The organism is uncultured Psychroserpens sp. (genome assembly GCF_947492715.1).
In the GTDB taxonomy this organism is placed as follows: domain Bacteria; phylum Bacteroidota; class Bacteroidia; order Flavobacteriales; family Flavobacteriaceae; genus Psychroserpens.
This window is the reverse complement of record NZ_CANLNS010000001.1, coordinates 57672-115342: the sequence shown is the minus strand read 5'-3', so window position 1 is coordinate 115342 and position 57671 is coordinate 57672. Positions and strand designations below refer to the sequence as shown.

The window sequence follows — 57671 nt, the reverse complement described above, 5'->3', positions numbered from 1 at the left end:
AATATATCGGGATTCCTTGTATCATAATTTTATTGACATTTTATATGTTTAGAAAGAGAAAAAATTCTATATTGTAGTGGCGTAATGCTTTTCGGTTTTTTACACAAAACGTTAAAATAAAACTGCTATATTTGATATAGCTATTAAACAAAAACTCTAAACTAAATGCCCTTCAAATTTTTGACCACACTATGCTTGATGCTTTTATCATCTGTAGTAATAGCTCAAGATGACGATTTGCTCAAATCGTCTACAATTCCTTTACATTTATATACAAAGTCTAACGCTGTAATTAGATATGATAATGTTGCCATTGAGGTTAAGGCTTACAATAAGTTTTTATATAAAAGAAAACGTATAGTGACTGTTTTTAATGAAGAGGGAATACGTTATCAAGGCACAGTCGAGTCTTATGACGAACATATAAAAATTAAGTCATTGGAGGCAAGGGTTTTTGATAAAAATGGCAAGGAAATCAAGAAATTTAAGGAAAGAGATTTTGAAGATGTAAGTGCTGTTAGCGGCGGAACTTTATATTCGGATAATCGTGTTAAGTATTTAGATTATACACCTATTAGTTATCCGTATACTGTGTTATACGAGGTTGAAGTGGAGTATAATAGCACCGCATTTTTTCCAAGTTGGAGACCCATTGAAGGGTTTTATGCGAGTACACAAAACTCTGAGTATAACGTCACTAATAATTCGGGTGTTGAATTAAAAACAAAAGCTGTTAATTTTGAAGACTTTGATATTGAAACACTTGGTGACTTGCATTATAAAGCTAAAAACTTGATGGCAATAAAGCCTGAAGCCTATAGTCCTGCATTTGCAACATTTGCACCTGTTTTGAGAGTTGCACTAACCGAATTTGAAATGGAAGGTGTTAGAGGAATTAATAACAACTGGGAAGATTTCGGAAAATGGATGTACGATAAGTTACTAACAGGTACAGAGTCACTTCCAGAAGAGATTAAAATCGAAATTAAAGACCTCACTAAAGATGCAACAACAGCTGTAGAAAAGGCAAAAATTGTATATAATTATATGCAAGAAAAAACGAGATATATTAGTGTGCAAGTAGGTATTGGAGGCTGGAAACCTATGCTCGCCGAAGATGTAGAACGTTTAGGTTATGCAGATTGTAAAGGCTTGTCTAATTATACAAAGGCCTTACTAAAAGAAGTAGGTGTAGAAGCCCACTATGCTGTCATTTATGGAGGTAAAAACTTAACAAGTGTTGATAAGGATTTCTCTGCAACCGAGGGAAATCATGTAGTGCTATGTGTACCTAATGAAGATCAAGATATTTGGTTAGAGTGTACCAGTCAAACTAATCCGTTTGGTTTTATTGCTAGTTTTACAGATGATCGTGATGCTTTGTTGATTACACCTGAAGGCGGAAAAATTGTTCATACAACAACCTATGGCGAAGAGGATAATCTGCAACGCACCAAAGCTAATGTGACGCTTTCGGCAACTGGAGAAATTAATGGAGATGTTACAATTAAAACCTATGGTTACCAGTATGCCTTACACGAGGGTGTTCAAAACCAACCGTTGAGGGATCAAGAGTTGTATTTTAAAGAATATTGGAGTCATATCAATAATCTTTCAGTAAAAAACATTGAGTTTATTAACGACAAAGAGAATATCGTATTTACTGAAAAAGTTGACGTATCATCATCTAATTTTGCAACTAAAAGTGGGAAACGTCTATTGTTTCAACCCAATGCATTTAATAGAGTAGAAGGTATACCTACACGTTATGAAAACCGAACACTAGATTTTCAAATTGAAAGAGGTTATAAAGACGTTGATGAGTTCGTTATTAAAATAGACGCTGGTTTAAAGGTAGAGGCTATGCCTAAACCTTTTGAAATCTCTAATAAATTTGGTGTTTATAAGTTTTCCATTGAAAAACGCTCAGATCACGAATTGGTATACAAAAGAACCCAAATATTAAACAAGGGTTATTACCCAAAAGAAGACTATAATGATTTTCGTGCATTTATGTCTGCTATTGTTAAACACGATAAAACTAAAGTCGTACTTACCTCCAATTAAATTAAATATCTAACCATGAAACAACTATTAACCGCGATGCTCCTTGTAGCATTTACTTTAACTGGCAATGCCCAAAATCACAAATTTGGAAAAGTCTCGAAAGAAGAGTTAGAACAAAAACAACATGCAATAGATTCAACTGCTAGTGCTGCTGTATTGTATAAAAACGAAAATATTTATTTTGAATTTGCGGATGAAAAGGGATTTATGCAGCGACGAGAAGTACATGAACGCATAAAAATATACGATAAAGAAGGTTTTGATTATGCTACTGAGAAAATCTTCCTATATCGTGGAAACGGAGGGAGTATTGAACGATTAAGTGGACTCAAAGGCTATACTTACAACTTGATTGATGGGAAAATTCAAAAAGACAAGCTAAAAAAAGATGGAATTTTTGAAGAAGACGCAAATGAGTTTATTGAAATTAATACGATTACGATGCCTAATGTAAAAGAAGGTTGCATTATAGAGTTTGTCTATAATGTTACATCTCCTTTTTTAGGCATTGATGATATTGTTTTTCAATATAGTATTCCAATTGATAAACTAGATTTAAGAATAGCGAGTCCAGAATACTATGTGTATAATAAAAAAGTGAATCCTAGAGCTTTTTATTATCCAGACATTAAAAGTTCTACAGAAAACAAATCAGCCACTTATAAAAAAACTGTTCAAAACAATCAAGCTTCAAGAAGTGTTAAGAATTATTCTAGCGGCTCGTTTGAGTATAAGGTAAATGTTCTAACGGCCAATGAAACTGATATACCATCCTTAAAAGGAGAAGCATACGCAGGTAATATGGATAACTATAGAGCCAAAATGAGTTTAGAGCTATCAGCCATTTTAAATAGTTATGGTGCTGTCGAGAAATCCTTTTCTTCTAATTGGGAAAATGTATCTAAATCTATATATGATGGGTCCGATTTTGGAAACCAACTCAATAAATCTAACTTTTTTAAGGATGATATTGCAACGCTCATGGCATCGGCAACTGATGATTTTCAAAAAGGATTTATTCTACAATCCTATATAAAATCCAAAGTAAAATGGAATGGGTTATACGGTTTTAGAACTCATAAAGGCACTAGGAAAGCGTATAAAGAAGGCGAAGGTAATGTAGCAGATATTAACCTTTTACTTATTGCTATGCTGCGATCTCAAGGGGTTAATGCATCACCTGTTTTAGTAAGCACTAAAGATCATGGTGTTCCATTGTTTCCTACAAGAAAGGGCTTTAACTATGTGATATGTATGATAGAAAGTCAAGATAGTTACGCTCTATTTGATGCTACAGAAATGTATAGTATGCCTAATGTATTACCGCAACGTGTTCTAAACTGGCAAGGTCGTGTCATAAAGGATGATGGCACATCAAGATGGGTGTCATTAAGGCCAACAGGGAAAGCTAAAGGGTCTACAGCGTTAAATGTGAAAATCAACGATGACTTCTCAGTAAATGGAAAAGTAAGACGAAATATTACAGACCACTTAGCAATGTCTTATCGAAAAAGAAACACAGGAATTAGTGATGACGAGCATAGAAAGCGTTTAGAAAAAAACAACGGAGATATTGAAGTCACTGAAGTAGAATACCAAAATGGTACAAATATTACAGAGCCCGTTAAGTTATCTTACAACTATGCACTTAATGATGGTATAGATGAAATTGGAGATAATTTATATTTTGCACCAATGCTCTTTATGGCAACAAAAGAGTGTCCGTTTAAGTTAGAAGAACGTCAGTATCCTATTGATTTTATCTTCCCTTTTGAAGATAAGTATATGATAAATATTATGATTCCTGAAGGCTATCAGGTAGAATCATTACCAGAGAGTGGTATCTTTGAATTTAAAGACGGTGAATCTAAATTCACATATAGAGTTAAAGAGAATGGTAATTTTCTTCAATTTAATATTGCTTTAGAAATCAATACCTCTTTTATTAACTCAGCAGACTATAAAGTGTTTAAAGAGTTTTTTGAAATGATAGTAGAGAAGCAATCAGAACAAGTGGTTCTTAAAAAAGTTTAGATATGGACATAAAAAATGCGCAACTCAATGTTGATAATTGGATTAAAACTCATGGCGTAAGATACTTTAATGAGCTTACCAATATGGCACAACTTACCGAAGAAGTTGGAGAAGTGGCACGAATAATTGCCAGACGTTATGGTGAACAAAGCGAAAAAGAAAGTGATAAAGATAAAGACCTCGGAGAGGAGCTGGCAGACGTAGTTTTTGTAGTTTTGTGTTTAGCAAACCAAACAGGAATAGATTTGCAAAGTGCTTTCGATAAAAAAATGGACAAAAAAACAAAACGAGATCACGATAGGCATCATAATAATGACAAACTAAAATAAACCATTCCTGCCTAGGCAGGAATTTTTTTATGACTATAAAACTTCATAAATCATCAATTCGTAATACCTCGCATATTACAATAACAGGCTCAAAAAGTGAATCTAATAGATTACTACTTTTAAAAGCATTATACCCAGAATTGGAGATAGACAATATTTCAAATTCAGACGATTCAAAGGTCATGCAGAAGGCTTTAGATTCTGTAGATGATGTTATTGATATCCACCATGCCGGAACCGCTATGCGGTTTTTAACGGCCTATTTCGCACAACAAATGGGTAGAGAAGTTATTCTTACAGGCTCCCAAAGAATGAAGGAACGACCTATCGAAATATTGGTAGATGCCTTAAACCAGCTAGGAGCCGATATTTCTTATCTCGAAACTCATGGATGTCCTCCGCTTAAAATTAAGGGCAAATATTTAGTGAAAAATAAGGTCACTTTAAAGTCTAATGTGAGTAGTCAATACATTTCGGCATTATTGCTTATTGCGTCTGGTTTAGAAAACGGACTAGAATTAACTTTAGACGGAGAGATAACATCAATTCCTTATATCAATATGACTCTAAATTTATTGAATCAATTAGGAATTAAAACCACATTTGAAAATCAAATTATTAGTGTGAAACCTAAAACGAATGATTTGAATTCACGCCATGTTACAGTTGAATCCGATTGGTCGTCTGCCTCCTATTTTTATAGCATTGTTGCTTTAAGTCCAGTTGATACTGAAATCCAATTAACAGCCTATAAAAAAGAGTCTTTACAAGGCGATGCCGTCTTAGCAAATATCTATAGAACTTTTGGCGTTCAAACCACATTCGAAAATAAATCTATTAGACTTAAAAAAGTAGAAGAGATTCAAGAAAAGGCTGTAGCATTTCAGCTTAATAAATCTCCAGATATTGCTCAAACAATTGCAGTAACTTGTCTTGGCTTAGGAGTTAATTGCCACCTGTCCGGGTTGCATACACTTAAAATAAAGGAAACTGACAGATTAGTAGCGCTACAAAATGAATTAGAGCAACTCAACGCAAAGGTTGATATTTCAGAAGACACCTTAGAATTATACGCAACAGCACATATCAAAAAAGACGTTACCATAAAAACATATAACGACCATAGAATGGCTATGGCATTTGCGCCTCTCGCCTTAAAAACAAGCCTGTATATCGAGGATTTTATGGTAGTTTCAAAATCGTATCCCACATTTTGGGAGGACTTAAAAACTCTAGGTTTTAAAATTTCTAAATAAATACACCAATTTACTTGACAACCCCTATGTTGAGATTGTATATTTGCAACTTGCAAAAAATAAGCACGACTGAACCTTTACGATTACATTAAGGAAATGTTCTAAGTCTTATTAAAATCAATAAAACTATTACATATGAAATTATCACACTTCAATTTTGACCTTCCAGAAGAATTATTGGCCGAGCGTCCTTCAGATATAAGAGACGAATCCAGATTAATGGTTTTGGATAGAAAAAATCAAACAATCGAACATAAACTATTTAAAGATGTCATCGATTATTTTGACGAAGGTGATGTTATGATCTTAAATAACACCAAAGTTTTTCCTGCACGTTTATACGGAAACAAAGAAAAAACAGGGGCAAGAATTGAAGTATTCTTATTAAGAGAGCTAAATGAAGAACAACGGCTTTGGGATGTATTGGTAGATCCAGCTCGTAAAATTAGAATAGGAAATAAGCTGTATTTTGGTGATGACGAAACTTTAGTAGCAGAGGTTATTGACAATACAACCTCTAGAGGTAGAACACTTCGTTTTTTATATGACGGATCTTATGGAGAGTTTAGAAGAAAACTAACAGAACTAGGACAGACACCACTTCCAAAATATATTAAAAGAGATGTTGAACCAGAAGATGAAGAGCGTTACCAAACAATCTTTGCTAAAAACGAAGGAGCTGTTGCAGCACCAACGGCTGGATTACACTTTTCTAAACACTTATTAAAGCGATTAGAAATTAAAGGTGTAGAGTTGCCAGAAGTAACATTGCACGTAGGATTGGGAACTTTTAACCCTGTTGAGGTAGAAGATTTGTCTAAGCATAAAATGGATAGCGAAGAAATTTTTGTGACAAGCCCGGCTACAGATATTATTAATAAAGGAATTGCAGATAAAAAACGTGTATGTGCTGTCGGTACTACTGCCATGAGAGCTATCGAAAGTTCGGTATCGTCAAGCGGAACACTAAATGAGTTTTCTGGTTGGACAAACAAATTTATTTTTCCACCTTATGATTTTAGTATAGCTAATAGTATGATTACTAATTTCCATACACCTAAGTCAACATTATTAATGATGGTGTCGGCATTTGCAGGGCATGACTTTATGAAAGAAGCATACGAAGAAGCTGTTAAAGAAAAGTATCGTTTTTATACCTATGGTGATGCGATGTTGATTATTTAATACAAAACAATATAGTATTAAAAGCCTTGTGTTATCATAAGGCTTTTTTTATTTTGGGCATTCCCCTAAAGGGGCGTGCTTTCCGCTATATCTTTTTATGTTAATTCTAATGTTTCGTTTATAGTTTGTTATCTTAAGTGATTAGAATTAAAAGACAAACCTATTAAGAATGCATAAAAAGGATGCCGCTGCAATCACTAATGCTAGACATACATTGAATATTTAGGCATACCATCAGGTAATTTTACCCTATTTTTGCAACATATATGGACATTAAAAAGAAAGACATTCGAGCGCTTACAAAGGAACAGTTGAGAGACTTTTTTGTAAAAGAAGGCGACAAAGCATTCCGAGGAAACCAAGTCTATGAATGGCTATGGAGTAAGGGTGCTCACACTTTTGAGGATATGACTAATATCTCAAAGGCAACCCGCCAAAAACTTGAAACACATTTTGTAATCAATCATATTAAGGTAGACCAAATGCAAAAAAGCGCAGATGGTACGATTAAAAATGCAGTGCGTTTACATGACGGGCTTATAGTAGAATCTGTTTTAATTCCGGCAAAAAATAGAACAACTGCCTGTGTGTCGAGTCAGGTAGGTTGTAGTCTCGACTGTAAATTTTGCGCCACAGCACGATTAAAACGAATGCGTAACCTAAACCCAGATGAAATTTATGATCAGGTTGTGGCCATCGATAAAGAAAGTAGATTATATCATAATAGACCACTTAGTAATATTGTGTTTATGGGCATGGGAGAGCCACTTATGAATTATAAGAATGTGCTCAAGGCCATAGAAAAAATCACATCGCCTGAAGGTTTGGGGATGTCGCCAAAACGCATTGTGGTATCAACATCAGGTGTGCCTAAAATGATAAAGAAAATGGCCGATGACGAGGTGAAATTTAAGCTAGCTGTTTCGTTGCATTCTGCCATCAATGAAACCCGAACATCCATAATGCCTTTTAATGCTACGTTTCCTTTAGAGGACTTAAGAGAGGCTTTAGAGTATTGGTATGCTAAAACAAAAAATAGAATTACATACGAATATGTGGTTTGGGATGGAATTAACGATTCTAAAAAAGATGTGGATGCACTTATTAAATTTTGCAAATTCGCTCCTAGTAAAGTCAATTTAATTGAATATAACCCTATTGATGATGGCGAGTTTCAACAAGCTAATTCTAAAGCCATAGATATGTATGTGTCTATGTTAGAGGCTCATAATATTACGGTTACGGTGAGGCGTTCTCGAGGAAAAGATATCGATGCGGCTTGCGGTCAATTGGCAAACAAAACATAAAAAAAGAGCTACAAACTGTAGCTCTTTTTTTATGTTGAAACGTTTTATTGTTTTAAAAGTTTTAAGGTTTTCGATTGGCCTTCTATGGTAACTTTAGCTAGATAAACACCATCTTTTAAAGACGACATTTGAACCGTCTCTTCCGTTAGAGATAATTGTTTGTCAATAACTTGTTGTCCTAGAATATTATATATGGTAATATTATCAAAAGATTGACCCGAAGACTCAAGCGTTAACACATCTGTCGTTTTATTATAAGAATGTGTGAATGCATTCGTTTCAAAATCTTCAACTCCTAAAGTAGCATCTACAGCGATATCAAATAAGATGATAATTCCACTATTTGCTGCTGGAGTGGTTGAGTGAATGGCAAAATAGAAATCGCCATCTGCAGTTGGCGTATAACTTACAGTACTGGTATAAGCATTTTGTATCAAAGACGCTAGATCACCAGCTTGCGTAATACCAGAGTAAGTACCTAATACAGATTGAGAAGCTGCCGCAGAAGATGGAGAGTCTAAAACAACAATATCAAAAGATTCCTCTGCTGCTGGTGCCGGATTATTAAATACATTATACATTACGGTAAATGTATATTCTGCATCGGCTACACCATTAAAAACAGGTAAATATAACCAATCATCTTTTGCTACTCCGGCTGCCTGTGGAAAAATTAAGCCAACACCATCATCCATGGCGTCACCGTCAAAATCATTACCATTGTTGTATCCCCAAGTTGTCGCATCGGCATCAACATTTTCAATAGTATAGCATGCTATTAACGGATTTATGTCTGCAAAATCATAAGAATAAGGACTGTCAGTACTGCAATCTACAGCAGTTTCAGTAAGGATAAAATCAAATCCACCAGCACTCCATCTATCATCCCATGCAAATGTATAGGTAACACCACTGCTTACAAGAAATGTAGCATCAGATAAATAATTTCCACCTACAGCTGCACCATTAATGTCATCATTTCCACCAATACATGTTAATGAGCCACAAGCTCCTTCGTAAATATGTAAACGTGTATCTCCGCCAGCACTACCTGGTAAATCTGATGTAATATTTGCTATACCATCAACAGAAGCAGTGAATGTATACCATTCTCCAGCAGTTCTTGGATCTGGATCTGCTGCGTTTGCGGCGCACTCTGGCGTGGGTATGTCACTACCATCTACACCAGCAACAGTCACTGTTACATCGGCCGACACAGCAACCGCTGTTGCACACGTGTCTTGGGCATTCGTGAAGTTGAATGCGATTAAAGCTAAAAATAATAAAGTAATTTTTTTCATAAAGTTCAGAGTTTTAATTAATTAACAATTAAATATACAAAATAATGCTATAAGCCATTTCTTACATGCTAATTTTAACTAATTATTATCACTAATTAATTTCTATACGGACATTATTAGTAATTTTGTAAAATACATATCTGAATACTTACTTTAATTGAAGATTACCGAACAAATAAAACAACCCATTACCTATGAAATGGAACTTTTTGAACAAAAGTTTCTACTTTCTATGTCAAGTAAAGTGGCGTTGCTAAATAGGATTACACATTATATTGTTAATCGCAAAGGAAAACAAATGAGACCTATGTTTGTTTTTCTCGTTGCTAAAATGGTAGATAATGGCCAGGTAAGCGAACGTACTTATAGAGGAGCTTCGGTGATTGAATTGATACATACCGCTACATTGGTGCATGACGATGTTGTTGATGATAGTAATCGTAGGCGTGGCTTTTTCTCTATTAATGCACTTTGGAAAAATAAGATAGCTGTGCTTATTGGTGATTACTTACTATCTAAAGGATTACTGCTATCAATAGATAATAACGATTTTGACTTACTCAAAATAATTTCTGTGGCAGTAAGAGAAATGAGTGAAGGTGAATTACTTCAAATTGAAAAGGCTAGACAATTAGATATTACTGAAGATGTTTATTATGACATTATAAGGCAAAAAACAGCTACCTTAATTGCCGCTTGTTGTAGTTTAGGTGCAGCATCAGTAAAACCGAATTCAGATCATGTGGAGTCTATGCGGAAATTTGGAGAGCTTATAGGTATGGCATTTCAAATTAAAGATGACCTCTTTGATTATGGAGAAGAAGCTATTGGCAAACCTACAGGAATTGATATTAAAGAGCAAAAAATGACATTACCACTCATTCATGTGCTTAATAATTGTTCTAAAAAGGACAAATCTTGGCTTATTAATTCTGTAAAAAACCATAATAAAGATAAAAAGAGAGTAAAAGAAGTTATTGCTTTTGTAAAAGCTAATAACGGGCTAGAATATGCCATTGATAAAATGAGACAGTTTCAAACTGAAGCACTTTCTATATTAAAATCATATCCGAAATCTGAGTATAGAACAGCTCTAGAGCTAATGGTGAATTATGTTATTGATAGAAAAAAATAATTCTATCTATTTGATAATCAATTGTATATATTTTTTTTAATTCTTGGGCAACCATTTGCATCATTCTTGCGTCTTTATAAATAGAAGACCAAACGAAAGTTATTTTGAAAGTCATTCAATTACATCACAAAAACAACACAACGCTTATTAAAAAAGCGGCTAAAGGAAAGCGAGATGCTCAGCATACACTGTTTGAAATTCATGCACCTAAGATGCTAAGTGTTTGTAGATATTATATAAAGGATATGCAGCATGCAGAATCTGTGATGTTAAAAGGATTTTTGAAAGCGTTCACTAATCTGAAAACCTTTAAGAATGAAGGGAGTTTTGAAGGATGGTTAAGACGTATTATGGTTAGAGAATCTATTTCTTTTTTACGACAAGAAAAAAATGTTGAATTCTCAGTTGAAGACGAAACATTCACAAACGAGCACTACAATAATGTAGAATCTCAGATTGAAGTGGCTCAAATTCAGCAAATCATTGATGAGCTTCCAGAAGGTTATAAAATGGTATTTGTCATGTATGCAATTGAAGGTTATAAACACCACGAAATCGCTGAGATCCTGAATATTTCTCAGGGCACTTCAAAATCACAATTGTTTAAAGCAAGACAGATGCTTCAGAAAAAAATTAAGGACATAAATACAACAAGTTATGGCACCAATTAAATTTGAAGAAAATATAAAAGACAAGTTAGAAAAACGCTCCATTCGGCCGTCAAGTGATGCTTGGAACCAGTTGTCAGAACAACTTGATGCCCAAAATAAAAAGAGCTCTAGAAGTTTGTTCTTATATATAGGAATTGCGGCAAGTTTTGTTGGTGTTTTACTAGTGACTACGTTATTTTTTAAATCTTCTGAAAAGCAAATAGTATCACCAAACGTAGTAGAAACTGAAGTTAATGAACAGATTAAAAGTGAAGATGTGAATCGTCCTTTTGAGCTAGCAACTGAAGAAAACGTAGCTGTTGACAGCGCAACTAAAAACGAGAGTTTAAATACGAATGCCGTTAATACAGAGAAATCTTTAACAACATCAATTGAAAAAGAGCGTATTAAAATGGCTCAAATTTCCGAAGAAAAGAAAGCTCCTATTGTTGAAGAGAAATCTATTATAGAAAATTTAAATACTCAAGATACTAGGGTCGCTTTAAATAAACCGAACAAGGGAATAGAGGATATAGAAAAAGCATCAATAGCTGTAAATACCTTGACGCAGGAAGAGTTAAAAGTACTTAAGGTAGTTAATCAAATCAAAGCATTAGATGCAGATGGTACAGCGGCAACTGATGAAGAAATAGAAGACCTTTTAAAGCGAGCGGAAAAAGATATTTTAAAGCAACGAATATATAACGAAACAACACGAACGGTTGATGCCGATGCACTTCTTCAAGACGTTGAGGATGATCTCGATCAGTCGTTTAGATCCAAAGTATTTGAAGCTCTGAAATCGAGTTACAATACGGTAAAAACTGCAGTTGCCGAACGTAACAATTAAATAATCATCAATTAAAAACAAACATTATGAACACTATTACTAAGTACGTAGTGCTGCTCACCCTATGTCTAATTGCAACGGGTATGAGCGCACAAGAAACACAAAAAGATTCAATTGCATACAGGGAAAATGGTCTTAAGATAGATCGATTAACTGAACTAAAGAAAACAATTCAAGAAGAAGAACGTGAATTTTTAAAGGCTGAGGTTGAAATGATCAACGAACGTTTAGAAAAAGGACTCATTACAAAATCTCAAGCCGAAAAACTAAAGAAAGAAGCTGCCAAAAAACGCGCTTTAAATATTGAAAATCGTATTGCTATTATTGACAATAAAATTGCTCTATTAGAACGTAATGATGCAGAATATAATGATGGAAATAGTGAATCGGTAATGATTGGCGTTAGTTTAGGGAAATTTTCAGGATTTAGTTTTAGTAAAAACAAACCGAAAAAATACGACAAACGAACAACAAGTGATCTTGTGTTTGCCGTAGGTTTTAATAATGCCATTGGAGAAGGTCAAAAAATAGGTGACGAGTATACTTTTATGCAATCTGGATTTGTAGAATTAGGCTGGGCTTGGAAGACAAGAGTGTTTAAAGACAATAATGCTGTACGTTTAAAATATGGTTTTTCATTCCAATGGAATAAATTAACACCTAAAGACGATCGCTATTTTGTACAAGATGGAAATACAACCACCTTACAAACGTTTCCGTCGGAATTAACAGAATCAGAGTTTAGAATTACAAATCTCGTTTTTCCTTTGCATTTTGAATTTGGGCCATCTAAAAAAATTGAACGCAAAAACTACTTTAGATACAGTACCTATAAGCATTTTAAAATAGGTATTGGAGGTTACGCAGGTTTTAATATTGGAACACAACAAAAGTTACGTTTTAAAGAAGATGGTGATCGTGTGAAAGAAAAAATAAGACGTAGTTATAATGCCACCCCTTTTGTTTACGGATTAAGCGCTTATGTAGGTTATGGAAGTATTGGTATTTATGCCAAGTACGATTTAAGTCCGATGTTCAAAGATCAAACATTTGACCAACATAATTTATCTATGGGATTCAGATTTGATTTGGATTAGTCTAATTATATATTCAAATAAAAGCCGATTCAACTTAGTCTTGAATCGGCTTTTTTGTTGGGCAATAAGTGATCTTATTTTTTTATAAATCGCTTCACTGTGGTATCTCCATTTGACGCTTTAATCTCTATTAGATAAAAGCCAGAAACTAATCCTGAAGTATTTAATGTTTTGTCTTCAATAGTTTGATGAACGAAGTTTACTGTAGTCACTAATCGTCCTCTAATGTCATATATGTTGGCATGTTCTAAAACTAAATTAGAACTGTTTTTAATGGTTAGAATATGATCAACAGGATTAGGTGTTAAACTAATGTTGTTTTCTAACTCAAAATCTTCAACACTTAAATTTTCAGATACGACAACATCAAAAGAACAGGTTACAAAATTTCCCGCGATGTCTGTCACAATAAACGTATTTGTTGTTGTTCCTATAGGGAAGTCACTTCCGCTAGCCAAACCTTCGGTTTGTTCAGGAAGATAATCAACCTCTAACAAATACCTATAGCTACCACTTGCTCCAACGACATCGTTCCAGCCTCCAGAAGATTGCATAACCGTATAATCTTCATTACCTGCATTATTTGGTTCGCCACCATTCCAGTTGGTGTAAGTAGCACTATCACCACTTTGCCAAACAAATGTGCCTTCTGTATCTGTATCACTATAACCGATAAGTATATCTCCTGAACCACCAATCATGGCTATTGCATTTAAAAGAAAGCTCCCATCGTTTGCATCTCTAATGGTGCCAACAAAACCATTTTGGGTTAGGGCATCAGTATAAGCATCTTGAGGCGTAAATGCGTTATTCGATAAATAATAGGCTTTCCCAGCTAAAGTACCTAAAGGCGTAAAATCGGTTAATGGGTTAATAGTAGAGCAATTGTCAGAAGCGCTTACTGTATAATCAACAACAGCTGTGGTTTCGCCAGGATTGGTCTCTGTCATAATGTCTGCCGGACACCCTATAGTTGGGTCTTCATTATCTGAAACGGTTACTGTAAAGGTGCAACTTACTGTATTTCCATCACTATCAGTTACAGAATAAATATTTGTTGTAACACCTAATGGGAAATCGCTCCCAGAATCTAATCCATTGGTTAATGTTGGGGTTAAGGAACCATCTTCAGCATCGTTGGCTGTAACAGCAAAGGAGGTGTTTCCAGTGCATTGTCCCGCATCATTGTTTATCGCAATATCACCTGGGCAATTTAGTACAGGAGCAGTGCCGATAATGCCATATAATTGTACATCTGCAATTTGATTAATACTGCTAGATCCGCAAACTCCAGTAAAGTTAATACGATAGTACGAATAGGCCGTAGCATTGCTAAATGAAAATGTTCTCGAAAAAAAACGATCTGAAACACATGGAATAGTTCCTGTTGTAATACTTGTAAAGTCGGTTCCGTTATTTGATCCAAAAATCTCATAATCAGTGGGATCGCGTTCTGGAGCGTCATTTGCTGTTACAATTTCTATTGAACTTGCTGTTTGAGCAACTCCAAGTAAATCGACTTCGAAGCCGATGCCATCAAAAGCATTAAAATCTAAAAATTTTGTAGCAGAATTTTGATCAATAATATTCTGTACACCTTCTCCTCCAGGTGAGTTAACACTACCGAAAGGAGTTGCGGTATGAATTGATGAATCAAAAATTGCTTGTGCAAAAATAAAGTTTAGGTTAAATAATAACAATAAACTAATAAGAGTAATTTTTTTCATATTGGTTGGGTTATAAGGTTATGCCTAAGATAATATTTTTTCAGTTGACTTTGATTTGTCTTACATTTACATTTTCTAAAATAGTTCAAACAATATGTTTTTTTAACTGTAAACAGATTAGTAATTGATATCAAAATCCACCATAGAACAAGTATTTGACACCGCTCGAGTAGAAGAAGTGATTGGTGATTTTGTACAACTTAAAAAAGCAGGAAGTAACTTTAAAGGACTAAGCCCCTTTAGTGATGAACGTTCTCCTAGTTTTATGGTATCTCCAGTAAAGCAAATCTGGAAAGATTTTTCTAGCGGAAAAGGAGGAAATGCTGTGACATTTTTAATGGAACATGAACATTTTACCTATCCAGAAGCAATCAAATACCTCGCTAAAAAATACAATATTGAAATTGAAGAGACCGAACAAACTGATGAGCAAAAGCAAGAAGCCAATGAGCGAGAGAGTTTATATTTGGTTAATGAATTTGCCAAGGATTATTTTGAACGTATTATGTTCAAAACAGATCAAGGTCAGGCTATAGGATTAAGCTATTTTAAAGAGCGTGGCTTTACCAATGAGACTATAAAACAATTTAATTTAGGATATTCCCTAGATGAATGGCAGGCTTTTACAGATGAGGCATTAAAGAAAGGGTATCAACTAGAGTTTTTAGAAAAAACGGGATTAACTATTGTAAAACCCGAAAAGAAATTTGACCGCTTTAAAGGAAGAGTGATGTTTCCAATCCACAGTATGAGCGGCCGAGTTTTAGGATTTGGCGGACGTATTCTGGCAGCTGATAAAAAAGCAGCTAAGTACCTAAATTCACCTGAGAGTGAGGTCTATCATAAAAGTAAAATTCTCTACGGAATTTATCACGCTAAGCAATCTATTGCTAAAGAAGATAATTGTTATTTGGTTGAAGGATATACTGATGTTATTCAGTTCTATCAAACAGGTATTAAGAATGTTGTGGCGTCGTCTGGAACAGCCTTAACTCCTGAGCAGATTAGATTAGTTAATAGATTAACCAATAATATTACAGTGTTATTTGATGGCGATGCGGCCGGAATAAGAGCATCTATAAGAGGTATAGATTTAATTCTAGAGCAAGGAATGAATGTCAAGGTTTGTGGCTTCCCTGAAGGTGAAGATCCAGATAGTTTTGCCAAACAAAATACCTTGGAAGAATTAACAACTTATCTAAATGATAATTCAAAAGATTTTATTCAATTCAAGGCATCTCTGTTAATTAAGGAGGCTAATAATGACCCGATTAAAAAGGCAGAAACTATTAGAGATATTGTTAATAGTATTTCTAAAATTCCGGATCAAATAAAAAAGGAAATTTATATTCAAGAATGTTCGCGCATTATGGATATAAGTGAAGATGTCTTGTTTAGTACACTTGCTCAGATTACTAAAAAAGAGATTAAAGAGGCTGGTAAAAATCTCAAAACAGAGCAAAAAGCATTTGACATTATAAAACCACAGGTTAAAGCGCCTAAAATAAATTTACAATATGAATTAGAGCGAAAGATTATTGAAATTTTATTGCTCTATGGAACCGAAATTGAAGATTTCGAAGATCTTGTCTTGAAAGAATCTGAAGATGGAGAATTACAATTAGAACCTGTAATTCATAACGCCAAGGTTTTTGAAAAAATCTACCTCGACTTACAGGAGGACGAAATGCAATTCACAAATCCTAATTTTAAGTTGTTGTACTATACGATAATAGATACCTTAAATCAAGAACCAGAGTTCTCAACAAGAAATTTTGTGAATGGCTTAGATCAAGAATTGGCTAATGACGTCACCACCATTTTGATGAATGATGAGCGTTATAACTTACATGATTGGGAAAGAAATCATATTATTCCGAAGGAAAAAAAGCACAGTATCGCTCAACTTGTTACTCAAACTATTTTAACCTTAAGGTGTTACTTGATTGATAAAAAAGTAGCAGAATACCAAAACGAAACTTTACAAGAGAATGCTAATGCCAGAACAATTTTAGAGGATGTTAAAGATTACCTCGGCCTAAAAATGCTGCTTTCAAGAAAACTTGGTAAAGTTGTTGGTGGTAAAATCTAAGTTAAATCTAGCTGTTTCCCTTGGTTCACCAAATCAATGAGATTAGTGACATTTAATTTTTTAAATAAACGCGCTTTATAAGTACTTACCGTTTTTTCATTAATGTCTAGCTCTTGAGCTATTTCTTTATTTTTCTTACCTGAAGATAATAGTTTTAAAACTTCGACCTCACGAGTTGATAAGCGCTTATAAATCCTGCTTTTTGATTGTCTTGTGTCATTATAATTAAGATGTTTGGACATCTTATTACTAAGATAAATCTCACCGTTATAGGCTGATTTTATAGCTTTAGTAATCGTATCTGTAGACTCAGATTTTGAAACGTAACCAGAAGCTCCGGCCTTAATAGTGCTAATAGCATAAATTTCTTCAGGATGGTAGCTAAACATAATGATGTTTATCTGGCTATGTTCTTTTTTAATAGCTCTAAGTGCAGTAATTCCATTGAGTTCAGGGAGTTCAATTTCCGAAACGATAACATCAACGTCATGACGTCTTACAAATTCGAATATTTCCACACCACTTCCAACGGTTCCAATAACTTGGATGTCGTCGTGATTTTCAAATAATAATTGAAAGCCAGTAGTTACGATAGGATGGTTGTCAACGACTAATACCTTGATCATAATACATAAATTAAATTGGTTAGTTAGTATAGAGTGCCAGAACTTATTAAAATAAATTCAAGAATGTGGAGATTTGCAATGCAAAATTAATAAAAAAATCAACATAACCGCCGTTTGTTAACAGAAAATCCAGTAATTATTTCAATTCGTTAGGAATTTCGCAAATGGGAATAGGGATCATTTTGTGTGTATTTGAGCGATTATATCTCATAAATATTTGAAACACTTGCTTTTGGCGTCCTTCAAAATCGTTTTCGGTTTTGCCTTCATCCTTCATTTTCATGGCCCATTCTAATTCTGGATAAGAAGCTCCAATTTGGTCTTCATCACTCCTTGCATCACCAAAAAGACCATCACTTGGTGCTGCTTTCATGATCGATTCGGGTACTTGTAAATGTTCACCAATGGCATAAACTTCAGATTTTAACAAGTCGGCAATCGGACTTAAATCTACGCCGCCATCGCCATATTTTGTATAAAAACCTACACCGAAATCTTCTACTTTATTCCCAGTTCCCGCAACTAATAGCCCTAAAAGTCCTGCGTGATAATATAATGTGGTCATGCGTAACCTTGCTCTAGTATTGGCTAAGGCCATATCAACAGTTGCTTGCTTTCCGCTAAGTGAAACTTCAGTTTTAAATTCTTCAAAAACAGGCGTTAAATCAACCCTCGAATCTTTAACATTTGGAAAACGTCTTTTTAGTTGCTCAATATGTTCCTGAGCGCGATTTACATGGCTTTCCGCTTGATGAATTGGCATTTCAATACATAATAAATCTAAACCCGTTTTTGCACAAAGTGTAGACGTAACGGCAGAGTCTATTCCGCCAGAAATCCCAATGACAAATCCATTTACCTTAGCATTTGTTGTGTAATCTTTAAGCCAATTTACAATATGGTCAACAACTTTTTCTGTTTGCATTTTAGTGAGTTTTTTATGTAATAATAGTACCTTTGCGTAACAAAAATAACGTAATCACGTTAGTAATAAAAATTTACTAATATTAAGTTATCGTTAATATAACCCATGAAACAATTTGTCTTATTTACCCTTCTATGTGTTAGTGTTTTTAGTTGTAAAAATGAGGACGCCGTAGAAAACGAAATTTCTAAAATTGAAACCGACTTTATTGTAGAGCGATTTGATCGCGCATTTGCCGAGGTAAAACCCGAAGGTTTGTCTGATTTAAAAAAGGCCTTCCCTTTTTTGTTTTACAACCGAATTCCAGATTCTCTGTGGGTTGAAAGAATGCAAGATTCTAATCAGATTATGTTGAATAATGAAACCGATAAAATTTTTGAAGATTTCAAAAATGAAACCCATGAGATCGAACAGCTATTTCAGCATTTAAAATATTATGATAAAAGTTTTACCGAACCGAGAATAGTCACATTGACCAATTTTGTAGATTATAGAAACAAGTTAGCAGTTACAGATACTGTTGCTGTTATTGCAATAGATAATTACTTAGGGAATGACCATGAAGTGTATTCAGGTATCCCTGTTTTTTTATCTCAAAACATGAAACCTTCGCAGATTGTTGTTGATTTGGCTAAAGCGTATAGTGAACGACAGATTTTTCAATCCAGAAAAAAGACGCTACTAGATGAAATGGTATATTTTGGGAAACAACTCTACTTTAAAGATAAAATGATCCCCTTTAAAACCGATGCTGAAAAAATAGGTTATACTCCAGAACAGCTAGAGTTTGCTCGGTTAAATGAAGGTGTAATTTGGACAGAATTTGTTGAAAAGGAAATGTTGTATAATACAGATAGCAGTTTGCCTGCTAGATTTATTGCAGACGCCCCATTTTCGAAATTTTACTTAGAGCTCGATAGCAAAACACCTGGCAGACTTGGACAATATATGGGATGGCAAATTGTAAGAGCTTATATGAAAAATAATGATGTGTCATTACAAGAAATGTTGCAAACAGATGCCAATGAGATATTTAATAAATCTAATTATAAACCACCAAAATAATGGCAGAAAACCATACTTCAAAAATAGAACTTAGTGTAGAACTTGACGAAAACAGAGTCCCTGAAAAACTGCAATGGACAGCAGAAGATGGTGGGATATCTAACGAAGAAGCTAAAGCTATGATGCTCGCAGTCTGGGATGCAAAGGCTAAGGAAACCTTACGTATAGATTTGTGGACAAAAGACATGCCTGTTGATGAAATGAAACAATTTTTTCATCAAACTCTTGTGGAAATGAGCAATACATTCTACAGAGCAACGCAAGACGAAAAAATGACAGCTACAATGAAAGATTTTTGTGATTACTTTGCTGAAAAGTTAGAACTTAAAAAGGAGTAGCATTTTTATTGATAATGTAATTCAAATCATATTCATATTCGGTTTCAAAAACGTAGTCTGAGAACGTTGCTGTAACACTACTTAGTAATTTGTCTGATGTAGTTGGATTAAGGTTGTTCTCTGTAGATGCTGGAGAACAAGAAACTAATACATATAAAAAGACGATTGCAAGTCGATTCATAGTAAGTTGGTTTGTATAATTAACTTACCAATGATCCATTTATTGTTCTTATAGCAAGTGATTTAGACAATATTGTAATCTCGATATCATATTTGCGTCAACATTTCATACTCATATTTTAATTATATTAGCATATGCGAAAAATAATATTCGGCGTTATTATTACCTTAATTATACTCTTTACTTTTAAGTACTGCAGTGATAAGCGGCAAGATGAAATCGTACTTCAAGAGCACACAGCGCTTATAAAAGAACAGGTTAAAAATGTTGGTAAACTTGTAGTTACCGAAGGACATTTTAGTGAAGTATTTACCTATAAAAATTCTAAAGCGGTTTTTGCCGATTTATTAGAAGCAAAAAAGCAGGCTATAGTAATTGTTAATGCAGATGTAACGATTGCTTATGATTTGAGTCTTGTGAATTACGAGATCGATGAGCTGTCTAAAACATTAAGAATAACGAGTATTCCCAAAGAAGAAATAAAAATTAATCCAGATTTTGAATACTACGATATTCAGGCGGATTTTCTAAATCAATTTGAAGCCAAAGATTATAATGACATTAAGGAAACGGTAAAAAAATCGTTGATGAAAAAAGTTGAAGCCTCAGAATTAAAATCTAATGCCCAAAACAGGTTGATTAGTGAATTGGCTAAATTTTATATTCTCACTAGTTCTTTAGGATGGACCCTACAATATAATGAAAATCCAATAGACTCTTCCGAAGAGTTATTAGATATTAAGTTATAATTTATATTGAACACTTACCCAGCCACCTCCATTAATTGCATCAATATTATTAAGGTTTAAATATTTTGCAGCTTTTGCAGAACGCACACCACTTTCACAGCAAGCAATTATTGGTTTGTTAAGGTTTTTTACTTCTTTAACTCTCGCATTTAATTCATTCAACGGAATATGAACAGAATTTTCAATATGTCCTTTGTCCCATTCACGCTGTGTTCTAACATCTAAAACAATAGCTCCATTTTTTATGTAACGCTCAACTTGACGCTTTTTAGCTCCAAAAATAAATCCTAATAATCCCATGGCATAAAGTTTAATTTGTAATTAATTCTAATCCATTTGTGATTAAGTGTGCAACGTTTGGTCGTTTCAGCTTTAAATGTTCCAAACGGTTTAAAATATTTTTACTAAAATCTTTGTCGTAACGATATGCTAATTCATACAATTCTAATGCTAAAAGCCAATCATCATTATGATTATCGGTTAAGGTTTTAAAAATAGTTTTGACACGCTCTTCGTCGTAATTTGATTGCCTTATATCACTCGTGTTCTTATAAAGTGACTCGAGTTCTAAAGTGCTACTGTCTTTAAGTTTTCGCACTGTTTTAGTTTCTGATACATGATATAGATTGTCAAAAGATCTGTAGTCTGCCGCACCAGCAAATGCAGAAATTATTGATGATCCTACCGCCAATTTGAAAGTTCCTTGGTTCGGAGAGAATAAAACCCTGTCTTTATATGTTACCGTACAATCTTCAAACTCTATAAGAATTAATTTTCCAAATACATTTCTAATACCAGTTACATTTAAACCTTCAATTGTAATGCCGCTTTCGTATTCAATGGCAATCCTTTTTCCGTCGTAAAAATTATAAGCCTTTAAATCTCTAGGCCTCATGTCTTCAATAGCTAAGCTAATACCTTTAAGTTTTCCAATTGGAGAACTAAATCCATTCGGATTGGCTTGTGCGCCATGACCTATAAGTTCTTTTTCTCTATTAGCCAAAGCAGTTGGGCCTTCGGTTTTAAAGAATACGACGTTATTGTCCTCGTCGGTAATCATTTCGGTAAAAACACCAGAAATTTGCAATCCTGTATTTAATTCTATACTACCAATTTTTCTAGAATCTATAAGTTTTTGTAAACCTCGAAATCCGCCCTTTCTTAATGCCATGGTACTAGAAAATTCTTCAAGCACCTCCATGAGGTAAGCAAAATCTGGAGTTACAAAGAGTTGTGGTTGAGGTTTGGTAATATCAAATTCTATGTCGGCTGCATCAATGCTATATAACCGCTTTTCAACTTGGTCGGTCATACACCATTTACTTTCTCCAATAGATGATAATAGCCCAGCGCCATAAATTTTAGGATTTTCGATAGTGCCTATAAGTCCATATTCAACAGTCCACCAATGTAAGTTTCTAATTTTTGCAATTTCAGAAAGCGGTACTTTTTTATGCTGAAGTTCTTGTACTAAGGCTTCGGCATTTTTAATGGCTTCAGATGTTGATGTTGGAGATTCTTTTAAAATAGAAAGTGATCGAACAGCTTCATACATTTCATTGTCATGTGCAGATAAAATAGCCTTCGCTCCAATTTCACCAAAACGCCTTAAATATTCAGCATAATCGGGGTTGGCAATAATAGGGGCGTGCCCAGCCGCTTCATGAATAATATCTGGAGCAGGTGTGTATTCAATATGTTCTAATTGCCTGATATCTGAGGCAATCACCAAAACTTTATAAGCCTGAAACTCCATAAAAGCGTTTGGGGGAATAAAGCCATCAACAGCAACAGCGGCCCAACCTATATCTTTTAAAATACGATTCATGCCATACATACTTGGTATAGTTTCAATAGAAATACCAGTCATATCTAGCCCTTTTAAGTATGAGTGGTGGGCCACCTTACTTAAATAAGATACATTTTTCCGCATGACATAGCGCCAAACCGCTTGATTAATAGGAGAGTAATCATCATAGTCTTGAGGCTTAATAAACTGCTTTAAGTGAGGAGGTAATCTGTCAATTAACGGATTGGTTTCTATTGCTCTATTCATAGTTTATTTAAGTGCATTTTTCTTTAAAACCTTACAAAGTTATGAATTAAAAAATGGCTGTTTAGATTGATTAACATAATGTTTTAGTTTAAATTGAATATGTATATTAGTGCCAATGAAATCAGAAACGCGTAAGGACGAAATCATAAATACGGCAGCTAAACTTTTTAAGGATAAAGGCTATAGCGCAGTGACGATGAGGGATTTGGCTACAGCCATGGGAATAAAAGCTGCTAGTCTTTATAATCATATTAACTCAAAACAAGATATTCTTAAAGAGATTATCATTGATATCGCCGAAGCCTTTACAAATGGTATGAGCATTATTATTGCATCGGAGGTTTCGAATATCTCTAAACTTAAGCAAGTGGTCGCCTTACATGTTAATATTACAGCTAGTAATACAAATGGTATGGCCTCTTTAAATAATGACTGGATGCATCTTGAGGATCAATTGGATTACTATTTAAAATTAAGAAATGAGTACGAAAATAATTTTTTAAAAATTATTGAAGAAGGTATTTCTACTGCCGAAATAAAACAAACCAATGCCGAAGTTATAATGTTCTCTATGTTGTCTACTTTGCGTTCACTCTATTTATGGATACCTAAAAAAGAAGATCTTAATGCCGATGATTTGGCTAATAATTTAAGTGAAGTTCTCATAGAAGGAATTAACGTCTAATTAAGAATAATATTTTGTATCTTTGTTCACCAAACTAACAAGTGTTAGTTAAATGTTTAAGGTATACACATGGCAGAATTTCATAACTTAAAAGTTGCAGATATTTATAAGGAAACCGAAGATACTTCGGTAGTATCATTTGATATTCCTTTAGAATTACAAGATAATTTTAAATTTAGACAAGGCCAGCATTTAACGCTTAAGGCAGATATAAACGGCGAAGATGTTCGTCGTTCGTACTCATTGTGTTCGAGTCCAAGTGAAAATCAGTGGAAAGTAGCCGTGAAGCAAATTCCTGGTGGTAAATTTTCTACCTATATTAATACTGAAATAAAGAAGGGCGATTACCTCGAGGTTATGACGCCAAGCGGAACGTTTGGGGTCTCTGTAATGCCTGAGCATTCAAAAAACTATCTGTTTTTTGCGGCAGGAAGTGGAATCACGCCGGTGTTATCAATGATAAAAGCCCACCTGGCTCAAGAACCAAACTCAACTTGTAAGCTGTTTTATGTGAATAAAACGGCAAAATCTATTATCTTTAAAGAAGAACTAGAGCAACTTCGAAACACCTATTTTGGAAGACTAGAAATCTATTACTTCCTAACTAAAGAACGTAGAGATATTGAGCTTTTTAATGGAAGATTTGACGACGACAAAATGGAAGTCCTAACCAAAACTTTCATCGACATTCCTGATACAAGTGAGGTTTTTCTCTGCGGTCCAGAGCAAATGGTGAATTATGTTAGTGACTATTTAATTAATAAGGGATTGCCAAAAGAATTAGTGCATTTCGAGTTATTTGTTACAGGTCTATCAGAAGAAGATATTAAAAGAGCTGAACGTTTGGCAAAACAAAACGTTGAAGGTGTTGAAATAACAATTGTAGATGGTGGAAAAGAATTTGCATTTACAATGACTAAGGAATATGATAATATTTTAGATGCTGCTTTAGGTGCAGGGGCCGATTTGCCTTTTGCTTGTAAAGGTGGTGTTTGTAGTACATGTAAGTGCGAAGTGATAGAAGGAGCAGTTGAAATGAAAATTAATTATGCCTTAGATGATAAGGAGGTAGCTCAAAACTTAGTGTTAAGCTGCCAAGCCGTGCCAACAACAGAAAAAGTAGTAGTAGATTTTGATGTATGATTTTTAAAGACTATACCATCAAACCAACCATATAATGAAAAAGAAAATTTAGTCACCAAAAACTTAAAGTTATGAGTGAAGAACAAATTAAAAATCTCGAAAAACAATTTGACGAGCGTATCGCCAGAGATGAGAAAATCGAGCCTAAAGATTGGATGCCAGAGAAGTATCGTAAAACGCATATTCGACAAATGTCACAACATGCACATTCTGAGATTATAGGAATGCTTCCTGAAGGTAACTGGATTACAAGAGCACCTTCGTTACGACGTAAAGTGGCGTTACTGGCAAAAGTACAGGATGAAGCTGGTCATGGATTGTACCTCTATTCCGCTACTGAGACCTTAGGTATTTCAAGAGATGAACTCTACGAACAATTGCATACAGGCAAAGCCAAGTATTCTAGTATTTTTAATTATCCAACATTAACTTGGGCAGATATGGGTGCTATTGGTTGGTTGGTTGATGGAGCAGCCATCATTAATCAGGTGCCATTGTGTAATACATCTTATGGTCCTTATGCAAGGGCAATGATTCGTGTATGTAAAGAAGAGAGTTTTCACCAAAGACAGGGTTATGAAATCATGATCAAATTGGCTAATGGAACTCCAGAACAAAAGGAAATGGCTCAAGATGCTCTAAATCGTTGGTGGTGGCCCAGTCTTATGATGTTAGGTCCAACAGATGATAAATCGGTACATACAGCACAGTCAATGAAATGGAAACTTAAACGTAAAACCAATGACGAATTGCGTCAGCAGTTTATAGATCAAACAGTGCCTCAAGCCGATTTAATTGGTTTAACAGTTCCAGACCCAGATTTAAAATGGAATGAAGAACGACAAAGCTATGATTTCGGAGCAATTGATTGGGATGAATTCTGGCAAGTTGTAAAAGGTCATGGACCAATGAATAAAGAAAGAATGAAAGCAAGAGTGGGCGCTTGGGAACGTGGAGAGTGGGTTCGTGATGCTGCCATGGCTCACGCAAAAAAGAAACAAGAAAGAAAAGAAAAACAAGCAGTTTAAAACTATAGTTATGTCAACAAAAAACTGGCCTCTTTGGGAAATCTTCGTAAGAAGTAAAAACGGATTAGAACACAGACATTTTGGAAGCCTTCATGCTGCAGATGCAGAGATGGCATTAGAAAACGCCCGTGACGTCTACACTAGACGAAATGAAGGTGTAAGTATTTGGGTTGTAGAATCAAAGAATATTACAGCTTCAAATCCCGAAAATAATGGTGAGCTGTTCGAACCAGCACAAGATAAAGTATATCGTCACCCAACATTTTATGATTTACCAGACGAAGTAAAACACATGTAATGAAAAACGAAAATTTATATAATTATATTCTTGGTATCGCAGATAATAGTCTTATCCTAGGACAACGTATGGGAGAACTCTGCGGTCATGGGCCAAATTTAGAAACTGATATTGCTTGTACAAATATTTCTCTAGATTTATTCGGACAAGTACGTAGCTATTTTCAATATGCTGCGAAAATAGCAGGAGATGAACGTAGTGAGGACGATATCGCCATGCTTCGCAAAGAACGTGAGTATAAAAATGTGTTGTTGGTTGAACAACCTAATACCAATTTTGCTTATACGTTAGGACGTCAATTTTTATTTGATGTTTATCATCTAGCATTTTTAAAAGAACTCCAAAAAAGTACAGATTTGACACTTTCGGCCATTGCCAATAAATGTGTTAAAGAAGTAAGTTATCACGAACGCTTTTCCTCAGATTGGATAAAACGCTTAGGTGATGGTACCGAAGAAAGCAATGCAAAAATGCAAGAAGCTATTAATGATTTATGGACATATACCGATGAGTTATTTCATCAAACAAATGCAGACAAAGCAATGCTTGCTGAAGGAATTGGTGTTGATGTGACAAAACTAAAAGAAGATTACTATAACAGAGTGAATGCTGTTTTAGAAGTAGCAACACTCAATACTCCAGAATCAAAATGGTTTCAAAAAGGAGGGAAAGAAGGTATACATACAGAACATCTGGGATATCTATTAAGTGATTTGCAATATATGCAAAGAACCTATCCAAATATGGAATGGTAATACACCTTTGATTGACAATTCCACGGTTTGTTGCGGAATATCATCAAAATAATTATGACAACCACAGAGCAAAATATAGACAAAAAGTTAATCGCAATATTAGAACAGGTGTCTGATCCAGAAATCCCTGTATTGTCTATTATGGATATGGGTGTCGTTCGCTCTGCAATCATCTCAGATGGTGTTGTACAGGTCGAAATTACACCAACTTATAGTGGTTGTCCAGCAATGGATGTTATTGGTGATGACATCAAAAAAGCATTACTAGATGCAGGTTACAAATCTCAAGTTGAGTTGATTTTGTACCCAGCGTGGACTACAGATTGGATTACTCCAAGAGGTAGGCAAGCACTAGAAAAATATGGAATTGCCGCTCCTTTAGAAGCTCAAGCAGATAAAGATGTGTTGCTCCATGGAAAACGAATGGTTAAATGCACCAATTGTGGTTCACAAAACACACGATTGGTAAGTCAATTTGGTTCAACCGCATGTAAGGCACAATTTCAATGTGATGACTGTCAAGAACCATTCGACTATTTTAAATGTTTAAAATAAATATAGCGTTACCCAAAGGGTCAGGCTCTCGGCAGTCGCTTCCCGATAATTATCGGGAGAGCTCCAACAAAGCCTCCATCCTTAACGCAAATTGAGATAAAATAATAGGTATGAGCAATAATTCAATACAATTAAGAATTGAAAACAAGGTCGCGTATATAACGCTCAATAGACCTGAAGTATTTAATAGTTTCAATCGTGAAATGGCATTAAATCTTCAATCTATAATGGATGATTGTGAATCTAATGATGAGGTCAGGGCCATGGTGCTTACAGGAAACGGTAAAGCATTTTGTGCAGGTCAAGATTTGAAAGAAGTCACAGATCCAGAATTAAACCCAGGATTTAAGAAAATTCTAGAAGAACATTATAACCCAATAATTACTAGAATCCGCGCCATTAAGAAACCTATTGTTGCTGCCGTAAATGGTGTAGCTGCTGGGGCAGGAGCTAATATTGCTTTAGCCTGTGATATTGTAGTGGCACATGAAAAAGTTAGCTTTATTCAGGCATTTAGCTTAATAGGGTTAGTTCCTGACAGCGCTGGAACCTTCTTTTTACCGAGATTAATAGGTTTTCAAAAGGCATCAGCTTTGGCAATGCTTGGAGATAAAGTTACTGCCGAAGAAGCAGAACGTTTAGGAATGATTTATAAAGTTATGCCTCTAGATAGTTTTGAAGATGAAGTAAACAAATTAGCCTACAAGTTAGCACACATGCCTACAAAGGCTTTAGGATTAATAAAGGAGTTATTTAATCAATCCATGAATAATAGCTTAAAAGATCAATTGGCACTCGAGTCTAAATTACAAATAGAAGCAGCGCAGAGTGACGATTATGCCGAAGGAGTTGCGGCATTTATAGAAAAAAGAAAACCAGAATTTAAAGGGAGATAAATATGAACGTAGGTATTATAGGTTCAGGAACCATGGGAAGTGGCATTGCTCAAGTAGCTGCTACTGCTGGTTGTAAGGTGAAATTGTACGATACTAATCAAAATGCTTTAGATAAAGCCAAGGCTGCTTTAGAAAAAATATTAAATCGTCTTATAGAAAAAGGACGAATCGATACCCTCGGAAAAGAGAGAATTCAAAATAACATCGCTTATGTGGATCGTTTAAAAGATTTAAGTGATTCAAACTTGACCATCGAAGCAATTATCGAAAACCTTGAGATTAAAAAGAAAGTGTTTTCAGAGTTAGAAACCTATGTGGCAGATGATTGTATTATTGCATCAAATACGTCAAGTTTGTCTATTGCATCTATTGCAGCATCATTACAAAAGCCAGAACGTTGTATAGGTATTCATTTCTTTAACCCAGCACCTTTAATGAAATTGGTAGAAGTGATTCCTGCAATCCAAACAGCAAAGAATGTTCTGGATATTTCAGTGAAAACTATTTCCGATTGGAAAAAAGTAGTTGCTGTGGCCAAAGATACCCCAGGATTTATAGTCAATAGAGTGGCAAGACCATTTTATGGTGAATCTTTGAGAATTTATGAAGAAGGAATTGCCGATTTTGCAACCATCGATTGGTCCTTAAAAACAATTGGCGGTTTTAGAATGGGGCCATTTGAATTAATGGATTTTATTGGTAATGATGTAAATTACACAGTTACCGAAACCGTATTTACCGCATTTTATTTCGACCCTAGATACAAGCCGGCATTTACTCAGAAACGTTTTGCCGAAGCTGGATATTTAGGACGTAAATCTGGAAAAGGTTACTATGACTATGCCGAAGGCGCTACTAAACCAGCGCCATTAGAAGATAAGGTTCTAGGACAACAAATATTTGATCGTGTATTGGTTATGCTTATCAATGAAGCAGCAGATGCCTTGTTTTTAAACATTGCGTCAGCGGAAGACATAGATAACGCCATGACTAAAGGTGTTAATTATCCTAAAGGTTTATTGGGATGGGCAGATGACAAAGGAATCAATTGGTGCGTGTCGAGATTAGATGCCCTATATAATGAGTATCATGAAGATAGATATAGATGCAGCCCATTGTTGAGAAAGATGAAGAGAGAACATAAAACATTTTTTTAGCGTCAGTTCGAGTGCGAAGTGTATCGAGAACAAGTGAGACTTCTTGATATAATTTTCTATTAAAATATCTCGAAGCAGTTAAATATTAAATTATGAAGGGAGAAGATATTCCACATAAAATGCTAAGTCAAGATGCCTACAGCCAATGGTTAGGTATTGAGATTTTAGAATGCGAAATTGGCCGATGCAAAGTTGCAATGACCATTCGTAAAGACATGCTCAATAGTATGAATAAGGCACATGGAGGTATTAGTTATTCTTTGGCTGATACCGCATTTGGTTTTGCCGCCAATACCCATGGGAAATATGCTGTATCTATTGAAACTAGTATTAATCACATCGAAGCCTTAGATGAAGGTGATTATTTAATCGCAGAATCTGTGATTGAAAAAGTAAATAATAAACTAGGCTTTAATATCATTGAAGTAAAACGCGAAAACGAATTAGTAGCCTTGTTTAAAGGCGTTGTATATAGAACTCAAAAAGATTGGACACATGATTAAATTAAACAAAAAGTACCTCATTGTAATTATTGCAATGTTATTTACAAGCATCGGATTCGCTCAAGAAGATGATGTTATTGAAGAAGAAATTGAGATTAAAGAAACTATAAATTCAATGTTTAGCTCTGTCATAGAGATGGATATTGATAAAAGTATATTTCCAATCACTCAAGGGAATACTCATTTTTCAGAAGATCAGAAATCAGGTATACTAGCAATGCTTGTACCCTCTTCTTTTGAAAATTTAGAAAAAGATTTAGAAAACGAACAATCTAAAGAAGGTATAAAAACACTCAGCAAAGGAGCGCTTAAAACAGATGGTAATCGCATTCTCTTTTTAAAACAATCAATGGATAGAGATGGGCAAACCTATTATATGTTCATCTTCGCTAAAGAGCATGCCAAAGATGCCACCATAATGGTAACTGCCTTTTATGAGGCGGAAAAGGATGAAGACTATAAAAAATACGCAGAAAAAGCTGCGAAATCAGCTAAACTTGTTGAAAAAGAATAAAATTATATGAAAGACGCATATATCATCGATGGTGTAAGAACACCAATTGGAAACTATAAAGGCACATTATCTGCTGTACGCACAGACGATTTGGGAGCCTTAGTCATCTCAGAAGTTGTTAAACGTAACCCAAACATTCCTAAAGAGGCTTATGACGATGTTATAATGGGATGTGCAAATCAGGCTGGAGAAGATAATCGTAATGTGGCAAGGATGTCATCATTATTGGCTGGATTACCGTTTACAGTTCCTGGAGAAACCGTAAATAGATTATGTAGCTCTGGTTTATCAGCTATCATACATGCCAATCGCGCTATAAAAGCAGGAGATGGAGACCTTTTTATTTCTGGAGGTGTTGAAAATATGACACGAGGACCATACGTTATTGCCAAACCATCTACAGGTTTTGGAGGTGATTCTAAAATGTACGATTCTACGTTTGGATGGCGTTTTATAAATCCAAAAATGCATAAGTTATATGGAACCGATGGTATGGGGAATACAGCCGAAAACCTCGTTGAAAAATATAATATTTCAAGAGAGGATCAAGATAAATTTGCATACTGGAGTCAAATGAAGGCAGCAAAAGCCCAAGAAAATGGACGTTTGGCAAAAGAAATCGTAACTGTAGAAATTCCGCAACGAAAAAAAGATCCTATTCAATTTTCCAAAGATGAATTTGTAAAACCAACGACCTCACTTGAAGTGCTTGGAAAATTACGAGCCGCTTTTAAAAAAGAAGGAGGAAGCGTTACTGCTGGGAATTCCTCAGGTTTAAACGATGGTGCTGCAGCAACAATAATTGCATCAGAGGATGCTGTTAAAACATATAACCTAAAGCCTCTGGCAAGAATTGTAAGTTCTGCAGTGGTTGGTGTAGAACCTAGAATTATGGGAATTGGTCCAGTACAAGCGTCTAATAAGGCTTTGGAAAAAGCAGGATTAACTATGGACGATATAGATATTATAGAGCTAAATGAAGCCTTTGCAGCGCAAGCGCTTGCATGTACGAGAGCATGGGGATTGGCAGATGACGATCCAAGATTAAACCCAAATGGAGGGTCAATTGCTATTGGTCACCCTCTTGGAGTTACAGGAGCAAGAATCGCTTATTCGGCAGCTTTAGAGTTACATGAGCAGCAAAAAAAGTACGCTCTAGTTACAATGTGTATTGGTGTTGGTCAAGGTTATGCTGCTATAATAGAACGTGTTTGATGTTGGGGTAATTTGGGCGTTACCACAAGGGTCGCGTTTTCACTACTCGCTCTCTTTGAGGAGCTCAAACAAACCGTTCAACCGCTAACGCAGTTGGGACTAAAATAAGAGATAATGAAAATATTAATCATAGGAGGCAACGGAACAATAGGTAAAAAGGTAAGTGAACGCTTAGCTCAAAAGCATGAAGTACTCATTGCTGGTCGACATTCTGGAAACGTCACTGTCGATTTTTCAGATTCATCATCAATACAGACGATGTTTGAATCTGTGGGGAAACTAGATGCTATTGTAGCTATTGCTGGAGATGCGAAATGGGACAAGTTGAATAAGCTTTCCGAAGATGATTTTTATATTGGTATAAAAAGTAAAATGATGGGACAGGTTAATACGGTAAGAATTGGTAAAAATTACTTAAACCCAGGAGGATCTATAACATTATCTACCGGAATCTTAGCAGATGACCCTGTAGATATGACAACAAGTGCAGCTATGGTAAATGGCGCTATCAATAGCTTTGCTAAGGCTGTGGCTTTAGAGTTAGAAGATGGAAAACGAATCAACGTTGTGTGCTCAGATTTGGTAGAAGATTCATTCGAGAAATACAAAGACTATTTTCCAGGAAATACACCAGTACCAATGCATAAAATTGTAGACGGTTACGTAAAATCTATAGAAGGAAAAATTACAGGAAGAATATTAAGAATAATGGCATAAGGAGTTATTATGGATAAAATACAACATTACGTTCAAGGTCATTGGACAACAGGAAAAGAAGAAGGCGCACCAATTTATGACGCTATAACCGGCGAAGCATTTACAAGTGTTGCAGTTGAAGGGTTAGATATTCCAGAAATACTAAACTACGGACGAACCAAAGGAGGTGAGCAACTTCGAAAAATGACATTTCAAGAGCGTGGTAACATGCTTAAGAAATTAGCATTGTATCTTACAAAAAGAAAGGATGCATTCTATGAATTGAGTTACCGTACAGGAGCTACCAAAGTAGACAGTTGGATTGATATAGAAGGAGGTTTTGGTAATCTTTTTGCTAATGCCTCTCTCCGAAAATTGTTTCCAAATCAACCTTACCACGTTGAAGGAGATCCTATCGACTTGTCTCGAGGAGGGCGTTTTATGGCTCATCATATTATGGTGCCTAAAAAAGGTGTCGCTGTACATATTAATGCATTTAATTTCCCTGTTTGGGGTATGCTAGAGAAATGTGCAGTAAACTGGATGGCTGGTGTTCCGGCTGTCGTATTACCCGCACCTTCGTCATCTTATCTAGCCGAAGCCGTTGCCAGAGACATCATAAATTCAGGGATCTTACCAGAAGGGGCACTTCAAATTATTAATGGTACAGTAAGAACTATTTTAGATACTGTTGAGTCACAAGATGTTGTCACATTTACAGGTTCGGCGGCTACCGGACGCTTGCTTAAAGCACATCCTAGGCTCATACAGGAATCTGTGCCATTTACAATGGAAGCCGATTCATTGAACGCTTCTATTTTAGGTGAAGATGCCGTGCCAGGAACGCCAGAATTTGATTTATTTATTAAGGAGGTTCGTAAAGAAATGACAGTAAAAGCTGGTCAAAAGTGTACAGCAATTAGGCGTATCATAGTTCCTGAAAATTTAGTTGAAGATGTACAGATTTCATTAGGAAAAGCATTAGATAAGGTGACTATTGGAGACCCAAGATTAAAAGAGGTAAGAATGGGGGCTCTAGTAAGTCGCCAGCAAGTTAAGGCCGTTAGGGATTCTGTAAACGACTTGGCGAAAGAAGCTCAAATTGTATATGGTGATTTAGATAAAATTGAAACTATAGGAGCAGATGCACAAAAGGGTGCATTTATCAGCCCAATTTTATTGAGAGCAGACCATCCTTTTCAAAATACAGTGATTCATGAACGTGAGGCTTTCGGACCCGTAAGTACTATTATGCCTTATAAGAACTTAGATGAGGCTGTTACATTAGCCCAGATGGGTAAAGGGTCTTTAGTATCTTCTATAGCAACTAATGACGATAAAATTGCTAAAGATTACGTAGTTAATGCTGCCAGTCACCACGGAAGAATCTTGGTTTTAAATCGCGAGAGTGCGAAAGAAAGTACAGGTCACGGCTCACCTTTACCATACTTAGTTCATGGAGGACCAGGACGTGCAGGAGGTGGTGAAGAAATGGGAGGAATGCGAGGGATCAAGCATTACTTGCAACGTACAGCAATTCAAGGCTCACCAACAACAATTACTGAAATTACAGGCATTTACCAACAAAATGCAAAGTATAAGGAAGCGGAACAGCATCCATTTAAATACCATTGGGAAGATATTCAACCAGGCATTTCGCTCAAAACGCATAAACGAACATTTACAGATACCGACATAATCAATTTTGCCAACCTTACTTGGGATCATTTTTATGCTCATACAGATATCACGTCCTTAGACGGAAGTATTTTTGAGAAAAGAACAGCTCATGGTTATTTCATTATTTCGGCGGCAGCAGGATTGTTTGTATATCCAAATAAAGGCCCAGTAGCTGCAAACTACGGTTTAGATAGTATTCGGTTTTTACGACCATTATATCACAACGATACAATCTATGTGCGATTAACTTGTAAGGAAAAAGTAGATCGAGATGTCGCTTCAGCTGAACATCCAAGTGGTATTGTAAAGTGGCATGTAGAAGTGTTCGATGCCAATTTTGAAGATAGACCTGAAAGTCAAAAAAACGATAAAGATAGTCCTTTAGTGGCGGTTGCGACCATTTTAACAATGGTGCAGAAGAAACAAGAGGTCTTCGTTGAAATGACAGACGCTAAAATAGAGGAGTGTTTAAGTAAACTTAATGAAGACACGAAACCTCAGTGGGGAATTATGACGCCTCAACATATGATTGAACATCTAGAGTATACATATAAAATTGCTGCGGGAGAGATTCAAGATTTTGAAGTCGCCACTCCTGAAAAAATTCTTGAGAAGGTAAAGAACAGTTTATATAATTACAGGAAATTTCCGAAGAATTCAAATTTCCCATTACTAGAAAAGGATACGTTAGATGATTTGAAACATGAAAATCTGGCGATTGCAATTGAGACATTTAAAACTCAGAGAGCAGCTTATTTAAATTATTTTAAAGAAAACCCAGAAGCAACATTAAGCAATATGGTTTTTGGAGAATTAAATAGATATGAATGGTATTTAATGGAGCGAAAGCACTTAAATCATCATTTTGAACAATTTGGATTATTATAAATTATGACACAACCATACGTTAAACAAACGATAGAAAACGAAGTAGGATATATTGAATTTTTTCATCCTGCCCATAACTCCTTACCAGGAGATGTATTGGCAAAACTAGCTGAAACCATAACTGAAGCAGGTGAAAATGATGCCATTAAAGTAATCGTTTTAAAAAGTGGAGGCGATAGAACCTTTTGTGCTGGAGCAAGTTTTAAAGAGCTTATTAATATAAATGATGCTGCTACAGGAAAAGTTTTCTTTTCCGGATTTGCTAATGTGATTAATGCCATGCGAAAATGTCCAAAGTTTATTATAGGACGAATCCAAGGTAAAACTGTTGGCGGAGGTGTAGGACTCGCAGCTTCAACAGATTATTGTATGGCCACGAAGTTTGCAGCTATAAAATTAAGTGAGTTAAATATTGGAATCGGACCATTTGTAGTTGGACCAGCAATAGAACGAAAAATGGGATTGAGTGCGATGTCACAAATTGCCATTGATGCAAATTCATTTTATCCGCCAGAATGGGCTAAAGAAAAAGGTTTGTTTACACATGTTTACGATAGCACTGAAGCACTTGATGATGCTGTAAAAACAACGGCCGAACATTTATGTACATACAATACAGAAGCCATGTTAGAAATGAAAAAAGTATTCTGGAAAGGAACTGATGATTGGGACGAGCTTTTGGCAGAACGCGCACAAACAAGCGGAAGATTAGTGTTGTCTGATTTTACCAAAGAGAAATTAAAAGGATTTAAATAATAATGATTTACAGTTTTAAAGGATTTATACCAGTGGTTCACAAAAGTAGTTTTGTGCATCCTTTGGCTGCCGTAACTGGTAATGTGATTATTGGTAGAAACTGTTACATAGGTCCGGGAGCGGCTATTAGAGGGGATTGGGGACAAATCATTTTAGAAGATGGTGTTAATGTGCAAGAAAACTGTACTGTACATATGTTTCCAGGAAAATCCATTACCCTTAAAGAAAGTGCGCATGTTGGTCATGGAGCCATAATTCATGGTGCGAACTTAGGTAGAAATTGCCTTATTGGTATGAATACTGTTATTATGGATGATGCCGAAATTGGAGATGAATGTATTGTTGGGGCTATGGCGTTTGTAAAGGCAGAAACTAAAATTCCGAATCGAAGTTTAGTGGTTGGGAATCCTGCAAAAATTATAAAGGAAGTAAGCGACGATATGATTGCTTGGAAAACGAAAGGCACGCAGTTATATCAACAATTACCAGCAGACTGTCATGAAAGTTTAAAAGAAGTAGAACCTTTAAGAGAGGTTCCAAAGCATATGAAAATACAGGAAGATGTTTATAAAACACTTCGCGATTTCATGAAAAAATAGAGAAGACAACAACTTACGAAATGAAAAGAATAATTGTTATAGCTTTACTGTTTTTTGCCGCAAAAGGATTGGCGCAAAATGAAATAACATATTTCGCACTTGATAGTAGTGTTGTTTATGTTGATAACTCAAAAGGCGCACATTTTACAGTGAAATTTCCGGGAGATTCTATAAAAACTACAGGAATGTCAAATGCTTATATGATTGGTGACGAATTTGTTCAATTTTTAAAACGAAAATATGACCGAAATAGTTATACAAATAAATCTAAGCCAGAAAAGGAGATTGCAGTTTTAAAAGACGCCATGAACTACGAAGTAGATTATTTGAGAGATGAAATTTTCAAACAAGATCTTGATATAAAAGAAGAAGTGTTTTTAAATGATCAAGGAAAGAGATTTCATTTATGGAGTTATGCGATGCCAGAAAAAGCCCTTGAAGAGATGGGAAATGATAAACTGGAGCAAAAAGTGTCGCAGTACTATTTTCTAAACTGTATTGTAAATGATTTTATTTCTGGAATGATGTTAGTATCCTATGAAGGCGAAAGTATCGAACAAAAGATAGAAAGCATTAAAAATATCTCTAATTCTGTCGACATTTTTGGTGGCCCAATTGATATTGATGGCACCTATGCTAAGATGGAAGCTGAGGAGGACAATACTACAATCGAATTCATAAATGAGAGTAAGGGATTTGAATTAGACATCCCAAATTGGGCTAATTTGGTTAAATCGGATTTGAGCTTGTATTGGATGGCAACGATGCCAGACATTAATAATGTGAAGAACGCTATAAGTTTAAATTGGTTTGAAAAAGAGGCATATAAAGGTTTCAAAGATTTTAATAAGGAATTTGTTCTAGGAAAAAAGATAGGAGATGGTTTAAATACAGGAACGTTCTTAATGAAAAAAGAACTTAAAACTGCCGAGAATATGAATGGGGTTACCTATAAAATTCAGGCCATGTTTGGCGGTTCGTTATATGATTGTCAATATGTGACTTTTGAAACTAAAACTCATTTCGTTTTGGTGAAATTTATTGCTACACCAGACACCTATGAATTAAATGTTGAGAAGTTTAATGACTTTATTAGCAACATAAAAATATTAGATTAATAATTTTTAAATTTTAAAACTAGGATAAACTAGTTAATACAAATGTCAAAAGTAGAGTTTAAAATGCCCAAATTGGGCGAAAGTATTACTGAAGCTGCCATTATCACATGGTTTAAAAATGTTGGAGATACAATTGAAGAAGATGAAATGCTTCTCGAAGTTGCTACAGATAAAGTAGATTCTGAGGTGCCTTCAAATGTGTCTGGAGTTATTGAAGAGATTTTATTTGATGCTAATGAGGTGATTAAAATAGGAGAAACCATTGCAATTATTAAAGCAGACGGAGATGTTGCAGAGTCAAAAAAACAATCTAAAAAAGCAGATAAGAAACCAGAACAAAAAAAGACCGAAAAACCTAAGGCACCAAAACGACCAAAATTAGATCCCGTTGCTTCTTCAGGGCAATTTAGCGTTTCTAATTCGAATACATTCTTCTCGCCTTTGATTATAAAAATTGCGAAGGAACACCATATTAGTTTTGAAGAATTAGCTAGAATCCCAGCAACAGGTCATGAAGGTCGATTACGCAAAAGTGATATATTTCAGTATATCGAAGAAGGGAGACCCTATAAATTTGCACAGCCAGTTGCTCAACAAGACCCAACGGCATATCGTATTCCACAGCTAAATTTTGATAAAGGAAAAGGAAAAGTCATTGAAATGGATAGAATGCGTCAAATGATTGCAGATCATATGGTGTATTCAAAACATACGTCGCCTCATGTAACGGCTTATGTTGAGGCCGATTTAACCAATATGGTAAATTGGCGCAATGCCAATAAAAAAGCATTCCAAGAAAAGCATGGAGAGCGTTTGACCTTTACACCATTATTTGTTGAGGCTGTGGCAAAAGCTGTTAAAGATTTTCCAAATATTAATGCCTCAGTTGATGGTAAGACTATTATAGTGAAAGAAGATATTAACATTGGTATGGCTACTGCATTACCTAGCGGGAACTTAATTGTACCAGTGGTTAAAAACGCAGATACAAAAGATTTGAAAGCATTGGCAACCAATGTTAACGAGCTTGCTAATAAGGCTAGAGAAAATAATTTAAAAGCGGATGATATTCAAGGGAGTACCTTTACTATTTCTAATGTAGGAACTTTTGGAAGTGTCATGGGAACACCTATTATCAATCAACCTGAAGTGGCGATTCTTGCTTTGGGAATAATTAAAAAACGTCCTGAGGTTATCACTACAGAAAAAGGCGATGAAATTGCCATTCGAAGTATGATGTACTTGTCATTGTCGTTTGATCATCGTGTTGTTGATGGGTTTTTGGGCGGAAGTTTTGTGCGTCGTGTTGCTGATTATTTTGAGCAATTTGATGTAAATAGAACAATATAAATAAAATAAGAAGGCCTGTATTTGCAGGAGTTACTATGAATAAAGACATATTAAAAAAAGGATTTTCAAAATTGTGTACGGCCAAAGCAATGGCAGAATTATACGAAGCTAATTTTAAACAGGTTTCCAAATATGTACATGCCACCTCTAGAGGTCATGAGGCCATTCAAATTGCTTTGGGGATGCAATTGCTACCTCAAGATTATGCGTTTCCGTATTACAGAGACGATGCTATGTTATTGTCATTTGGATTAGAGCCTTATGATTTAATGTTGCAATTATTAGCAAAGAAAGACGATCCGTTTTCTGGTGGTAGAACTTATTATTCGCATCCAAGTTTAAAGGACGATGATAAACCGAAAATCCCACATCAATCTTCAGCAACAGGTATGCAAGCCATTCCTGCAACAGGTGTTGCAATGGGAATGCAGTATAAAGAACTTCAAGATTTAGATGATAAAACACTTAAAGATGCGCCTTTTGTGGTGTGTAGTTTGGGTGATGCTTCTGTGACCGAAGGAGAGATTGCAGAGGCATTTCAAATGGCAGCTTTGAAGCAAATGCCTATTCTGTATTTGGTACAGGACAACGGTTGGGATATATCGGCAAATGCCGAAGAAACTCGTGCTCAAAATGCATTTGAATATGCTCAAGGCTTTCATGGATTAGATGCTATCTCTATTGATGGTGCCAACTTTATAGAAAGTTATGACGCGGTTGAAAAGGTAATAGAAACCATTAGGACAGAAAGACGACCATTTTTGGTCCATGCTAAGGTGCCACTTTTAAATCATCATACGTCTGGTGTTAGAATGGAGTGGTATCGTGACGATTTAGACGAAGCACGATCTCGAGATCCTTATCCAGTATTAAAACAACAATTAGCTGATAACGGATTCTCGCAAGAGGAGATAGATGATATAGAACGCTTGGCAATCTCGAAGGTACAATCCGATTTTGAAAAGGCATTACAAACTGAAGATCCTAAGCCTGAAGATTTGTTTACACACGATTTTGCACCAACTCCAATTTCCGAAGAGAAAGGAGAACGCACACCAGAAGGAGCAGATAAGGTCGTAATGGTTGACTGCGCATTGTTTGCCGTTGAAGAATTGATGAGAAAACATAAAGAATGTTTGCTTTATGGGCAAGATGTAGGTGGTCGACTAGGAGGTGTTTTTAGAGAAGCCGCAACATTGGCACAAAAGTTTGGAGATGATCGTGTGTTTAATACACCAATTCAGGAGGCATTTATAGTAGGGTCAACAGTTGGTATGAGTGCAGTTGGATTAAAACCAATTGTTGAGGTTCAGTTTGCAGATTATATTTGGCCTGGGCTCAATCAATTGTTTACAGAAGTGAGTCGTAGCTGTTATTTGTCTAACGGAAAATGGCCAGTGAGCATGATTTTACGTGTCCCTATTGGAGCTTATGGTAGTGGAGGACCCTATCATTCTTCGTCTGTAGAAAGTGTAATTACAAATATTAGAGGAATAAAAATTGCTTACCCGAGTAACGGAGCAGATTTAAAAGGACTGATGAAAGCGGCGTATTACGATCCAAATCCAGTTGTGATTTTAGAACATAAAGGCTTGTACTGGTCTAAAGTGCCTGGAACATTAACAGCCACTTCTGTAGAGCCTTCTGAAGATTATGTTTTACCTTTTGGAAAGGCTTGGGTACTGCAGGAAATATGGAAGCAAGAAGACGTTGAAACGTGCACAATCGTAACCTACGGAATGGGAGTACATTGGGCTTATAATGCATCTGGAGAATTGGGAATGAGAGATCAAATTGAAATTATAGATTTAAGGACCTTATATCCTTTAGATGAAGATGCTATTATGAACTCGGTTAAGAAAACTGGAAAATGTTTAGTGGTAACTGAAGAGCCATCTAATAATAGTTTTGCTAGAGCGCTTTCTGGAAAAATACAGGAAGAATGCTTTAGATACCTAGACGCGCCAGTGATGACTATAGGTAGTGAAAACATGCCAGCTATCCCGTTAAATTCTACTTTAGAACAAACGATGATTCCTTCTACAGAAAAGGTAAAGGCGAAGATTGAAGTTTTATTGAATTATTAAAAGGGTATATTTAAAAGAAATTCTTTGTATATTGAACCTTTAATTTATCACTCATATCATGAAAAAACAACTACTTTTATTGTGCTTCGCATGCTTTTTATTTGCAGGAAGCCAATTGTCATTTGCTCAAACTACGATTAAGAAACAAAACACAGCTGTAAGTAATGCTGATTATTCTGCTGAAAAAAGTGTACAGAAATTAACTAACTTATTAGAGCGCGAAGCAAAGTTAGATGCGACGCAAAAGGAAAAGTTATATGACGTGTTTGCTGCAGTAGAGAAAAAAATTAAAGGTATCGCCAGCATTGAAGATGCAACTGAGCGTCAAGCTAAGAAAAAGAAAATACGTGCTTATATTGACCAAAAGATAAAGCAAGTATTAACACCTGCCCAATACGAAATTTATAAAAAGAAGACGGCAGCTAAATAGAACGTACCGAAATAAACTATATAAAAAAAGCGACCTCATAGAGGTCGCTTTTTTTATATCTTATATTCTGAAAGCGGTTTTGTGAACTTTTCAGGATCGGCCGCTAAGTGGTATCGAGGATCGTCAATATCCTCAATGATGACTTCCTTAAACTTAGGGCTTGCCTTATACATCAGTGTCTTACAATCTGTACTTAGATGCTTTAATTTGATTGTTTTGCCTTCGGCTTCGTATTTGTTTACCAAGTTAAAGATGGCTTCCATAGCCGAGTGATCACTTACACGAGATTCTACAAAGTCTATTTCAACATGTTGTGGGTCGTTTTTAACGTCGAATTTAGCGTTGAAATTTTGGATAGATCCAAAAAATAATGGACCCCAAATTTCGTACGTTTTTGTGCCGTTGGCCTGGATGCGTTTACGCGCTCTAATCATTGTTGCATTTTTCCATGCAAAGACTAAAGCTGAAATAATTACACCAGCAATAACGGCTACGGCCAAATCTTTCCATACAGTAATGGCTGAAACTGCAATTAAAACAATAGCATCAGACAAAGGAATTTTTCTAATAATTCTAAAACTACTCCATGCAAAGGTTCCAATAACCACCATAAACATCACCCCAACTAATGCGGCAATTGGTATTTGTTCAATTAATGGTGCTCCAAACAATACAAAGCACAATAAGGCAATGGCTGCAATGGCTCCAGATAATCGACCACGACCACCAGAATCTACATTAATAATAGATTGACCAATCATAGCACATCCACCCATACCTCCAAAGAGACCGTTGAGCATGTTGGCTCCACCTTGAGCAATACACTCTCGATTTCCATTTCCTCTAGTTTCAGTGATTTCATCAATTAGATTTAAAGTCATTAACGATTCTATAAGGCCGATAGCGGCAAGAACAAAAGCTGTAGGAAGGATTGTACTTAAGAAATGACCATCTAAGGTGCCAAATAAACCAAAGATTTGATCTTGAAATGTAGGTAAACTACCTTCTAACCCTTTTCCTCCACCTTCTTGGATAAAAGAACCAACTGTGCTCATTTCGATGCCTCCGAAGATAGTAATACAAGCCACAACAATAATGGCAATGAGGGCTGCAGGGATTTTTTTAGTAAGCTTTGGCAAACCATACATAATACCCATTGTAAGTCCGATAAAACCTAACATTTTCCATAACGCCATATTTGAGAATAGGTGAGAGAACCATTCAGATGTGTTGCTCCAAATAGAAATATCTTTAGGAACGGCGTTAGGAAATAGGCCTAATTGTGATAGGAAAATCACAATGGCTAAACCATTCACAAACCCCATCATTACTGGATGTGGAATAAGTCGAACAAATTTTCCAAGTTTAAAAACACCAGCTAGTATTTGGATGACACCAACAAAGAGTAGTGTAATGAAGAGCCACTGTAAACCTAGGTTGTCGATGGGAGTTTCTAAGCTAAGCCCTACTTCATTTCCTTTTTGAATAAGATATACCATTACAACAGCCATAGCTCCAGTTGCTCCAGAAATCATACCTGGTCGTCCACCAAAAAGAGCCGTTACGATGCCCATCATAAAGGCACCATATAGTCCGACTAAAGGGTCAACACCTGCGACAAAGGCAAATGCTACGGCTTCAGGAACCAAAGCAAGAGCAACGGTTAAACCAGAAAGAATATCATTCTTTGGGTTTTGGGTAAAGTTTTTTCGTGTGGTTTGGCCTAGTATCATAATTCTTGCACTTAAAAGTCGGCAAAGATAGGCTTTTAGAAATGAAGCAGAAAATGAACTGGAATAAAGGCATAAAAAAAACACCAGAGAACTGTTCTGATGCTTTTTTTATTCTTGTTAAGATAATTTATTGTGCGATTTGCGGTGGGTATTCTTGCATGATTTTAGTTACAAACTCTTTTATTTTTGCTTCTTTCTTTTCCACACTTCTTTGTGTTAAAAGTCCGGTGCCCATACCTTGCCATACTAATTCCTTTTTATTAGCATCGATTAAGTCAACAAATAAAGAACCTTGAGTTCTTGTAGATACTGTTGGTTGATTCCAACCCCAGCCCCAACCAGGACCAAAGCCTCCCCAACCCCAGCCGCCATAGCCCCAGGTATTGTTGTAAACATTAACACGTTGTTCTGATTTTGTAAAAATACTAACCAAAAGATCTGGATTTTCAGATTTGGTATAGCCTTGAGCTAATAATTCGGTTTCGATAGCGCGCAGAATTCTACGTTTATCTAGGTCACTAATTTCGGCTTTATCGATTCCTGTTTTAAAGAATGCGAACGTCTTGTATTTGCCGAATTCGGCATTTTTGTCGTAATCTGATGCGACTCTAACAGAGCTACAAGAAGTGATAACCAAAGTTACCATCACAATGGGTAATAATTTGAGTAGTTTTTTCATAATTCTTTTTTTTATGGTTATAACGAGTTTAATAAATCATCATCAACTTTATTAGGTAATGTTACCTTTAAATTAGGTTCGTTTTGCATGGCGCGTTTAATGGCAAAAATAGCTTCGTCATTTCTTGCCCAACTTCGTCTAGCAATTCCGTTGTTAACATCCCAAAAAAGCATACGTTTTAATCGTACAGATGCTTCCTTAGTACCATCAAGAACCATACCAAATCCACCATTTATAACTTCTCCCCATCCAACACCTCCACCATTGTGAATGCTTACCCAAGTAGCACCTCTAAAACTATCACCAATAACGTTGTGAATAGCCATATCTGCTGTGAATCTTGATCCATCATAAATATTACTGGTTTCTCTATATGGAGAATCGGTTCCAGATACATCATGGTGGTCACGACCCAATACAACAGTCCCAATTTCACCATTGGCTATGGCTTTATTAAATGCTTCTGCAATTTTCATTCGTCCTTCGGCATCGGCATATAGAATTCTGGCTTGTGACCCAACAACGAGTTTGTTTTCCTGTGCGCCTTTGATCCATTGAATATTATCAGACATTTGTTGCTGAATTTCTTCGGGAGAATTCTTTTTAATCGCTTCTAAAACTTGGCAAGCAATAGCATCTGTTTTGGCGAGATCTTCTGGTTTTCCAGAGGCACAAACCCATCTAAACGGCCCAAAACCATAATCAAAACACATTGGCCCCATAATATCCTGCACATAAGAAGGATATTTGAAATCTATACCATTTTCAGCCATAATATCTGCACCAGCTCTAGAGGCTTCAAGTAAAAATGCATTTCCGTAGTCAAAAAAATAAGTGCCTTTTGCAGTGTGATTATTGATAGCTTTAGCTTGGCGACGTAAACTCTCCTGAACTTTGGTTTTAAATAATTCAGGGTTTTCTGCCATCATGATATTAGCTTCATCAAACGATAAATCAACAGGGTAATAGCCTCCAGCCCATGGATTATGTAAAGAAGTTTGATCGCTTCCAAGATCTATATGAATATGTTCTTGATCAAATTTTTCCCAAACTTCAACGACATTACCTAGATAGGCAATAGATATCGTTTCTTTTTCAGCTTTAGCCTTTCTAACTCTGGCTACCAATTCATCTAAATCTGTGGTTTTTACATCGATCCAGCCCTGGTCTAATCGCACTTGGGTAATCTTAGGGTTTACTTCTGCACAAACGGTTATGCAGCCTGCAATATTGCCAGCTTTGGGTTGAGCGCCAGACATGCCTCCTAAACCTGAGGTCACAAATAGATTACCTTTGGGCTCTTTTTTTATTTTTCTAAAACCATTCAAAACAGTTATAGTTGTGCCATGAACAATACCTTGCGGACCAATATACATGTAACTTCCAGCCGTCATTTGTCCATATTGAGTAACACCTAAGGCGTTGAATTTTTCCCAGTCATCTGGTTGAGAATAATTAGGAATCATCATACCATTAGTGACAACCACTCGCGGAGCTTCTTTGTGGCTTGGGAATAATCCCATTGGATGCCCAGAGTACATAACTAAAGTCTGCTCGTCTGTCATTTCAGACAAATACTTCATTGTTAACCTATACTGCGCCCAATTTGAAAAGACACCCCCATTGCCACCGTAAGTAATTAATTCGTGTGGGTGTTGCGCTACTGCGTAGTCCAAATTATTTTGAATCATAAGCATAATCGCGGCAGCCTGTTTAGAGTTAGCAGGGTACTCATCAATAGGTCTCGCATACATTTTGTAATCAGGGCGTAAACGATACATGTAAACCCTTCCGTGCGTGTCAAGCTCTTTTTTGAATTCTGGTAGTAGGGTTGCATGCTGAGATTTATCAAAATAGCGTAGAGCATTTTTAAGCGCTAGCTTTTCTTCATCTGAAGATAAAATACTTTTTCTTTTAGGAGCATGATTGATTGAAGGATCATAAGGTTTGGGTTGAGGTAAAACACTTGGTATTCCTTCTTTTATTTGATCTTTAAATGATAAGGTTGTTGTTGGCATTACTTTTTTTTTAAAGTATTTTTATTAAAACCATAAGGGCAATGTCTACAGCCGCTTTCACAGCAATATCCTCTTTTTAAATGATATTGTTCGGTGAAACAACGATAGCCTTCTGGTGTTACATAATAATCTCCTTCTTCTACAGGAATTATTTTCTTCATCTTACAAAGATAATGTAAATTGGAAAGATTTTTGATTGTTGATTCATATGGTTTTAATTTCTAAATATATTGTACCTAGAGGTTATGTTGGAATAACGATTTTTCCTTTTATTTTCCTGAAAAATTATAACTTGAAAACTAATGCAATATTGGTGAATCATGAGCGTATTCATTTAAGGCAACAACTAGAAATGTTGGTTGTTCCATTCTATGTTTTCTATTGTGTTGAATTTTTAATTCGTCTCATTGTAATGAAAAACTGGCATCAGGCTTATCGTCGTATATCATTTGAACAAGAAGCCTATAGAAATGAAAAAGACCTCAACTATTTAAAATCAAGACCTTTTTACTCATTTTTAAGTTATTTATAGTTTTATTGACGAATAACCACCTTTTGAGTTTTTTGTTTTCCGTTGTTTAATACAACTTTTACAATGTAAGTGCCATCCGATAATGCGGTGTCGTTTAAGAGGAAACCGGACTCGTTAATATTGGTTTTTGTAAATATAGATCTGCCTATGATGTCGTAAATAGTAAAAGTACTTATGGTTCCAATTTCCGAAGAAACCTTTACGTATTCACTTTTAGGAGCAATAATAGTTATGCCTTCATAACCATCTGTTGGGTTGACACCTAGAGATTGGTTAGTATATCTTAAAATGAATCTATTGTTATGAATTCCAGCTTCTATGGTAAAGGTGTAAGGCGACATCCGAATATCATGTATGATGTTCAATGCAGTGTCTTCTATATATATGGTTTGTTCCTCATCTGAGAACAATCCATCTAATGAATTTATAGCTATAGTATGACTTCCAGTTTCGTTAGAGATAATGCCTAAGGGAACAATGTCATCTTGTAAAAATGGTAATGATCGACCTTGAATGGATAAATTTTCGTTGTTTAAGACTGAATAAAAGGCATTGTTCTCTCCGCTAAAATCATAACCGTCATAAAGACGATCAAAATCGTTGGTCGCATCATTAACATAACCAACTAATATCGTATTAGTAATATCATTTGGTGACAATAAATCTAGCCATATTCTATGGCGTTCTATAGTGTTTCGATTGGTATTCTGATCTGAATCGATAGATCTAAAAAAAGTGTTATTGTTATAAGTTGAAAGCACTTGTCTCATGTTATTATTAAATGTAACAGTAGATCCAGAAGTGGCGCTGTGATTCATCATTACAAAAAATGCCTGACCTGATCCGATAAATAAATCACTTGTGCCAGGGGGATTTGATCCTGTATTGTTATGTTCAATATAGTCATTGCCATCGTAGTTATAAACATAATCTTCATAGAAGGGATCTTGAGTTGCAATGGAGTAACTAGAGTTATGCGGCCAAACATAAACAGTACCATTAATATTGGTGTTTAAATTTGTAAAGGCATTAGCGGAAATAGCCGAAGGGTAAGGGTTTCCAATGAGATTCCAGTTGTCGTCCTCGTTAGTAGCGGTATTGCCTATTCCTGGGTAATTACCTCCATTATAACCTCCATGAAAAATCTGTTTTGTAATAATTCCATTATTAGGAACACCACTAAATAGAGCGGTGTTATTTGCTATGGTATAGGTCGTAGAAGGTATTGTGGTTGGAGTGCCTGCCAATCCTCTTACAATATAACCAGCACCATTTATCATATTTCCTGATGCTGAAAACCATTCGCCGTGGTTGCCTGTTCCGTTTCCAGCAACGGTTGGTGTCCAGTCAAAAATTAAACTAGAAGAAGGAGAAATATTTGCAACTTGATAATTGGCAACAGGTGATGCCCAGTATACATATTCTGAGTTTGCTACAGCACTTTCATCAAAATTGGGAGAGCGTTGCACATGAATAGTTCCAGAGTTAACGGCAGCATCCTCAATTTGAATTAAACTCGAACTACTTTTTAAATTTAAAACACCTGTATTTTGAACATTTACCCATTCTTGAACAATGAGTTCTGTATTGGTTTCAAGCTCGAGATAAGCATTTGACTCTAACGTTAGGCTTCTTGCTTGAGCAGGCTGAGGAGGTAACGGGATTGGTGTTTGAGCTTTATCTGCTAAAGGTGCATTGGGTACAGTGCTATTATCTGGAATTACAATGCAGTTATCTATGGTGGGCACTCCAGTAGGTGTCCAATTACTGCCTATATACCAGTTATTATTTGAGGAACCGTTCCATGTTTTTTTATTATAGATAACTGTTGCTGTATCAGTACAGGCGTTGTTATCTGTTGCGGTATAAGTTTGGATACCGTTTGGAGCAGCATAAACTGTGCCTGCAAAACCACCTGCATATGCTGTGGTCAAAGTATTATCTGTGTATAAGCCGGTCGTTGGAGACCATGTGACCTGTGGAGGTGACGGCGTTCCATCGGCCGTAACAATCACGTCATCGATGAACCAATCAAAGAGGTCTAGTGTGTCTCCATTTAGTCTAAATCTAATGTATAGGGTAGTATTTCCATCTAACGCAGAAATATCTATGTTTTCAGTAGTAGCTGCAATATCATTTGGAACATTTAAAGCGGTATACTGGTTTGTCCAGTTAGTTCCGTCTAAAGAGGTTTGCACCCGAATTGAAATATCACCACCTAAAAAAATATTTAATTCATGTTTAAAACTTAATTGAAGGTTGGTTTGGCCTGTTATATCGATAGCAGGAGATCTTAAACGCCAATTACTTACATCATCACCTGTTGTCCATTCTAAATTTGCTTCGTTCGCTGTTCCTCCCGCATTATTTGTAGTGGATACAATCCAATCTGCACTTGGTGCGCCGTTGGTTACGGTCCAACCAGCAGGGAAATTAGTCGCGTTAAAATTTTCAACAAACACGGTAGTTGTAGGCGCAGGAATAGGTGCGTTTGTTGTAAGTTCGGTATAGTCTAAATTGCATTCATCAGCTCCAATAGGATAGTTAGTATCTGTAATCATTAAGTTACAATTATTGCCACAGGTAACATCAGCTACCCATCCGCTTTCGGTTACTGAGCTATCACTATCAAAAACAAAAGTCAAAGATCCAGAAGGATCTGTGGATGTGAATGGTCCAGGAATAGCTGTTCCTGAGAAGGTTCCTAATAATGGATATGTAGCATCAGGCCCATCATATACAAGCAGATCATCGCAGCAAGATTCTAAGTCGAAAGCTGTAAATGTTACCGTTATAGCAGTGCCTAGGATATCTGGAGTTAATGTGGTTGCGCTCAATTCGTTATTTGAGTAATTACCGGCCACACCACCGCTGTCATAAAAAGTAGAGCCGCAAATCACTGGAGGTACGTATGGTGCACAAGTTAAATTCGCTGCCCATCCGCTTTCGGTTACTGAACTATCGCTATCAAAAACGAAAGTCAAAGCACCAGAAGCATCAGATGACGTGAATGGTCCAGGTATTGTATTTCCTGCAAAGACTCCTAAAAGAGGGAACGATGCATTAGGTCCGTCATAAATTCTTAATTCGTCGCAGCAGCTTTCAAGATCAAAAGCTGTGAAGGTTGCAGTTACGGCATCACCTGCAATATCTGGATAGAATGTTGTTGTTTGAAGTTCGTTATTGTTGTAATCACCACCTGAGCCACCACTGTCATAGAATGTGAATCCGCATGTTGGTGGTGTTGGAGGAGGTGTACATGTAATATCTGCTACCCATCCCGTTCCAACATTAGCATCCCCGTCTGAAACGAAATCAAACGTAATCTCTCCCGTTGGATTACCTGCAGTATTGGAGGTAAATGAAACAGGTGCAGAAGTTACTGTTCCTAGAATCGGAAACGTGTTATTTGGTCCATTGTATACCGTTAAAACATCCCCAGCGTCAGGAATATCAACAGAAGTAAAATCTACTGTAACTGTTCCGCCAGCAAAATAAGGGCTTATGGTTGTAGATTCATTTCCAGAATATGGACCAGATGTGCCGCCCATGTCATAATATTGACTTCCACATACTGGTAAACTTGCACATGTCGTTGTTCCATTTCCAGAAGTTTGTTGAAAATCAATTATTCCTTGACTACCATTATAATTGGTTATTAGTACAACATAAACCTCGCCCTGCATTGCGTTTAAAATATTCATGGTCTCGGTAGGAGCGATACTAAAGCTGCAATCGGTAATTTGATCGGTTGCATACGGGTAAAACGTTGGGTTGGCGGTGTTGTTTGGACATGTTGGACAATTTGTAAAGGAAATGTTAGCATTCGCATCTGCTATATCTATGAAAGGTCCCCAAGCAATGAAATCAACATCAATTGGAGTGCCACCTGTGTCTTCTTGATTAATCGTGAAAATTAAATCACCTGGTTGATCAATTTGTAAATAGAAGTAGGCCGCATTTGGTATGGATCCTAGACAGCCAACGGGAGTATTGTCTGGCATTCCAAAAACATTATTGAATGTTAATTGAGAAGTTCCAGAACAAAATTGTTCTGAACTTAAGACGTCTGTTCCTTGAGAAAAGGATAGATTTAAAGTGAAGTAACATATAAAGAATATTGTAATTTTTTTCATGTCGTCATGCTTCTGAGTTGGTTGTTAATTACAAGAAACTAGTAAACTGCCATTCTGTTTTGGTTTCACAATTTGTAGTTGGGTTTAAGATTATGGCTTTCCATTTAATACACTTACAATTCAAATCATTGTACGCTAATGTTTTATTTCCGACGGTGTTTTCTGAAAAGTCAACGATTTTATAAGTTTTTACTTCAGATCTGTTTGTTCCGTTTAATCCATTCCAACAAGCATTTAAGGGTTGAACTTCGAAAGTTAACTCTAGGTTTTGTGTATCGTTTGTTTCAGAAAAATCCCATGAAATTATAATATCATTTACGTTTTGATTGTTTCCTGAAATCGTCTTAGCTTCTATTGTAAAGTTTTGGATGCATTCATTAGTGTTGGAAGTAATTGTTTGGCTTTCAGTAGAATAATAAGCAAGTATTAAAGCCGTTAAAAAAAGTAATTGTTTAATCATAATCTATATCGTTCTAAACTTAATAGAATAGTATCATTCTAACGAGATGTTAGTTTTAGTGACTAAAATGTCTAATATAGATTTGAGGCTTAAAGATGATTAATGTATGAAAAAATATTAATAATTTTAATGTTTTATTGTGTAATTAATATGATTTTAGTTAACATGTTGTGAATAGCTAATAATTTTAACTTTTTTGATTAAGATTATCAATTAAGATTATGTTTTAAATGAAATATGATTACCGAGTCTATGATATCTAAAATAAAAAAGACCGCCTTCGAAATGTATGGCGGTCTTTTTTTATTATGATTCTTAGCTTTATTGCTTAAGAACGACTTTTTGAATTTTTTGTTGGTCATTTAGCAATGTTACTTTTACAATGTAAGCAGAATTTGCTAGATGTTTGGTTTGAATATTTAACTCACTAGCATTTACGTTAGGCTTATCTATTACCACTCTTCCTAATAAATCGTAGACCTTTACATTTTGAATAGGATTGGTCGTTGATTCTATTTTAATGTATTTTCCGTTTGGAGCAATTATAGTAAGTCCGTCTAATGCTTCTGGGTTATCAACAGATAATGTGTTATCTGTATATCTCAGAATAAACCTGTCATTAATAGTTCCAGCATTTGAGTTAAAATTATACGGACTTAAACGTAAATCGTGAATTGTATTTGTATAGGTGTCTTCTAAAAAGATGTTTTGATTGATGTCCTCAAATAAGCCGTCAACTGTGTTGATTGCAATAGAATAATCTCCATTTTGAGAGATTCTGTATCCAAGAGGAACAATATCATTATTGTTAAAAGGAAGCGATCTCCCTTGAATCGACATGCTTTTTTCATCAATAATTGAATAGAAGAGTGTGTTGCCATCACTTAACTGATCACCATCATAAAGTCTGTCTTTATCATTGGTGGCTCCTGAAATATAACCCACTAATATAGAATGCGCGTTATTGTTATTATCAATTAAATCTAGCCATATTCTATGCTTTACTATTACAGTATCACTATCATTAGATGAAGGATTAGCATTTCTGTAAAATTGATTATTACTATAAACACCGTTTCTCATTGTATTGTCAAATACAAGATTCGCTGGTGTTGACGCGGTATGATCCATGAGAACAAAAAATGCTTGACCTGCACCAATAAATCCATTAAATCCTGCTGGAGTAGAACCTGTCAAATTGTAAGCGATGTAATCATTTGGATTATAATTATAAACAAAATCGCCATAAAACGGGTCGGTAACAGCATTGCTTGGAGCTGATTGATGTGACCAAAGATAAACAGTTCCTGCTATTGCCGGATTGGAGTCATCAATGATATTAGAAGCATTCATTGTAATAAAAGTGTCAGCAAAAATTGCCGAGGGAAAAGGATTACCTACAAGATTCCAATTATCATCAATGGCTGTGGCAACAGTTGCCCCAGCACCTGGGTAGTCTACTCCGTTATAGGTGCCTCTTAAGATTTGTCTGTTAATTATACCATTACTTGGACGGCCAATAAACTCTGCAGTATTTGGTGTTAAAGTTCCAGATAATCCCCTTATAGCATAACCTTTTCCTGGAGTCATGTTTTCTGAAAGGGAACGCCATTCGCCATAGTTACCAGCACCATTTCCACCAACTGTAGGAATCCAGTCTAAGAGGTATCCTGCACTTGTACCAGGAGATACTCCACTAAGTCCGAAATTTTCAACGGCAGAAGACCAATAAACGTAATCTGAAGTACTTAACCCAGTAACCTCTCGCTGCATTGTGATATTTCCTGTATTGTTATTGGTAGCTACATTGGTCACCTGTACTAAATTAGCGCTGTTTTTTACCATTAATGAGCCATTTGCATCTACATTTATCCAATCCGTAACAGTTAATGATGTTGACGATTCCAGTTCTAAATTGGCATTACTTTTAATGGTTAAATTTCTTGCGTATGAAGGAGTTGGAGGTACCGGTGGTCCTAAAATAGTAGGGTCTGGTAACACACCAACATCATCAATAATAACACAATTATCGCTAGTTGGAACTCCCGTAGGATACCAATTATTTGGGTCGTTCCATGTTGTTGTGCCCTGAGTACCATTCCAGATTTTTGTATTATTAGTAATTGAAATATCTTTACTAATGGTACAACCGTTTGAAAGTGTTGCATTAGCGGTAAAAGAAAAAGTTGGTTGTTGCAGTTGTGTAAAAGTTGGTTTTACATAGACGGATCCTGTGGCTGTTCCAGGAGTGTAAGGTATAGTAGCTGCAGCGTCAGTATAAGCGTCAACTGTGCCAGTCCAAGTAAAAGATGGGCTAAGTGGTCGTGTTCCATGAAGTTGAATGTTGTCTACTGCGACGCCATCACCCCAATCTGCATAATAGTAAATTCTTACCATTAAACTTGGTGCACCATCAAAAGCGGATAAATCATATGTTAAATGACTAAAATTAGTTCCGAACCCTACATCATTAGTAATGTTCGCAATTATGGTTGGCCATGTTGTTCCACCATCTGTTGAGACTTCAATATTTACATATTCCGGAACTGATGGGAAGTATTGCGAAAAATACATATCCAATTCTAATGTGAGGCCCGTAAAAGTAGAGGCATCTAATAAGGGGGAAATTAATTCGTTTTCGGTATGAATTACTCCTGAATCTGAAGTACTCATTACAAAATTATTTGCACCAAAACCAGAGGATATTGCTGGATTCCAAACAAATTGAAATGGTTCATAGGTACTAGTTTGCGATTGCCATTGAGAAATTCCATCAAAGGGAGCTCCATTAACCTCAATGTTGTTTTGAGTAAAAACTCCTAGTCCGCCAGTTTCAAAATCTTCGTCAATTAAATAAGCAAGTTCTGTGCTTCCAATTGCGGCTATTTGAATAATGTCATTTTCGCCACAAATTTCTGGTATCGCTGGTGTAATAGTAAGTGTTGTTATTGGATTAACAGTTCCTGTGATTTTGGTTCTTACCAAAGATTCGCAGCTACCGTTGTCTGCTGTTACCCAATAGGTAGTTGTATTAGAGATTATTGGAGACCAGTCTCCTGTTGTTGTTGCTACTAAATTGCCTCCTGTTTCGGCATCATACCATTTAAATTGCGTTGTCCCTGCAGAACCTGTTACTTGAAGGGTTACGGCACCTGGTCCACAAGTTGAGCCGTCCATTTTGCTCGTTATTGTTGCACCACAACTTTGCACTACTGTAAATAAGTAGTCTTCGGCTTCTCCATAATCAGTGTAATCATTATTTTGACCTGGAAAATCATGATTGATAAAGGGTTCACAGGCCGTAAAGTTGTATGATCCCAATTCGGTTCCAAAGCGATCATTAAAGGCATTATGAAATCTTATTCGAATTCTATAATCACCTATGGCTTGATTTGCTGGAATTACAAAGCTAAAGGTCGTTGTTGTTGTTAATGTTCCTGCAGAGTCATAGACGATTTCCGAGGCGTCATTATTAAAGACACCGTCTTTATTCCAATCTACCCATGCTTTATAACGTCCTCGTCCTGTAGCCGATTCTACATAAACGTTTACACCTTCGCCTTGCGCCTGAATACTATTTGTTAATCCTGACCAATCTTGATATCCTGATGGTGAGTTCGAAAAACCACTGCCAAGATTAGAGACGTCATTAAGTGTTCCAATAAATTGAACATCATCTATGTATTTAGTAATTGGCGAATTATTAGTGGCTGGAGTACAGTATGTAGAAGTCGTTGTTGTCGTACTTCCATTTAGAGGATTAATAGTGTTGTATAGAGGTCCATTAGAGCAAACATCATTATATGAAAACACGTATAAGTAGTATGTGGTTGCAGAGTTTAGGCCTGTTGCTGTAAAGTTTGTGTCGTTATCAATATCAACTACCACGTAACCAGCACCTATAGTGTCGCCTATATTGTAAGTTGTTGTATTCACGGGCGTTGGTGCAGTTGCAGAGGTACTTACAACAACGAGATAATTATCTGGGACAGGAGCAGCATCTGTAAATGAACCAAATACAGTATCTCCAGTTGGGGTTAAATTAAGAGCCGTTGGCTGATTGGGTGTTGTACACGGAGTTAAGGCTATTCCTTTAACATCAATATCATCGATAGTAAATGCTGGAAAACCTCCAACAGAATTGTCATTTTCCCAAGCAAAACCAAGATAAAACTGTTGTCCATCAATTACCGAAAGGTCTAAATTTGTGACATTTTGAGTTGTGCTTTGTCCTTGATAAACTCCAGGAAGCGCAGCCCATGTGGTTCCATCTAACGAATAGATGACAGATCCAAAATCAAAAAATAGTTCACCTTCACATATCCAATTAAAATCTAATGTAACGTTTGTATAGTTGGTAGCATCAATCGGAGTCGTGTAGTAAACAAGAGTTGAGGCTACTCTATTGTCTCGATACTCTGGTCTTGTGCCAGTCGTTACAGGATTGTTTATGCTAACGGCCATGGAGTAGTTGCCAGAAATGACATTACATCGCGTGTTATCTAAAACCCACCAGTAGTTATTATTTGTTGGGGGCGTGGTTGCAAAATCGCCAGTTTGCCAGCCTATATAGGGTGTGGCTTGATTTTCTTGTCCAGTCGCAGTTTCAAAATCTTCTGAGAAGATAGTGACCTGAGCACTCAGTTCCGAGCTTAAAAATATAGTAAATACTGAGGCTAAGAGTAATTTTTTAATCATACATGTTCCATTTTAAACGTAACAAATAAATCATGAAATTCATGAATTTAGCATAGGCTATGAACTGACGATTAGGGGGATTCGCTTTAGAATTCTAAACATGATTGTGCGGTTTTTGTTTACCATGCATAATTATTCTATGATAAATATAGCTTTTTTACCTTTGTTTATATCAATGCAGTTATTATATTCGACTAAATGTTAAAATTTGAAGATAAAGGGGATTTAAGTGTTGATAATCAGGTTTATATAAAGCCCGAATATTTAATTCATCCTCATATTTCTGGTAATAAATATCGAAAGCTAAAATATAATCTTATTGAAGCGAAACGGTTGCAAAAAAAGTGCTTACTAACTTTTGGAGGGGCATTTTCAAATCATATTGCTGCTGTAGCTTCGGCAGGGCAAGAATTTGGTTTTGAAACAATTGGTGTGATAAGAGGCGAAGAGTTACAATCGAAAATTGATTCTAACCCAACTTTGAGTTTTGCTGAGACATGCGGAATGCGTTTCAAATTTGTATCACGTCAAGATTATAAATGTAAAACAGATGACCATTTTTTGTTCGAACTGCATAAAGAATTCGGTGATTTTTATCTTATCCCTGAAGGTGGGACGAATGAATTGGCCATAAAAGGGTGTGAAGAAATTTTAACAAAGTATGACAATCATTATGATTATGTCTGTTGTTCTGTAGGAACAGGAGGGACTATTTCCGGATTAATAAATTCGGCATTACCACATCAAAAAATTCTAGGCTTTCCTGCTTTAAAAGGTGAATTTTTACAAGAAGAAATTGCTAAATTTGCAACACATACAAATTGGGAATTAATTACTAATTATCATTTTGGAGGTTATGCGAAAGTAAGTGATGAACTGATTGCCTTTATCAATACATTTAAGCGTTTGCATCATATTCCTTTAGATCCAGTTTATACTGGAAAAATGATGTATGGTATTTATGATTTAATAAAAAAGAATTATTTCCCGAAAGACTCGAAAATTTTGGTTATTCATTCTGGTGGATTACAAGGAATTGACGGGATGAACCAAAAATTAAAACAACAAAAAAAGCCTTTAATCGTTTGATATTTATGAAAAGATTACTTGTTATTTTATTTACTGGAATTTTAGTTTTTAGTTGTGGATCTAAGAAAAAGATTGTCACTAAAAAGAAAAAATCAAAGCAAAAAACAGAACGTGTTGTTGAGGTTGAACCAACTTCAGAAACCAAGTCTGTACCTAAGACTACGGAAATTCCTAAAAACTCGAATTTAAGTGCTACAGAAAAATACATTTTGACCTACAGCACTATTGCAATGGATGAAATGCGAGTGTCTAAGATTCCTGCAAGTATTACTTTAGCTCAAGGAATATTAGAGTCAGGTTCAGGTAAGGGTAGATTGTCTGTAGAGGCGAACAATCATTTTGGGATTAAATGTCATGGTTGGACTGGAAAAAAAATCTATCATGACGATGATAAATCTCAAGAATGTTTCAGGAAATATGATCACGCCTTCACCTCATTTGAAGATCATTCTAAGTTCTTAACAACAAGAGGGCGTTATTCAAAGTTATTTGAGTTGCGACCAAATGATTATAAAGGTTGGGCTAAAGGGCTTCGTGCTGCGGGTTATGCAACTGATAGACGTTATCCTCAAAAACTGATAAGTTTAATCGAACGCTATGAGCTTGATAAATTTGATGACATGGTACTTGGTAATATTTCTACTCCTAAAAGGGCAGACAAGAAAGACGTGTCAATAAATCATAAAGTTGTAAAAGGGGATACCTTGTATTCATTATCAAAGCGATATCATATGTCTGTTGAAGACATAAAGCGTCTCAATAACTTAAAAAACAATGACCTTTCACTTGGTCAAATTCTTATTATAAAATCAAATTAATATGTTATATCAACGTAGTAGTGCGTTATTTAAGGCTGCGGAAGAGGTTATTCCAGGCGGCGTAAATTCTCCAGTTAGAGCGTTTAAAGCGGTTGGAGGAACACCTATTTTTGCTAAATCTGCAAAAGGGGCTTATGTTTATGATGAAGATGATAATCGTTATATCGATTATATCAACTCTTGGG

At 35.8% G+C, this 57671-nt stretch carries 52 protein-coding genes (2 of these 52 cut by a window edge); 38 read left to right on the top strand and 14 right to left on the bottom strand.

What is annotated here, in order from left to right; all coding sequences use genetic code 11:
* From Q0787_RS00545 to rlmN, 7 genes are all read left to right on the top strand, one after another.
* Positions 1 to 77, top strand: partial view of a metal-dependent hydrolase gene (locus tag Q0787_RS00545; RefSeq protein ID WP_298900235.1) — the 3' end only. Its footprint begins 451 nt before the window's first position; the window shows 77 of its 528 coding nt (coding positions 452-528); its start codon lies beyond the left edge, outside the window; its stop codon occupies positions 75 to 77.
* Between the two features lie 88 nt (positions 78 to 165).
* Complete coding sequence (locus Q0787_RS00540) at positions 166 to 2067, top strand: DUF3857 domain-containing protein (RefSeq protein ID WP_298900233.1); 1902 nt, start codon at positions 166 to 168, stop codon at positions 2065 to 2067.
* Positions 2068 to 2082: 15 nt separating this feature from the next.
* Complete coding sequence (locus tag Q0787_RS00535) at positions 2083 to 4101, top strand: hypothetical protein (RefSeq protein ID WP_298900232.1); 2019 nt, start codon at positions 2083 to 2085, stop codon at positions 4099 to 4101.
* Positions 4102 to 4103: 2 nt separating this feature from the next.
* Positions 4104 to 4430: a nucleotide pyrophosphohydrolase gene (locus tag Q0787_RS00530; protein ID WP_298900231.1), complete on the top strand. Its 327-nt coding sequence runs from the start codon at positions 4104 to 4106 to the stop codon at positions 4428 to 4430.
* A gap of 29 nt (positions 4431 to 4459) precedes the next feature.
* Positions 4460 to 5686 carry a 3-phosphoshikimate 1-carboxyvinyltransferase gene (locus Q0787_RS00525; RefSeq protein WP_298900230.1) on the top strand — a complete coding sequence of 409 codons (1227 nt, stop codon included), beginning with the start codon at positions 4460 to 4462 and terminating at the stop codon, positions 5684 to 5686.
* Between the two features lie 135 nt (positions 5687 to 5821).
* On the top strand, positions 5822 to 6871 hold the full coding sequence (queA, locus tag Q0787_RS00520; RefSeq protein ID WP_298900229.1) for a tRNA preQ1(34) S-adenosylmethionine ribosyltransferase-isomerase QueA: 1050 nt from the start codon (positions 5822 to 5824) through the stop codon (positions 6869 to 6871).
* 266 nt (positions 6872 to 7137) lie between these two features.
* A complete protein-coding gene (rlmN, locus tag Q0787_RS00515) occupies positions 7138 to 8178 on the top strand; it encodes a 23S rRNA (adenine(2503)-C(2))-methyltransferase RlmN (RefSeq protein ID WP_298900228.1) in 1041 nt (346 codons plus the stop codon).
* Positions 8179 to 8222: 44 nt separating this feature from the next.
* On the opposite strand, the gene Q0787_RS00510 is transcribed toward rlmN, so the two are convergent.
* Positions 8223 to 9479 (bottom strand): T9SS type A sorting domain-containing protein, encoded by a 1257-nt coding sequence (locus Q0787_RS00510; RefSeq protein ID WP_298900227.1) that lies wholly within the window; start codon positions 9477 to 9479, stop codon positions 8223 to 8225.
* 157 nt (positions 9480 to 9636) lie between these two features.
* Here Q0787_RS00510 and Q0787_RS00505 point away from each other — a divergent pair, with 157 nt between their 5' ends.
* From Q0787_RS00505 to Q0787_RS00490, 4 genes are all read left to right on the top strand, one after another.
* A complete protein-coding gene (locus Q0787_RS00505) occupies positions 9637 to 10614 on the top strand; it encodes a polyprenyl synthetase family protein (RefSeq protein WP_298900226.1) in 978 nt (325 codons plus the stop codon).
* A gap of 104 nt (positions 10615 to 10718) precedes the next feature.
* Complete coding sequence (locus Q0787_RS00500; RefSeq protein WP_298900225.1) at positions 10719 to 11285, top strand: RNA polymerase sigma factor; 567 nt, start codon at positions 10719 to 10721, stop codon at positions 11283 to 11285.
* Positions 11272 to 12114: a hypothetical protein gene (locus tag Q0787_RS00495; protein WP_298900224.1), complete on the top strand. Its 843-nt coding sequence runs from the start codon at positions 11272 to 11274 to the stop codon at positions 12112 to 12114. The genes Q0787_RS00500 and Q0787_RS00495 overlap by 14 nt, the downstream gene beginning before the upstream one ends.
* A gap of 26 nt (positions 12115 to 12140) precedes the next feature.
* The gene (locus Q0787_RS00490; RefSeq protein WP_298900223.1) at positions 12141 to 13211 is read left to right on the top strand and encodes a hypothetical protein; all 1071 of its coding nucleotides are present in this window, start codon (positions 12141 to 12143) and stop codon (positions 13209 to 13211) included.
* Positions 13212 to 13285: 74 nt separating this feature from the next.
* Here Q0787_RS00490 and Q0787_RS00485 read toward each other — a convergent pair whose 3' ends face one another.
* Positions 13286 to 14938, bottom strand: a complete 1653-nt coding sequence (locus tag Q0787_RS00485) for an HYR domain-containing protein (RefSeq protein WP_298900222.1) — start codon at positions 14936 to 14938, stop codon at positions 13286 to 13288.
* Positions 14939 to 15062: 124 nt separating this feature from the next.
* Here Q0787_RS00485 and dnaG point away from each other — a divergent pair, with 124 nt between their 5' ends.
* Positions 15063 to 17030, top strand: coding sequence for a DNA primase (gene dnaG / locus Q0787_RS00480; protein ID WP_298900221.1), 1968 nt, complete (start codon positions 15063 to 15065; stop codon positions 17028 to 17030).
* Here the strand turns inward: dnaG and Q0787_RS00475 are convergent.
* Both Q0787_RS00475 and nadE read right to left on the bottom strand, forming a co-directional pair.
* The gene (locus Q0787_RS00475) at positions 17027 to 17656 is read right to left on the bottom strand and encodes a response regulator transcription factor (RefSeq protein ID WP_298900220.1); all 630 of its coding nucleotides are present in this window, start codon (positions 17654 to 17656) and stop codon (positions 17027 to 17029) included. The genes dnaG and Q0787_RS00475 overlap by 4 nt on opposite strands.
* Before the next feature lie 136 nt (positions 17657 to 17792).
* The gene (nadE, locus tag Q0787_RS00470) at positions 17793 to 18581 is read right to left on the bottom strand and encodes an NAD(+) synthase (protein ID WP_298900219.1); all 789 of its coding nucleotides are present in this window, start codon (positions 18579 to 18581) and stop codon (positions 17793 to 17795) included.
* A gap of 105 nt (positions 18582 to 18686) precedes the next feature.
* On the opposite strand from nadE, the gene gldB reads away from it, so the two are divergent.
* Together gldB and gldC are read left to right on the top strand one after the other, a co-directional pair.
* On the top strand, positions 18687 to 19646 hold the full coding sequence (gene gldB, locus Q0787_RS00465) for a gliding motility lipoprotein GldB (RefSeq protein ID WP_298900218.1): 960 nt from the start codon (positions 18687 to 18689) through the stop codon (positions 19644 to 19646).
* The gene (gene gldC / locus Q0787_RS00460; protein ID WP_298900217.1) at positions 19646 to 19984 is read left to right on the top strand and encodes a gliding motility protein GldC; all 339 of its coding nucleotides are present in this window, start codon (positions 19646 to 19648) and stop codon (positions 19982 to 19984) included. Before gldB ends, gldC begins: the two co-directional genes overlap by 1 nt.
* On the opposite strand, the gene Q0787_RS00455 is transcribed toward gldC, so the two are convergent.
* On the bottom strand, positions 19971 to 20165 hold the full coding sequence (locus Q0787_RS00455) for a hypothetical protein (protein WP_298900216.1): 195 nt from the start codon (positions 20163 to 20165) through the stop codon (positions 19971 to 19973). The two genes, gldC and Q0787_RS00455, sit on opposite strands and share 14 nt — an antisense overlap.
* Before the next feature lie 134 nt (positions 20166 to 20299).
* On the opposite strand from Q0787_RS00455, the gene Q0787_RS00450 reads away from it, so the two are divergent.
* Positions 20300 to 20914 carry a DUF4230 domain-containing protein gene (locus tag Q0787_RS00450; RefSeq protein WP_298900215.1) on the top strand — a complete coding sequence of 205 codons (615 nt, stop codon included), beginning with the start codon at positions 20300 to 20302 and terminating at the stop codon, positions 20912 to 20914.
* Here the strand turns inward: Q0787_RS00450 and Q0787_RS00445 are convergent.
* Both Q0787_RS00445 and Q0787_RS00440 read right to left on the bottom strand, forming a co-directional pair.
* Positions 20909 to 21214 (bottom strand): rhodanese-like domain-containing protein, encoded by a 306-nt coding sequence (locus tag Q0787_RS00445; RefSeq protein WP_298900214.1) that lies wholly within the window; start codon positions 21212 to 21214, stop codon positions 20909 to 20911. The two genes, Q0787_RS00450 and Q0787_RS00445, sit on opposite strands and share 6 nt — an antisense overlap.
* Positions 21215 to 21224: 10 nt before the next feature.
* Complete coding sequence (locus Q0787_RS00440) at positions 21225 to 22970, bottom strand: aromatic amino acid hydroxylase (RefSeq protein WP_298900213.1); 1746 nt, start codon at positions 22968 to 22970, stop codon at positions 21225 to 21227.
* Between the two features lie 115 nt (positions 22971 to 23085).
* Between Q0787_RS00440 and Q0787_RS00435 the strand changes: the two genes are divergently transcribed.
* From Q0787_RS00435 to Q0787_RS00345, 19 genes are all read left to right on the top strand, one after another.
* Complete coding sequence (locus tag Q0787_RS00435) at positions 23086 to 23655, top strand: TetR/AcrR family transcriptional regulator (RefSeq protein WP_298900212.1); 570 nt, start codon at positions 23086 to 23088, stop codon at positions 23653 to 23655.
* A gap of 69 nt (positions 23656 to 23724) precedes the next feature.
* Entirely contained in the window at positions 23725 to 24798 is a 1074-nt protein-coding gene (locus Q0787_RS00430) for a 2Fe-2S iron-sulfur cluster-binding protein (RefSeq protein ID WP_298900211.1), read from the top strand.
* 71 nt (positions 24799 to 24869) lie between these two features.
* Complete coding sequence (paaA, locus tag Q0787_RS00425) at positions 24870 to 25826, top strand: 1,2-phenylacetyl-CoA epoxidase subunit PaaA (RefSeq protein WP_298900210.1); 957 nt, start codon at positions 24870 to 24872, stop codon at positions 25824 to 25826.
* A 10-nt stretch (positions 25827 to 25836) separates the two neighbouring features.
* Entirely contained in the window at positions 25837 to 26124 is a 288-nt protein-coding gene (paaB, locus tag Q0787_RS00420) for a 1,2-phenylacetyl-CoA epoxidase subunit PaaB (protein WP_298900209.1), read from the top strand.
* A complete protein-coding gene (gene paaC, locus Q0787_RS00415) occupies positions 26124 to 26879 on the top strand; it encodes a 1,2-phenylacetyl-CoA epoxidase subunit PaaC (RefSeq protein WP_298900208.1) in 756 nt (251 codons plus the stop codon). Before paaB ends, paaC begins: the two co-directional genes overlap by 1 nt.
* 54 nt (positions 26880 to 26933) lie before the next feature.
* Positions 26934 to 27434, top strand: a complete 501-nt coding sequence (paaD, locus tag Q0787_RS00410; RefSeq protein WP_298900207.1) for a 1,2-phenylacetyl-CoA epoxidase subunit PaaD — start codon at positions 26934 to 26936, stop codon at positions 27432 to 27434.
* A gap of 110 nt (positions 27435 to 27544) precedes the next feature.
* Positions 27545 to 28330 carry an enoyl-CoA hydratase-related protein gene (locus tag Q0787_RS00405; protein ID WP_298900206.1) on the top strand — a complete coding sequence of 262 codons (786 nt, stop codon included), beginning with the start codon at positions 27545 to 27547 and terminating at the stop codon, positions 28328 to 28330.
* Positions 28331 to 28332: 2 nt separating this feature from the next.
* The gene (locus Q0787_RS00400; RefSeq protein WP_298900204.1) at positions 28333 to 29487 is read left to right on the top strand and encodes a 3-hydroxyacyl-CoA dehydrogenase NAD-binding domain-containing protein; all 1155 of its coding nucleotides are present in this window, start codon (positions 28333 to 28335) and stop codon (positions 29485 to 29487) included.
* A 92-nt stretch (positions 29488 to 29579) separates the two neighbouring features.
* Complete coding sequence (locus Q0787_RS00395) at positions 29580 to 29990, top strand: PaaI family thioesterase (protein WP_298900202.1); 411 nt, start codon at positions 29580 to 29582, stop codon at positions 29988 to 29990.
* Entirely contained in the window at positions 29983 to 30504 is a 522-nt protein-coding gene (locus tag Q0787_RS00390) for a hypothetical protein (protein ID WP_298900201.1), read from the top strand. The genes Q0787_RS00395 and Q0787_RS00390 overlap by 8 nt, the downstream gene beginning before the upstream one ends.
* Positions 30505 to 30510: 6 nt before the next feature.
* Positions 30511 to 31719 carry a 3-oxoadipyl-CoA thiolase gene (gene pcaF / locus Q0787_RS00385; protein ID WP_298900200.1) on the top strand — a complete coding sequence of 403 codons (1209 nt, stop codon included), beginning with the start codon at positions 30511 to 30513 and terminating at the stop codon, positions 31717 to 31719.
* A gap of 114 nt (positions 31720 to 31833) precedes the next feature.
* On the top strand, positions 31834 to 32436 hold the full coding sequence (locus tag Q0787_RS00380; RefSeq protein WP_298900199.1) for a short chain dehydrogenase: 603 nt from the start codon (positions 31834 to 31836) through the stop codon (positions 32434 to 32436).
* Positions 32437 to 32445: 9 nt separating this feature from the next.
* On the top strand, positions 32446 to 34983 hold the full coding sequence (gene paaZ, locus Q0787_RS00375) for a phenylacetic acid degradation bifunctional protein PaaZ (protein WP_298900198.1): 2538 nt from the start codon (positions 32446 to 32448) through the stop codon (positions 34981 to 34983).
* A gap of 3 nt (positions 34984 to 34986) precedes the next feature.
* Positions 34987 to 35739, top strand: coding sequence for an enoyl-CoA hydratase/isomerase family protein (locus Q0787_RS00370; RefSeq protein WP_298900197.1), 753 nt, complete (start codon positions 34987 to 34989; stop codon positions 35737 to 35739).
* A gap of 2 nt (positions 35740 to 35741) precedes the next feature.
* A complete protein-coding gene (locus tag Q0787_RS00365; protein ID WP_298900196.1) occupies positions 35742 to 36338 on the top strand; it encodes a transferase hexapeptide repeat family protein in 597 nt (198 codons plus the stop codon).
* Between the two features lie 20 nt (positions 36339 to 36358).
* On the top strand, positions 36359 to 37456 hold the full coding sequence (locus Q0787_RS00360) for a hypothetical protein (protein WP_298900195.1): 1098 nt from the start codon (positions 36359 to 36361) through the stop codon (positions 37454 to 37456).
* A gap of 42 nt (positions 37457 to 37498) precedes the next feature.
* Positions 37499 to 38806, top strand: a complete 1308-nt coding sequence (locus Q0787_RS00355; protein ID WP_298900194.1) for a dihydrolipoamide acetyltransferase family protein — start codon at positions 37499 to 37501, stop codon at positions 38804 to 38806.
* Between the two features lie 35 nt (positions 38807 to 38841).
* Positions 38842 to 40893: a thiamine pyrophosphate-dependent enzyme gene (locus Q0787_RS00350; protein WP_298900193.1), complete on the top strand. Its 2052-nt coding sequence runs from the start codon at positions 38842 to 38844 to the stop codon at positions 40891 to 40893.
* Positions 40894 to 40951: 58 nt separating this feature from the next.
* Positions 40952 to 41323 carry a hypothetical protein gene (locus Q0787_RS00345; RefSeq protein WP_298900192.1) on the top strand — a complete coding sequence of 124 codons (372 nt, stop codon included), beginning with the start codon at positions 40952 to 40954 and terminating at the stop codon, positions 41321 to 41323.
* A gap of 53 nt (positions 41324 to 41376) precedes the next feature.
* Here the strand turns inward: Q0787_RS00345 and Q0787_RS00340 are convergent, their stop codons facing one another.
* The 4 genes from Q0787_RS00340 to Q0787_RS00325 form a co-directional block, all read right to left on the bottom strand.
* Positions 41377 to 43056 (bottom strand): SulP family inorganic anion transporter, encoded by a 1680-nt coding sequence (locus Q0787_RS00340; protein ID WP_298900191.1) that lies wholly within the window; start codon positions 43054 to 43056, stop codon positions 41377 to 41379.
* 127 nt (positions 43057 to 43183) lie between these two features.
* Positions 43184 to 43735, bottom strand: a complete 552-nt coding sequence (locus Q0787_RS00335) for a DUF4136 domain-containing protein (protein WP_298900190.1) — start codon at positions 43733 to 43735, stop codon at positions 43184 to 43186.
* Positions 43736 to 43752: 17 nt separating this feature from the next.
* Positions 43753 to 45753 (bottom strand): urocanate hydratase, encoded by a 2001-nt coding sequence (locus Q0787_RS00330; RefSeq protein WP_298900189.1) that lies wholly within the window; start codon positions 45751 to 45753, stop codon positions 43753 to 43755.
* Positions 45753 to 45914, bottom strand: a complete 162-nt coding sequence (locus tag Q0787_RS00325; RefSeq protein WP_298900188.1) for a DUF5522 domain-containing protein — start codon at positions 45912 to 45914, stop codon at positions 45753 to 45755. The genes Q0787_RS00330 and Q0787_RS00325 overlap by 1 nt, the downstream gene beginning before the upstream one ends.
* Positions 45915 to 46045: 131 nt before the next feature.
* Between Q0787_RS00325 and Q0787_RS00320 the strand changes: the two genes are divergently transcribed.
* The gene (locus tag Q0787_RS00320) at positions 46046 to 46285 is read left to right on the top strand and encodes a hypothetical protein (protein WP_366915870.1); all 240 of its coding nucleotides are present in this window, start codon (positions 46046 to 46048) and stop codon (positions 46283 to 46285) included.
* 2 nt (positions 46286 to 46287) lie between these two features.
* On the opposite strand, the gene Q0787_RS00315 is transcribed toward Q0787_RS00320, so the two are convergent.
* The 3 genes from Q0787_RS00315 to Q0787_RS00305 all read right to left on the bottom strand — a co-directional run bounded on the left by Q0787_RS00315 (position 46288) and on the right by Q0787_RS00305 (position 55579).
* Positions 46288 to 50421: a CUB domain-containing protein gene (locus tag Q0787_RS00315; protein WP_298900186.1), complete on the bottom strand. Its 4134-nt coding sequence runs from the start codon at positions 50419 to 50421 to the stop codon at positions 46288 to 46290.
* 28 nt (positions 50422 to 50449) lie between these two features.
* The gene (locus Q0787_RS00310; RefSeq protein WP_298900185.1) at positions 50450 to 50881 is read right to left on the bottom strand and encodes a hypothetical protein; all 432 of its coding nucleotides are present in this window, start codon (positions 50879 to 50881) and stop codon (positions 50450 to 50452) included.
* A gap of 321 nt (positions 50882 to 51202) precedes the next feature.
* A complete protein-coding gene (locus Q0787_RS00305) occupies positions 51203 to 55579 on the bottom strand; it encodes a GEVED domain-containing protein (RefSeq protein ID WP_298900184.1) in 4377 nt (1458 codons plus the stop codon).
* 198 nt (positions 55580 to 55777) lie between these two features.
* Here Q0787_RS00305 and Q0787_RS00300 point away from each other — a divergent pair, with 198 nt between their 5' ends.
* The 3 genes in view from Q0787_RS00300 to hemL are tightly spaced (at most 5 nt apart) and all read left to right on the top strand, a layout consistent with a single transcriptional unit that may run on beyond the window.
* Entirely contained in the window at positions 55778 to 56668 is an 891-nt protein-coding gene (locus Q0787_RS00300; RefSeq protein ID WP_298900183.1) for a 1-aminocyclopropane-1-carboxylate deaminase/D-cysteine desulfhydrase, read from the top strand.
* A gap of 5 nt (positions 56669 to 56673) precedes the next feature.
* Positions 56674 to 57486, top strand: coding sequence for a glucosaminidase domain-containing protein (locus tag Q0787_RS00295; protein WP_298900182.1), 813 nt, complete (start codon positions 56674 to 56676; stop codon positions 57484 to 57486).
* A gap of 1 nt (position 57487) precedes the next feature.
* Positions 57488 to 57671 carry the beginning of a glutamate-1-semialdehyde 2,1-aminomutase gene (gene hemL, locus Q0787_RS00290; protein WP_298900181.1) on the top strand. 1103 nt of this gene lie beyond the right edge of the window, so only the first 184 of its 1287 coding nucleotides appear in the window; it begins with the start codon at positions 57488 to 57490; the stop codon falls past the right edge of the window.

Bases quoted from the DNA above. Each gene is read 5' to 3' on its own strand.
- Q0787_RS00405 (WP_298900206.1), top strand. From the start codon at position 27,545: ATGAGCAATAATTCAATACAATTAAGAATTGAAAACAAGGTCGCGTAT.
- Q0787_RS00355 (WP_298900194.1), top strand. From the start codon at position 37,499: ATGTCAAAAGTAGAGTTTAAAATGCCCAAATTGGGCGAAAGTATTACT.
- rlmN (WP_298900228.1), top strand. From the start codon at position 7,138: ATGGACATTAAAAAGAAAGACATTCGAGCGCTTACAAAGGAACAGTTG.
- pcaF (WP_298900200.1), top strand. From the start codon at position 30,511: ATGAAAGACGCATATATCATCGATGGTGTAAGAACACCAATTGGAAAC.
- Q0787_RS00485 (WP_298900222.1), bottom strand. From the start codon at position 14,938: ATGAAAAAAATTACTCTTATTAGTTTATTGTTATTATTTAACCTAAAC.
- Q0787_RS00535 (WP_298900232.1), top strand. From the start codon at position 2,083: ATGAAACAACTATTAACCGCGATGCTCCTTGTAGCATTTACTTTAACT.
- Q0787_RS00345 (WP_298900192.1), top strand. From the start codon at position 40,952: ATGAAAAAACAACTACTTTTATTGTGCTTCGCATGCTTTTTATTTGCA.
- Q0787_RS00435 (WP_298900212.1), top strand. From the start codon at position 23,086: ATGAAATCAGAAACGCGTAAGGACGAAATCATAAATACGGCAGCTAAA.
- Q0787_RS00340 (WP_298900191.1), bottom strand. From the start codon at position 43,056: ATGATACTAGGCCAAACCACACGAAAAAACTTTACCCAAAACCCAAAG.
- queA (WP_298900229.1), top strand. From the start codon at position 5,822: ATGAAATTATCACACTTCAATTTTGACCTTCCAGAAGAATTATTGGCC.
- Q0787_RS00365 (WP_298900196.1), top strand. From the start codon at position 35,742: ATGATTTACAGTTTTAAAGGATTTATACCAGTGGTTCACAAAAGTAGT.
- Q0787_RS00525 (WP_298900230.1), top strand. From the start codon at position 4,460: ATGACTATAAAACTTCATAAATCATCAATTCGTAATACCTCGCATATT.
- Q0787_RS00390 (WP_298900201.1), top strand. From the start codon at position 29,983: ATGATTAAATTAAACAAAAAGTACCTCATTGTAATTATTGCAATGTTA.
- Q0787_RS00310 (WP_298900185.1), bottom strand. From the start codon at position 50,881: ATGATTAAACAATTACTTTTTTTAACGGCTTTAATACTTGCTTATTAT.
- Q0787_RS00305 (WP_298900184.1), bottom strand. From the start codon at position 55,579: ATGATTAAAAAATTACTCTTAGCCTCAGTATTTACTATATTTTTAAGC.
- Q0787_RS00475 (WP_298900220.1), bottom strand. From the start codon at position 17,656: ATGATCAAGGTATTAGTCGTTGACAACCATCCTATCGTAACTACTGGC.
- Q0787_RS00360 (WP_298900195.1), top strand. From the start codon at position 36,359: ATGAAAAGAATAATTGTTATAGCTTTACTGTTTTTTGCCGCAAAAGGA.
- Q0787_RS00295 (WP_298900182.1), top strand. From the start codon at position 56,674: ATGAAAAGATTACTTGTTATTTTATTTACTGGAATTTTAGTTTTTAGT.
- Q0787_RS00440 (WP_298900213.1), bottom strand. From the start codon at position 22,970: ATGAATAGAGCAATAGAAACCAATCCGTTAATTGACAGATTACCTCCT.
- Q0787_RS00330 (WP_298900189.1), bottom strand. From the start codon at position 45,753: ATGCCAACAACAACCTTATCATTTAAAGATCAAATAAAAGAAGGAATA.
- paaA (WP_298900210.1), top strand. From the start codon at position 24,870: ATGAGTGAAGAACAAATTAAAAATCTCGAAAAACAATTTGACGAGCGT.
- Q0787_RS00510 (WP_298900227.1), bottom strand. From the start codon at position 9,479: ATGAAAAAAATTACTTTATTATTTTTAGCTTTAATCGCATTCAACTTC.
- paaB (WP_298900209.1), top strand. From the start codon at position 25,837: ATGTCAACAAAAAACTGGCCTCTTTGGGAAATCTTCGTAAGAAGTAAA.
- Q0787_RS00490 (WP_298900223.1), top strand. From the start codon at position 12,141: ATGAACACTATTACTAAGTACGTAGTGCTGCTCACCCTATGTCTAATT.
- Q0787_RS00350 (WP_298900193.1), top strand. From the start codon at position 38,842: ATGAATAAAGACATATTAAAAAAAGGATTTTCAAAATTGTGTACGGCC.
- Q0787_RS00455 (WP_298900216.1), bottom strand. From the start codon at position 20,165: ATGAATCGACTTGCAATCGTCTTTTTATATGTATTAGTTTCTTGTTCT.
- gldC (WP_298900217.1), top strand. From the start codon at position 19,646: ATGGCAGAAAACCATACTTCAAAAATAGAACTTAGTGTAGAACTTGAC.
- paaD (WP_298900207.1), top strand. From the start codon at position 26,934: ATGACAACCACAGAGCAAAATATAGACAAAAAGTTAATCGCAATATTA.
- paaC (WP_298900208.1), top strand. From the start codon at position 26,124: ATGAAAAACGAAAATTTATATAATTATATTCTTGGTATCGCAGATAAT.
- Q0787_RS00430 (WP_298900211.1), top strand. From the start codon at position 23,725: ATGGCAGAATTTCATAACTTAAAAGTTGCAGATATTTATAAGGAAACC.
- gldB (WP_298900218.1), top strand. From the start codon at position 18,687: ATGAAACAATTTGTCTTATTTACCCTTCTATGTGTTAGTGTTTTTAGT.
- Q0787_RS00400 (WP_298900204.1), top strand. From the start codon at position 28,333: ATGAACGTAGGTATTATAGGTTCAGGAACCATGGGAAGTGGCATTGCT.
- Q0787_RS00395 (WP_298900202.1), top strand. From the start codon at position 29,580: ATGAAGGGAGAAGATATTCCACATAAAATGCTAAGTCAAGATGCCTAC.
- Q0787_RS00450 (WP_298900215.1), top strand. From the start codon at position 20,300: ATGCGAAAAATAATATTCGGCGTTATTATTACCTTAATTATACTCTTT.
- Q0787_RS00530 (WP_298900231.1), top strand. From the start codon at position 4,104: ATGGACATAAAAAATGCGCAACTCAATGTTGATAATTGGATTAAAACT.
- Q0787_RS00325 (WP_298900188.1), bottom strand. From the start codon at position 45,914: ATGAAGAAAATAATTCCTGTAGAAGAAGGAGATTATTATGTAACACCA.
- Q0787_RS00370 (WP_298900197.1), top strand. From the start codon at position 34,987: ATGACACAACCATACGTTAAACAAACGATAGAAAACGAAGTAGGATAT.
- paaZ (WP_298900198.1), top strand. From the start codon at position 32,446: ATGGATAAAATACAACATTACGTTCAAGGTCATTGGACAACAGGAAAA.
- Q0787_RS00540 (WP_298900233.1), top strand. From the start codon at position 166: ATGCCCTTCAAATTTTTGACCACACTATGCTTGATGCTTTTATCATCT.
- Q0787_RS00445 (WP_298900214.1), bottom strand. From the start codon at position 21,214: ATGGGATTATTAGGATTTATTTTTGGAGCTAAAAAGCGTCAAGTTGAG.
- Q0787_RS00315 (WP_298900186.1), bottom strand. From the start codon at position 50,421: ATGAAAAAAATTACAATATTCTTTATATGTTACTTCACTTTAAATCTA.
- Q0787_RS00380 (WP_298900199.1), top strand. From the start codon at position 31,834: ATGAAAATATTAATCATAGGAGGCAACGGAACAATAGGTAAAAAGGTA.
- Q0787_RS00300 (WP_298900183.1), top strand. From the start codon at position 55,778: ATGTTAAAATTTGAAGATAAAGGGGATTTAAGTGTTGATAATCAGGTT.
- nadE (WP_298900219.1), bottom strand. From the start codon at position 18,581: ATGCAAACAGAAAAAGTTGTTGACCATATTGTAAATTGGCTTAAAGAT.
- Q0787_RS00335 (WP_298900190.1), bottom strand. From the start codon at position 43,735: ATGAAAAAACTACTCAAATTATTACCCATTGTGATGGTAACTTTGGTT.
- Q0787_RS00495 (WP_298900224.1), top strand. From the start codon at position 11,272: ATGGCACCAATTAAATTTGAAGAAAATATAAAAGACAAGTTAGAAAAA.